The 56,367-nt window shown below is 70.9% G+C and carries 51 protein-coding genes and 4 pseudogenes (1 of these 55 cut by a window edge); 26 read left to right on the top strand and 29 right to left on the bottom strand.

Going from position 1 to position 56,367, the window contains the following annotated elements; translation table 11 throughout:
• Positions 1-717 precede the first annotated feature (717 nt).
• Both AAFF41_RS43900 and AAFF41_RS43895 read right to left on the bottom strand, forming a co-directional pair.
• A complete protein-coding gene (locus AAFF41_RS43900) occupies positions 718-1,461 on the bottom strand; it encodes an SMI1/KNR4 family protein (protein ID WP_343325828.1) in 744 nt (247 codons plus the stop codon).
• 10 nt (positions 1,462-1,471) lie between these two features.
• Entirely contained in the window at positions 1,472-1,606 is a 135-nt protein-coding gene (locus AAFF41_RS43895; protein WP_319751047.1) for a hypothetical protein, read from the bottom strand.
• A 277-nt stretch (positions 1,607-1,883) separates the two neighbouring features.
• Here AAFF41_RS43895 and AAFF41_RS43890 point away from each other — a divergent pair, with 277 nt between their 5' ends.
• Positions 1,884-3,182 (top strand): serine/threonine-protein kinase, encoded by a 1,299-nt coding sequence (locus AAFF41_RS43890; protein WP_343325827.1) that lies wholly within the window; start codon positions 1,884-1,886, stop codon positions 3,180-3,182.
• 176 nt (positions 3,183-3,358) lie between these two features.
• Here AAFF41_RS43890 and AAFF41_RS43885 read toward each other — a convergent pair whose 3' ends face one another.
• From AAFF41_RS43885 to AAFF41_RS43870, 3 genes are all read right to left on the bottom strand, one after another.
• The gene (locus tag AAFF41_RS43885) at positions 3,359-3,829 is read right to left on the bottom strand and encodes a TetR/AcrR family transcriptional regulator (RefSeq protein ID WP_343325826.1); all 471 of its coding nucleotides are present in this window, start codon (positions 3,827-3,829) and stop codon (positions 3,359-3,361) included.
• Between the two features lie 646 nt (positions 3,830-4,475).
• Entirely contained in the window at positions 4,476-6,533 is a 2,058-nt protein-coding gene (locus tag AAFF41_RS43875; protein ID WP_319751049.1) for a SpoIIE family protein phosphatase, read from the bottom strand.
• An 80-nt stretch (positions 6,534-6,613) separates the two neighbouring features.
• On the bottom strand, positions 6,614-7,042 hold the full coding sequence (locus tag AAFF41_RS43870; RefSeq protein WP_319751050.1) for a hypothetical protein: 429 nt from the start codon (positions 7,040-7,042) through the stop codon (positions 6,614-6,616).
• 117 nt (positions 7,043-7,159) lie between these two features.
• Here AAFF41_RS43870 and AAFF41_RS43865 point away from each other — a divergent pair, with 117 nt between their 5' ends.
• From AAFF41_RS43865 to AAFF41_RS43845, 5 genes and pseudogenes are all read left to right on the top strand, one after another.
• On the top strand, positions 7,160-7,972 hold the full coding sequence (locus AAFF41_RS43865; protein WP_343325825.1) for a maleylpyruvate isomerase family mycothiol-dependent enzyme: 813 nt from the start codon (positions 7,160-7,162) through the stop codon (positions 7,970-7,972).
• Between the two features lie 234 nt (positions 7,973-8,206).
• Positions 8,207-9,007, top strand: a complete 801-nt coding sequence (locus tag AAFF41_RS43860; RefSeq protein WP_319751052.1) for a serine hydrolase domain-containing protein — start codon at positions 8,207-8,209, stop codon at positions 9,005-9,007.
• 540 nt (positions 9,008-9,547) lie between these two features.
• Positions 9,548-10,262, top strand: a pseudogene (locus AAFF41_RS43855) (GTP-binding protein); the annotation flags it as partial.
• 185 nt (positions 10,263-10,447) lie between these two features.
• Positions 10,448-11,110 carry a DUF4230 domain-containing protein gene (locus AAFF41_RS43850; protein WP_097287784.1) on the top strand — a complete coding sequence of 221 codons (663 nt, stop codon included), beginning with the start codon at positions 10,448-10,450 and terminating at the stop codon, positions 11,108-11,110.
• Positions 11,111-11,341: 231 nt separating this feature from the next.
• Positions 11,342-11,923: a VanZ family protein gene (locus AAFF41_RS43845; protein ID WP_319751054.1), complete on the top strand. Its 582-nt coding sequence runs from the start codon at positions 11,342-11,344 to the stop codon at positions 11,921-11,923.
• A 102-nt stretch (positions 11,924-12,025) separates the two neighbouring features.
• Here AAFF41_RS43845 and AAFF41_RS43840 read toward each other — a convergent pair whose 3' ends face one another.
• The 4 genes from AAFF41_RS43840 to AAFF41_RS43825 all read right to left on the bottom strand — a co-directional run bounded on the left by AAFF41_RS43840 (position 12,026) and on the right by AAFF41_RS43825 (position 14,070).
• Entirely contained in the window at positions 12,026-12,403 is a 378-nt protein-coding gene (locus tag AAFF41_RS43840; protein ID WP_067360281.1) for a peptidase inhibitor family I36 protein, read from the bottom strand.
• Complete coding sequence (locus AAFF41_RS43835; protein ID WP_319751055.1) at positions 12,400-13,128, bottom strand: hypothetical protein; 729 nt, start codon at positions 13,126-13,128, stop codon at positions 12,400-12,402. The genes AAFF41_RS43840 and AAFF41_RS43835 overlap by 4 nt, the downstream gene beginning before the upstream one ends.
• Positions 13,129-13,131: 3 nt before the next feature.
• On the bottom strand, positions 13,132-13,518 hold the full coding sequence (locus AAFF41_RS43830; protein WP_319751056.1) for a hypothetical protein: 387 nt from the start codon (positions 13,516-13,518) through the stop codon (positions 13,132-13,134).
• Between the two features lie 288 nt (positions 13,519-13,806).
• A complete protein-coding gene (locus AAFF41_RS43825; protein ID WP_319751057.1) occupies positions 13,807-14,070 on the bottom strand; it encodes a hypothetical protein in 264 nt (87 codons plus the stop codon).
• A gap of 127 nt (positions 14,071-14,197) precedes the next feature.
• Here AAFF41_RS43825 and AAFF41_RS43820 point away from each other — a divergent pair, with 127 nt between their 5' ends.
• The gene (locus AAFF41_RS43820; protein ID WP_319751058.1) at positions 14,198-15,235 is read left to right on the top strand and encodes a PHP domain-containing protein; all 1,038 of its coding nucleotides are present in this window, start codon (positions 14,198-14,200) and stop codon (positions 15,233-15,235) included.
• Positions 15,236-15,711: 476 nt separating this feature from the next.
• The gene (locus AAFF41_RS43815) at positions 15,712-16,671 is read left to right on the top strand and encodes an SDR family NAD(P)-dependent oxidoreductase (RefSeq protein WP_319751059.1); all 960 of its coding nucleotides are present in this window, start codon (positions 15,712-15,714) and stop codon (positions 16,669-16,671) included.
• Between the two features lie 13 nt (positions 16,672-16,684).
• Here AAFF41_RS43815 and AAFF41_RS43810 read toward each other — a convergent pair whose 3' ends face one another.
• Positions 16,685-17,518, bottom strand: a complete 834-nt coding sequence (locus tag AAFF41_RS43810) for an alpha/beta fold hydrolase (protein ID WP_319751060.1) — start codon at positions 17,516-17,518, stop codon at positions 16,685-16,687.
• A gap of 115 nt (positions 17,519-17,633) precedes the next feature.
• Positions 17,634-17,999, bottom strand: a complete 366-nt coding sequence (locus AAFF41_RS43805) for a MerR family transcriptional regulator (protein WP_097287776.1) — start codon at positions 17,997-17,999, stop codon at positions 17,634-17,636.
• A 91-nt stretch (positions 18,000-18,090) separates the two neighbouring features.
• On the opposite strand from AAFF41_RS43805, the gene AAFF41_RS43800 reads away from it, so the two are divergent.
• On the top strand, positions 18,091-18,570 hold the full coding sequence (locus AAFF41_RS43800; protein WP_343325824.1) for a hypothetical protein: 480 nt from the start codon (positions 18,091-18,093) through the stop codon (positions 18,568-18,570).
• 309 nt (positions 18,571-18,879) lie between these two features.
• Entirely contained in the window at positions 18,880-19,431 is a 552-nt protein-coding gene (locus AAFF41_RS43795) for a DUF3455 domain-containing protein (RefSeq protein WP_319751062.1), read from the top strand.
• Positions 19,432-19,456: 25 nt separating this feature from the next.
• Here AAFF41_RS43795 and AAFF41_RS43790 read toward each other — a convergent pair whose 3' ends face one another.
• Positions 19,457-20,839: an ROK family transcriptional regulator gene (locus AAFF41_RS43790; RefSeq protein ID WP_343325823.1), complete on the bottom strand. Its 1,383-nt coding sequence runs from the start codon at positions 20,837-20,839 to the stop codon at positions 19,457-19,459.
• Between the two features lie 169 nt (positions 20,840-21,008).
• Here AAFF41_RS43790 and AAFF41_RS43785 point away from each other — a divergent pair, with 169 nt between their 5' ends.
• The 4 genes from AAFF41_RS43785 to AAFF41_RS43770 are packed head-to-tail and all read left to right on the top strand — an operon-like array spanning position 21,009 to position 25,615.
• Positions 21,009-22,325 (top strand): ABC transporter substrate-binding protein, encoded by a 1,317-nt coding sequence (locus AAFF41_RS43785; protein WP_319751064.1) that lies wholly within the window; start codon positions 21,009-21,011, stop codon positions 22,323-22,325.
• A gap of 14 nt (positions 22,326-22,339) precedes the next feature.
• The gene (locus AAFF41_RS43780; protein ID WP_343325822.1) at positions 22,340-23,341 is read left to right on the top strand and encodes a carbohydrate ABC transporter permease; all 1,002 of its coding nucleotides are present in this window, start codon (positions 22,340-22,342) and stop codon (positions 23,339-23,341) included.
• Positions 23,334-24,227, top strand: coding sequence for a carbohydrate ABC transporter permease (locus AAFF41_RS43775; protein WP_143604123.1), 894 nt, complete (start codon positions 23,334-23,336; stop codon positions 24,225-24,227). The genes AAFF41_RS43780 and AAFF41_RS43775 overlap by 8 nt, the downstream gene beginning before the upstream one ends.
• Before the next feature lie 29 nt (positions 24,228-24,256).
• The gene (locus AAFF41_RS43770; protein WP_319751066.1) at positions 24,257-25,615 is read left to right on the top strand and encodes a GH1 family beta-glucosidase; all 1,359 of its coding nucleotides are present in this window, start codon (positions 24,257-24,259) and stop codon (positions 25,613-25,615) included.
• A gap of 78 nt (positions 25,616-25,693) precedes the next feature.
• On the opposite strand, the gene AAFF41_RS51925 is transcribed toward AAFF41_RS43770, so the two are convergent.
• Both AAFF41_RS51925 and AAFF41_RS43760 read right to left on the bottom strand, forming a co-directional pair.
• Positions 25,694-25,825 (bottom strand): hypothetical protein, encoded by a 132-nt coding sequence (locus AAFF41_RS51925; RefSeq protein WP_388414287.1) that lies wholly within the window; start codon positions 25,823-25,825, stop codon positions 25,694-25,696.
• 94 nt (positions 25,826-25,919) lie between these two features.
• Positions 25,920-26,284 (bottom strand): annotated as a pseudogene (locus tag AAFF41_RS43760) (reductase); the annotation flags it as partial.
• A gap of 249 nt (positions 26,285-26,533) precedes the next feature.
• On the opposite strand from AAFF41_RS43760, the gene AAFF41_RS43755 reads away from it, so the two are divergent.
• Positions 26,534-26,626, top strand: coding sequence for a PAS domain-containing protein (locus AAFF41_RS43755; protein WP_343325821.1), 93 nt, complete (start codon positions 26,534-26,536; stop codon positions 26,624-26,626).
• Positions 26,627-26,854: 228 nt separating this feature from the next.
• Here the strand turns inward: AAFF41_RS43755 and AAFF41_RS43750 are convergent, their stop codons facing one another.
• Complete coding sequence (locus tag AAFF41_RS43750; protein ID WP_319751067.1) at positions 26,855-27,748, bottom strand: DUF3626 domain-containing protein; 894 nt, start codon at positions 27,746-27,748, stop codon at positions 26,855-26,857.
• A gap of 86 nt (positions 27,749-27,834) precedes the next feature.
• Positions 27,835-28,833 (bottom strand): quinone oxidoreductase family protein, encoded by a 999-nt coding sequence (locus tag AAFF41_RS43745; protein WP_343325820.1) that lies wholly within the window; start codon positions 28,831-28,833, stop codon positions 27,835-27,837.
• Between the two features lie 134 nt (positions 28,834-28,967).
• On the opposite strand from AAFF41_RS43745, the gene AAFF41_RS43740 reads away from it, so the two are divergent.
• On the top strand, positions 28,968-29,597 hold the full coding sequence (locus AAFF41_RS43740; RefSeq protein ID WP_319751069.1) for a CGNR zinc finger domain-containing protein: 630 nt from the start codon (positions 28,968-28,970) through the stop codon (positions 29,595-29,597).
• Between the two features lie 115 nt (positions 29,598-29,712).
• On the opposite strand, the gene AAFF41_RS43735 is transcribed toward AAFF41_RS43740, so the two are convergent.
• Positions 29,713-30,309: a TIGR03086 family metal-binding protein gene (locus AAFF41_RS43735; RefSeq protein ID WP_319751070.1), complete on the bottom strand. Its 597-nt coding sequence runs from the start codon at positions 30,307-30,309 to the stop codon at positions 29,713-29,715.
• Positions 30,310-30,426: 117 nt separating this feature from the next.
• On the opposite strand from AAFF41_RS43735, the gene AAFF41_RS43730 reads away from it, so the two are divergent.
• From AAFF41_RS43730 to AAFF41_RS43720, 3 genes are all read left to right on the top strand, one after another.
• A complete protein-coding gene (locus AAFF41_RS43730; protein ID WP_319751071.1) occupies positions 30,427-31,698 on the top strand; it encodes an aromatic acid exporter family protein in 1,272 nt (423 codons plus the stop codon).
• A 52-nt stretch (positions 31,699-31,750) separates the two neighbouring features.
• Entirely contained in the window at positions 31,751-32,791 is a 1,041-nt protein-coding gene (locus AAFF41_RS43725; RefSeq protein WP_319751072.1) for a hypothetical protein, read from the top strand.
• A 137-nt stretch (positions 32,792-32,928) separates the two neighbouring features.
• Positions 32,929-34,158, top strand: a complete 1,230-nt coding sequence (locus tag AAFF41_RS43720; RefSeq protein ID WP_319751073.1) for a lactonase family protein — start codon at positions 32,929-32,931, stop codon at positions 34,156-34,158.
• On the opposite strand, the gene AAFF41_RS43715 is transcribed toward AAFF41_RS43720, so the two are convergent.
• Both AAFF41_RS43715 and AAFF41_RS43710 read right to left on the bottom strand, forming a co-directional pair.
• Positions 34,126-34,863: a DUF2470 domain-containing protein gene (locus AAFF41_RS43715; RefSeq protein ID WP_343325819.1), complete on the bottom strand. Its 738-nt coding sequence runs from the start codon at positions 34,861-34,863 to the stop codon at positions 34,126-34,128. The two genes, AAFF41_RS43720 and AAFF41_RS43715, sit on opposite strands and share 33 nt — an antisense overlap.
• 86 nt (positions 34,864-34,949) lie before the next feature.
• Positions 34,950-35,567 (bottom strand): TetR/AcrR family transcriptional regulator, encoded by a 618-nt coding sequence (locus tag AAFF41_RS43710; RefSeq protein WP_319751075.1) that lies wholly within the window; start codon positions 35,565-35,567, stop codon positions 34,950-34,952.
• Positions 35,568-35,689: 122 nt separating this feature from the next.
• Between AAFF41_RS43710 and AAFF41_RS43705 the strand changes: the two genes are divergently transcribed.
• Positions 35,690-37,174: a cytochrome P450 gene (locus AAFF41_RS43705; protein ID WP_319751076.1), complete on the top strand. Its 1,485-nt coding sequence runs from the start codon at positions 35,690-35,692 to the stop codon at positions 37,172-37,174.
• On the opposite strand, the gene AAFF41_RS43700 is transcribed toward AAFF41_RS43705, so the two are convergent.
• The 10 genes from AAFF41_RS43700 to AAFF41_RS43655 form a co-directional block, all read right to left on the bottom strand.
• On the bottom strand, positions 37,142-37,984 hold the full coding sequence (locus AAFF41_RS43700) for a pentapeptide repeat-containing protein (RefSeq protein ID WP_319751077.1): 843 nt from the start codon (positions 37,982-37,984) through the stop codon (positions 37,142-37,144). The two genes, AAFF41_RS43705 and AAFF41_RS43700, sit on opposite strands and share 33 nt — an antisense overlap.
• A 212-nt stretch (positions 37,985-38,196) precedes the next feature.
• Positions 38,197-39,099, bottom strand: a complete 903-nt coding sequence (gene sigJ / locus AAFF41_RS43695) for an RNA polymerase sigma factor SigJ (protein ID WP_343325818.1) — start codon at positions 39,097-39,099, stop codon at positions 38,197-38,199.
• A 31-nt stretch (positions 39,100-39,130) separates the two neighbouring features.
• A complete protein-coding gene (locus tag AAFF41_RS43690) occupies positions 39,131-40,432 on the bottom strand; it encodes an alpha/beta fold hydrolase (RefSeq protein WP_319751079.1) in 1,302 nt (433 codons plus the stop codon).
• A 134-nt stretch (positions 40,433-40,566) separates the two neighbouring features.
• Entirely contained in the window at positions 40,567-41,592 is a 1,026-nt protein-coding gene (locus AAFF41_RS43685) for a LacI family DNA-binding transcriptional regulator (RefSeq protein WP_067360334.1), read from the bottom strand.
• 76 nt (positions 41,593-41,668) lie between these two features.
• The gene (locus tag AAFF41_RS43680; protein WP_343325817.1) at positions 41,669-43,093 is read right to left on the bottom strand and encodes a BNR repeat-containing protein; all 1,425 of its coding nucleotides are present in this window, start codon (positions 43,091-43,093) and stop codon (positions 41,669-41,671) included.
• Between the two features lie 63 nt (positions 43,094-43,156).
• Entirely contained in the window at positions 43,157-43,477 is a 321-nt protein-coding gene (locus AAFF41_RS43675) for an L-rhamnose mutarotase (protein WP_319751191.1), read from the bottom strand.
• 17 nt (positions 43,478-43,494) lie between these two features.
• A complete protein-coding gene (gene rhaS, locus AAFF41_RS43670) occupies positions 43,495-44,577 on the bottom strand; it encodes a rhamnose ABC transporter substrate-binding protein (protein ID WP_319751081.1) in 1,083 nt (360 codons plus the stop codon).
• 100 nt (positions 44,578-44,677) lie between these two features.
• A complete protein-coding gene (locus tag AAFF41_RS43665; protein ID WP_054233462.1) occupies positions 44,678-45,658 on the bottom strand; it encodes an ABC transporter permease in 981 nt (326 codons plus the stop codon).
• Positions 45,651-46,691 carry an ABC transporter permease gene (locus tag AAFF41_RS43660; RefSeq protein ID WP_054233461.1) on the bottom strand — a complete coding sequence of 347 codons (1,041 nt, stop codon included), beginning with the start codon at positions 46,689-46,691 and terminating at the stop codon, positions 45,651-45,653. The genes AAFF41_RS43665 and AAFF41_RS43660 overlap by 8 nt, the downstream gene beginning before the upstream one ends.
• A gap of 220 nt (positions 46,692-46,911) precedes the next feature.
• Complete coding sequence (locus tag AAFF41_RS43655; protein ID WP_343325816.1) at positions 46,912-48,429, bottom strand: sugar ABC transporter ATP-binding protein; 1,518 nt, start codon at positions 48,427-48,429, stop codon at positions 46,912-46,914.
• Positions 48,430-48,758: 329 nt separating this feature from the next.
• On the opposite strand from AAFF41_RS43655, the pseudogene rhaI reads away from it, so the two are divergent.
• The 6 genes and pseudogenes from rhaI to AAFF41_RS43625 all read left to right on the top strand — a co-directional run.
• A pseudogene (gene rhaI, locus AAFF41_RS43650) lies at positions 48,759-49,918 on the top strand (L-rhamnose isomerase).
• A gap of 147 nt (positions 49,919-50,065) precedes the next feature.
• Entirely contained in the window at positions 50,066-52,105 is a 2,040-nt protein-coding gene (locus AAFF41_RS43645) for a bifunctional aldolase/short-chain dehydrogenase (protein WP_343325815.1), read from the top strand.
• Positions 52,102-53,553: a rhamnulokinase gene (locus AAFF41_RS43640; RefSeq protein ID WP_343325814.1), complete on the top strand. Its 1,452-nt coding sequence runs from the start codon at positions 52,102-52,104 to the stop codon at positions 53,551-53,553. The genes AAFF41_RS43645 and AAFF41_RS43640 overlap by 4 nt, the downstream gene beginning before the upstream one ends.
• 140 nt (positions 53,554-53,693) lie before the next feature.
• Positions 53,694-54,449, top strand: coding sequence for a (Fe-S)-binding protein (locus tag AAFF41_RS43635; protein WP_319751086.1), 756 nt, complete (start codon positions 53,694-53,696; stop codon positions 54,447-54,449).
• A pseudogene (locus AAFF41_RS43630) lies at positions 54,446-55,923 on the top strand (LutB/LldF family L-lactate oxidation iron-sulfur protein). The gene AAFF41_RS43635 and the pseudogene AAFF41_RS43630 overlap by 4 nt, the downstream one beginning before the upstream one ends.
• Positions 55,920-56,367, top strand: partial view of a LutC/YkgG family protein gene (locus tag AAFF41_RS43625; RefSeq protein ID WP_343325813.1) — the 5' portion only. 200 nt of this gene lie beyond the right edge of the window; only the first 448 of its 648 coding nucleotides appear in the window; it begins with the start codon at positions 55,920-55,922; its stop codon lies beyond the right edge, outside the window. The pseudogene AAFF41_RS43630 and the gene AAFF41_RS43625 overlap by 4 nt, the downstream one beginning before the upstream one ends.

The following is a 56,367-nucleotide window of genomic DNA, read 5'->3' as shown; positions in this document are numbered from 1 at the left end:
GCCGGACCACCGCCCACTCCGCGTTCGTCATATCCGTCGGACAGCGCGGCGGCCGCAACCCGGCAGCACGTCGCGCAGCTGATCTTCACCAATGAGGCGCTGCAGAACTTCCCTGCCGCGGACCTCCAGCGCCGTCGACCTCTACGACACCCCGCACTCGACAGGTGTCGAACAGTGATGCCGCTGCTGAGGGGCGGGCCCGGCTCGCGCCCTGCTCTGCCTGCTGACTGTGCTGGCCTTCCTCGCGGGGACAGTGAACGCGGTAGGAACCGTCGTCGCAGCCGCCGGGTCCTCGCCGCAACGGGACTTCTACCAGAATCCGAGCCGGAGGACGCTGGAGAGGTCGTCACCGGGACATCTTTGGCGTCCGAGCCGATGACGGTGTCCACCCGCCTGCAGAGCGTCAGCTCCCGCGCGATGCGGATCATGTATCGCTCGGTCGGACTGCACGGGGAGCCCATCGCTGTCACGGGCTTCCTCCTCGTCCCCCGCGGTGCTGCTCCCCGCGGGGGTTGGCCGGTGATCTCCTGGGACCACGGCGCGACGGGTATGGGGCCGGTCTGCCCCCTCCCCGGCACGCGAACCTGTACCCCTCCCCCGACCAGTAAGACGCGGCCCGGTGGGCACCGAGGCTGCGCTTCCTGGGCACCGTGGCACTCGCGCCGCCCAGCCACTTCGCAGCGGTCATGGACGAGATGGGCGCCGCCCGGCCGCCGGTCAACGTGGGGCCGGCCGTGCTGGGTCGTACATCGCGGTGGGAGCGCACCTGTACTCACCGCGCATCCAGTACACGAGCGTCCTGGCACCGCAACTCGCCGCGCGGATCCCGGCGAAGAAGCTCTGCGCCGACGAACTCGACATCTGCCGGAACAACGTGCAGTCGCAGCGCGTCGGGAATCCCAACTGGGCCCGCAACGCGACGCTGCGCCGGTTCATCGACAGCCTCGAACCGGCCAAGGGTCGCTCCACTGCGAAGTTGCGAGAACACAACGTCACGTCCCTACCCTTGAGATAAGCCAGCAACCACTCACTGAACGTCATCTCGTGGAGAGTCCAGGCCGGACTGTCGAACTCCTGGACCACGACGCGCCAGGGCGAGGAGGGGTTGTCGGGGATGCGAAGGAAAACCGCCTCGCCCGTCGTGGCCGACGCCACCGGCATCAGATCCCCGGGGTTCGCCCCTACCGGACTCCGCAGGAACTCCGCCATGTCCTCCTCGCGCCAGAGCTCGAGATCCCCCCTGATGTTTTCTCCCAGGCTGTGCAGCAAATGGCCGGCGGGGTGCTTCAGATACAACTGCCTGTTGATCTCGATCGAACCGTAGGCGTCCACGATCTCACGGAAGTCCGCAGGAAATTCGATACCGAGTTCCTGCTCCAGCTCGATCCATGGAACCGGATCCGACCAGTTGAACCGGGGTTCGCCCAACAGGGCTGTGATCTCTGGAAGCGGTGCCACCACTGGATTCCTTCTAGTACGTCGAGCCGATGCCGGTCTTGGAGTTGACCGCAGTACAGGCGACAGCCTCCTCGACCCTCTGGGGTCCGTACATGGTCATCCCCACCTGAACGGTGGCTGGAACGACCGGGTCAGGGTCTCCGAACACGAGCACCACCTCACCAGCCCCTCGGGCGCAACGGAGCGGCCGAAGAGGGTTCGGGTGAAGTTCTCCCCGGTCAAAGGTGTCTCGACCGGGCGGTACTGCACAGTGCACGACGGATCGGAAGCGCGGTGGCACGGACGAACACCCCGAAGAAGATCATGTCGCGGTCAGCCTGCCAGTAGGCTGGGGCAGCTGCGGCACCCCCACCATCATCCGTCCCCTCGCAGGGACATGGCCTGCAGCGGTCGAGTCGTCTCACTGCGTGAGGATGAAGTAACAGGTGCTGATAGCGGGCCGGTACCGGCTGCAAACCACCATCGGACGCGGCGCGATGGGAGAGGTCTGGCGGGCGTACGACGAGACACTCGGCAGAGCAGTGGCAGTCAAGCTCCTGCTCGCCCACAACTCCGACCCCACCGCCTCTTCTCGCTTCCGCCTGGAGGCCCGGACCGCGGGTCGGCTCAGCCACCCCCATGTGGTCGGCGTCCTCGACTTCGGCGAGCAGGAAGGCCGTCTGTTCCTGGTGATGGAACTGGTCGAGGGCGACAGTCTCGCCCACGTGCTCTCCCAGGCAGGATCGCTGCCGGCCGAGGAGGTGGCCCTCATCGCCGCCCAGGCGGCGGCAGGGCTCGCCGTCGCACACGAACAGGGCATCGTGCATCGGGACATCAAGCCCGGCAACCTTCTCCTCGACGCCGACGGGTCCGTGAAGATCGGCGACTTCGGCATAGCGCGCTTCGTGGACGACCCGGGTGCCGCGCTCACCGCGACCGGTCAGATCGTCGGGACCAGCCTGTACCTCGCTCCCGAGCGCGCCCTCGGCAAGCCCGCCGGACCGGCGTCCGACGTCTACTCGCTCGGCTGCCTGCTCTACCAACTCCTCACCGGAAGACCGCCGTTCCACGCCGGCAGCGCCGTCGCGATCCTCCACCACCACCTCGACACGGCCCCCGTACCACCGCGGGAGCTCGGCGTCGGTCTGCCGCCCGCCTTCGAGAACTACCTGCTCGGTCTCCTCGCCAAGCGGCCCGAAGACCGCCCCACGGCACGTCAGACGGCCGAATGGTTCGCCACCGGTGCCTGGAGGGGGCGCCCCGAGCCCCTCCCGGCAGCCGCGCCGCGCACCGCGCCGGAGGCGCCGCGTTCGTCCGCCTCGGGGGCGGTCGCAGGGCCCGGAACGAACACGGCCGGAGCGGCCCCCGGCTCCGCGACCACGTACGCCTTCCCGTCCGCCGTCGGCAGCACCGCTGGAGCCCACCGGACGCCGCGTCGGCAGCGCTCGGGACTTCGCGCCTTCGTCGTACAACGGTCGAGGACGGTGAGCACCGTCGCCGCGCTGGTGGTCTTCCTCGCGGCGCTGCTGGTCGGCATGACGTGGTTCTCCCCCGACCACAGCTCGGCGGAGACACCACCGACGGACCCGCCTCGCACCACGAGTCCCTCCCCGGGCGCGCCCTCGACTCTGAGCACGCCCCCGACCGGTGGTGAGGAGCCCGGCAACAACGCGGACGAAGGCTCGGGCAGGCAACAGCACACCCAGAAGGGGAAGAACGGACACAGCAAGGACGACAAGGGCTGATCCCGCGTCACGGCACTCGCCGCAAACCCGGCAACCGCCGCGGCCCGGCAGATCGTAGTAGCCCCGCAGCAGGAGCTGTTGGTTGGCCTCGCTGCGGTGGGCCGGCGCCTCGGGGCCGAACATCGGCTCGTCCAGGTTGGGCTGCATCACCCGCTCCAGCGGCAACGGCCCAAGGATCAGGCAGCGCACCTGGAAGGGCCCCCACTCCTCGTCGGGCGCCTGCTCCCCGTGGACCTCGGACAGCCGCTCCGCCTCGGCACGGGCGCCGGGCAGGAGGCAGCCGAAGAGTTTCGCGCTCGCCGCGCTGTCCTCCAGCAGGACATGGCGCAGGTAGCCACGCAGCACCGGGTCCGCGCCGAAGACCCGGGCGGAGCCCTCCCCGAGCGAAACCATCGGGCCCTGCCGGGTTCCACGGAGTCCAGGTCGCGGAGCTGCTCGCCGATGCGGTCCAGCACGTACTCGTCGACCGCCGCGCGCCGGCCCTGCTCGGAGCCGAAGTGCCATGTCACGGGCGCCGGTGAGAGGCCGGCCGCGGCTGCCATCGACCGCGTCGAGGTCGCCGCGAAGCCGTGCTCGGCGAACAGCTCCGAAGCTGCCTCGCGCAGCCGTGCCCGCCCGGTCGGATCACTCTTCGCCACCACCCGCATGGTCGCATGCGTAGCCGTCCCGGACTCGGACGGGCCGGGCACGGTGTCAGTGGCGAAGCTTGGCACGGTCCAGCGCGGCGACGCCCAGTGCAACCGGACCGATCCAGTCGGCGCCTTCGGGATCGGCGGCGCCGAACGCTCCGCGATGCCCGCGCCGACGAACGCAGCGGCCAGCCGGCGAGGGTCGTCTGCCGCGTCCCTCCATCTCGGCTGCGTCCAGAAGGGGACGGCACATTCGCTTCCGCCGCGCTCGGGTGAGACACGGGGAGTCGTGCAAGGCTCTCCTCCAGCTCGTCGGGGCCTGTCGCGCCTTGGCGATACGAACGCGCAGTTCGTGCCCAGGAGCGTCGGTTGCACCCGCGAGGGCGCCCCGGCCGAAATCTCCTCGGCTTCGTCCGCCTCCGTCTCGCGCGCTTCGTCCAGCGAGGTGATGAGGACGTTGACGAGGACGAAGGAGGCGAGCAGGACGAAGGAGGCGTAGTAGACGATGCTCCAGCGGGAGATCTCCAGGCCGGCATGGACGGCGTCGCCGAAACCCGCCCGTGCATCCTGAACGAGCGCTACCGCTTTGAGGAATGCCGTCTGCCTCGGTCATGTGTCACGAGATTCCGCACCAGGAGTGGTGGCCCGTGTGCGCGGCCGGGGTTCAAACGGTGCTGGGGTTGAGGCGGGCGGCGAGGAGTGCGATGTCGTCGTCGACGGAGGCGGGCGTCAGGTGGACGAGCAGGCGGTCGCACAGCTCGTCCAGGGTCGGGGCGGGTTGTTCGAGGAGGTGGGTGAGTTCGGCGAGTCGTTCGTCGATGTCGCTGCCGCGGGCCTCGACGAGCCCGTCGGTGTACAGGACGAGGATGCTGCCGGGTGGGAGGCTGACATCGGTGGTGGTGAAGGAGGTGCCGCCGACGCCGAGTGGGACACCGGGTGGCACGTCGAGGAGGCGGGCGGTGCCGTCGGGTGAGACGGCGGCGGGCGGGGGGTGCCCGGCGCGGGTGATGTGGCACCGTCCGTTCGCGGGGTCGATGACGGTGTAGAGGAAGGTGGCCAGCATCGGCTCGGTGAGGTCTTCCAGTGCGGCTTCCAGCTGGTGCAGCAGGTTCTCGGGGGCGAGGTCGAGCCGTGCCAGTGCGCGGACGCTGGCGGAGAGCCGTCCCATGACGGCTGCGGCCGCGGTGCCGTGTCCCATGACGTCGCCGATGGCGAGCGCGGCCTTTCCGCCGTCGAGTCGGATGACGTCATACCAGTCGCCGCCGACTTCGTTGACGTCGCTGGCGGGCAGGTAGCGGTGGGCGACCTCAATCCCCGGAAGGTGGGGAATGTGCTGGGGAAACAGGCTTCTTTGGAGCACGAGGGCGGTGTCGTGTTCACGGCGGTAGAGACGGGCGTTGTCCACGCAGATGGCGGCACGGGCCGCGAGTTCACCGGCGAGGCTCACGTCGTCGTCCGTGAACGGGCCGACGGGTCGGCTGCGGTACAGGGTGCCGAGGCCGAGCACGACGCCGCGGGCGATCAGCGGCACCATCATGAACGAGTGCACGCCCTGCTCGAGAAGTTGTGCGGGCGCCGGTGAATGGCGGGCCGCTGGGGCGATGGCCTTCTTGTCCAGGTGGGCAATCATGAAGGGCTCGCGGTCGGCGAGGACCTGCGTGTAGGGCGCTCCGGCAGGGAAGGTCAGGGTTCGCCCGAGCGGGGCGAGGATGTCCGCGATACGTGAGCCGGCCAGGGGAGCTTTCCCGAGGCGGCGCAGAGCGGTGCCGCCGACCAGGCCCGGGCCGAGGTCTCCACCGGTGGTGAGGGTTTCCAGGACGTCGACGGTGACAGCGTCCGCCAGGTCGCGCACGGCGACGTCCGCGAGCTCCTGCGCGGTGCGTTCCAGGTCCAGACTGGTCCCGATCTTGACGCTCGCCTCATTCACCAGGGCCAGGCGGCGCCTGCCTGCTTCCGCGTCCAGCTGGTCCTGTTGTTGGGCGGTGATGTCGATCAGGAAGGCGGTCAGCCCGATCGGCCGGCCGTCGGGGTCCTCCAGCCTGACATAGGAGCACGACCAGACGCGCTCATGGCCGGGATCGGCGTGGGTGCGGCCCGTGCGGCGAAAATCAAGGACCGGCTTCCCCGTGACCACGACCTGCCGCATCGCGGATTCCATCTCGGCCGCGTTCACCGCGGGCAACACCTCCGCTACGCTGCGTCCGATGTGGGCATTCTCCCCCAGGCCGTTCATGGCCTGGAGAGCCTGGTTCACCCGCAGGAACCGCAGCTGGGTGTCGAAGACGGCAATGCCGACGGGAGAGCGGACGAACAACCCCTCCCACACCGCGGAGGAACCACGGATGCCACGGGCGGTGTTGGCGTCGGCAGCGAAAACCAGCACGGTGGTGCCGCCGCGGTGGCGGGCCGGGACGGGCGCCGCCCAGATCTCCAGCTCAAGTGGATGTCCGTCGCGGTGCCAGGCGGTCACCGTGGCCATGACCCCATGGCCGGCGGTCGCGGTGTCCCACAAGGACCGGCCGAGGCTGCGGTCGGCGCCGGGGTGCAGCAGGTCGGCGATGGGCCGGCCCACGACGTCCCGCGACGGATACCCGAGCAGAGCCTGCGCCCCGTGGTCCCAGCGCACGATCGTCCCATCGGCGTTCGTGGCCACGACCGCGACCCGTAGCTCCCCCAGCCAGCCACCCGCATCCCAGGCAGCACCACCAGCCACGTCATCCACGGGTGCCCGCATCACCACACTTCCCATCTGCCCCACACGGCCTCTCTTCCAGTATCCGTGCGGACCCGCCGCATCGCGCTTCAGCGCGAGGCTGCGGATTGCCTGCCGACCTGGCGAGGTGGTGCTGAACGCCGCACGGCCACTGCCGTCAAGGGCAGCCCCCACCAGACCGATCCCGCCGCCTTCGCGGCCGTGTTCCGCGAGATCGTGACGCGTGCCCAGGCCCGCGTCATCGGCGTCATCGGCGTCATCGGCGTCACGATCACTCCGTACGGCGGCAACGGCGGCTGGACCGCGGCGCCCGCGAGGCCGTACAGCAGTCCGTCGACGACGCGACCCGCTACGGCGGCATCTTCGACGCGGTGGCGGACTTCGACGCCACCGTCGATGACTGCGACGTTCCCGCTCGGATCCGGCCGGCCTTCGACTCCGGCGACCACCTGCACGTCGACGACGCCGGACTCCGGGCGACGGCCGACGCGATCGACCTGACCAGCACACTGACTCATTTTTTCGTGTCAGTGTCCTCTGTGGGACGCGACCCCCTCGGATTTGCCTTCGAGTGGACTCCAGCCTCCAGACTGATCACGACAAGATCCGTGCTGCGGACAGAAGGACGGCAGTAGATGGAGACGACGAGCCAGACGGGGCATCCTCTGCCCTACGACACCTACCGGCAGGCGATAGAGCGGGAGACCCTGCAGTTTGCCGAGGTGGTCAAAGGTGCGGACCCCGCGACCGCCGTGCCCTCCTGCCCCAACTGGACGCTGGCCGAGCTCACCCGGCACGTGGGAGCGCTGCAGCGCTGGTTCTCCACGCTGCTGACCCGGCTGGTGCAGGAGCCTCCACACAGTCGCGACGTGGAGCTGGGGCTACCGGAACGTGCGCAGGACTATGCCGACTGGGTGGCAGCGGGCGTACCCCCGGTGGCCGCCGTGCTGCGGGCCACCGATCCCCAGGCGGTGATGTGGGCGTGGGGTGAGGACCAACACGCGCGGTTCTGGGCCCGCCGGATGCTGTTCGAAACGCTGGTGCACCGGGTGGACGCGGAGCGTGCCGTCGGCCGGAAGTCGGACATCGACCCCGCGCTGGCGGCGGACGGGGTTGACGAGTTCCTCGTCAACCTGCCCTACGCGGGCCTCTTCGCCCCGGCCGTGGCGAACCTGCGCGGCAACGGCGAGACCATCGCCTTCCAGTGCGCGGACTCCGCCGGCGAAACCGGCGAGGAGTGGCGGGTGCGGCTGGATCCGGACGGTTTCCGACTGCTGACGCGGGCCGGAGCCGACGCCGCGCCATCCAAGGCGCAGGCGGCAGTACGGGGGCAGGCGGCCGACCTCCTCCTGCTGCTCTACGGGCGGCGGTCGTACCAGGAGACCGCCTTCGACATCTCAGGAGAGGTCACGGCACTCGACTGCTGGTTCGCCCACACAGCCTTCTGATCCGCGCCGAGGAGCGCGCTGGTGGAGCTCGACGACGGGCTCGACGACCAATGGCTCCCCTGTGAGCTCGTTCCCGAACCGCTTGCCCGACCCACCGTCCGCACTCAGGAACCAGCGCGTCGGTAGGTGGGGCCAGAACTCACCCGTAGAGCCACACGTTGCTTCGGGCGGATCCGCCCGAAGCAACGTGTCCCGTCTCAGCGGACATGGTCCCAAGCCCAGACACCTCGCCAGTTGCCATACTTCTCCGGCAAATGCCCCACTGGGTACCAGTCTGCAACTCGAAGGCGATCGCGTCGATCACCTCACGATGGTCCCGCCAGCGGCCTGCCCGAATACACCGACGGACTGCTCGACGGCGACGCCCCCCACGACCGCTTCCGCACCTGGACACCCGCCGAGCTGGTCCGACGGGCCGTCAAGGACGGCGACCGCAACCGCCCTCTGCTGTTCCCGCCGGGCACCGATCACCACTACTCGAACACGGACTACATCGTGCTCGGGATGATCACCGAAGAGGTCACCGGCCGCTCGTACCGCACCGAAATCGACCAGCGCATCATCCGGCCCCTCGGACTCCGTGACACCCGCCTACCGGGCTCCTCTCCCTTCCTCACCGGGCCCCACTCCCACGGCTACGAACCAGTGGAGAAAGAGGGCGGGACACTTGTCCCGGTCGACTACACCACCGTCAACATGTCCATCGCCGGCGCTGCCGGCGAGATCGTCTCCACCACCGCCGACCTCGACCACTTCTTCCGCACCCTGCTCAGCGGCGGCCTCCTGCGCCCGGCCGAGCTGCGCGAGATGACCGCCGACACCAGCGGCGACGGCTGGGGCCTCGGCCTGGAGATGGCCACGCTTCCCTGCGGCACCATCGTGGGCCACGGCGGCGGCACTCCCGGCTACCGCACCATCTCCTTCCACACACGCGACGGCACCCGCCAAGTCACGGTGGACTGGACCGACTGGGGCCCCGACGCCGACGCCGGCCCTGCGGCCCTCGCCCTGATGACCGCTGCCCTCTGCCCCTGAGGCTGGGTGCGATCGGTTTTGTCGTTCGGTTGAGCGTCGATGGACGGCGAACCGAACGGCAGCCGGGGGGATCGTCAGGCGGCTGTGGTCACGTGGCTGTGTCACAGCCTCTTGCCGCAGGTCATGAGGCCCTCGCTCGGCGTCAGCCCCGCGCAAATCCAGCTGTGCCGCAGAGCTCCCATCTCGGTAAGAACTGGGTCCAGCAGCTCGGGACGTCCGTGTCCACCTCCGCGGTGTCCGCCGCTGAGCGTCCTGGATGTCCTCCCCGCGCAGGCAGGGGGTGAGCCGCCTCGTACCAGTCCTGGTGGGCCCCATGTGGTCTGGTGTAGTGTGCCGGCCGCCGTCTCGTCCAGCGGGCGCGGGACGAGACGGGCACGCGCGGTGCCGAGGCCGCGCACACCGACGAGCTGGACGACGTACCGCGTGAGGTGGCGCCGGATGCCGTCGAGGAGCCCCGCCTTCCGCGCCCCCGTCGGCACGCGGCGTATCTGGGGCTGTACGGCGGTGAAGTGACAAGTCGTCAGCGGCTCACGTTCACCCGCGCGGCCCGCCGCGTCCGGCAGCACCGCACTGCTCCTCTACGACGAGGTGCAGAAGGAGGCCCTTGCGGCCACGCTCGCCCAGGATCTCGGGATCGAGGCGGAGTTCGCGCCGAGTCGGGTGCGGTTCCTGGAACGGCCGGACGGCACCGGCGAGGCCTGCGCGGAGATCCGGCGGCACGGGCACGTCGGGTTCCGGGCCACGGTCGGGCTGCGGATCGAGCCCGGACCGCACGGCTCCGGCGGCGTCTTCACGTACGAGACCGAGCACGGCGCCCTGCCCCGGGCCGTCCACCAGGCGATGGAGGACACGGTCCACGCGACCCTGCTCTCCGGTCCGCACGGCCGGCCGGTCACGGACTACCGGGTGACGCTCGCCCGTTCCGGTTTCGCCGCGCCGCTCAGCACGGTCGCCGACTTCCACGGCCTCACCCCGGGTCGTGCCGCGACGCGCGCTGGAGCGGGCGGGGACGCGGGTGTACGAGCCGTATCACGCCTTCGAGGTGGAGCTCCCGCTCGATGCGCCGGCCCCGGTCACGGCTCGGCTCGCCGCGCACGGCGCGCAGTTCGGGGAGACGACCGGCGGCCGGACCCGCCGGCTCGTCACCGGCGAGCTGCCGGCCCGGCATGTGTGGGCGGTCGAGCTGCGGCTGCCGGGGCTCACGCACGGGGAAGGGGTCTGGTGGTTCCGCCCTTCGGAGGACCGCCGCGTGTAGTGCGGCGGACGCGGTATGCCGGGCGGACGCGGCGCTCATTCGGTGTACGGCGAAGTGTGGTGGCCGGTGCCGCCACAGTGGACGCACTCCCGCCCGCGCTCCCCGTCAGCGACGTCAATCCGCCAACAGGGCGGCCTAGGAGGTGATTTGGCGGGCATTCGGTGAGCAGGAAGGAGGACCGCCGAATGACGACGTCCATCAAGCGCCTGCCCAAGCGCATGCCCGCGTGGGCCAAGGCGATCACTGCCGTCGTGCTGGTGCTCGTGGTGCTGTTCGCCGGGCTGCGCCTGGCCGTTCTGCCTGGGCTGCGCGACCTGTTCGGCACCCAGACGCACGACCGCTCCGGACCAGCCCTCCTCAAGTCGATCCAGGACATGAGCCGTTACGACGCCGCCTCGGGCAACTTCCAGGTGGTGGTGGACCTGGAGAAGGATGCCAAGTACCTGCCCGACGCGATCCGCGGCACCCGCACGCTGTACGTGGGGGCCGGCACGGTCGAGGCGTACGTCGACCTCGGTTCGCTCGCCAAGAAGGACGTGACGGTCGACGCCGACCGCACCACGGCCACCCTGCGGCTGCCGCACGCGTTCCTCGGCAAGCCCGCACTCGACCCCAACCGCTCCTACGCCGTCTCCAAACAGCGTGGGCTTCTCGACCGGCTCGGCGACTTCTTCTCCGACAACCCGGACAGCGAACAGGCCGTGCAGAAACTCGCGGTCAAGCACATCGGCGACGCGGCGAAGGACAGCGAGCTCACCAAACGGGCCGAGGAGAACACCACCGGCATGCTCGACGGCCTGCTGCGCTCCCTCGGTTTCAAGGAGGTGAGCGTGAGCTACGGCGCCTGAGCCGGGCCGCACTCCGGCAACGGTCCGGTGGGGCGAGGCCGTCGCCCCACCGGGCCCCACCTCGCGCACGGCGACGACCGGCGCCGGGATCCCGCCGGGCGCCCCTGCCTCCGACTGCCCGCGGGACGCCCTTTCATGACCCCCTCCTTCCGTCGCGCGGGGCTCGGCATCGAAGCACGCTTTGCGGGTAACCGCCCTTATCTGCAGAACCGTTGAAACCGGGAGAATCGAATGGTCCGTACGGCGTCACTCTTGAGCACCCTGCGCACCACCGGTACGGCGAAATCCGGTCGACGGCCATCGGTACCCGCGCAGGAGCGCAAGGCGCTCCCGCTGCCCGTGCGGCTGCTCGTGATGCTGCTGGCCTTCGTGGCCATGGTGGCGTTCGCGGTCGCGCTGGCCCGGCTGACGCTGGAGCCGTCACCGGCGTCGAAGACACTGATCCACACCAATCTGCACCCCGGGAGTTCTCTGCGGGCCTATCTCGACCAGCCGGCGCTGCGCGACGCCGTGAAGCAGATCGGCGGGAACGTCGTGCTCGGTGTGCCGTTCGGCGTGCTGGTGCCCGTGCTGATTCCGAAGGCCCGGGGGATCCTGCGCGTGCTGCTGCTCACCGCGGTGGTGATGCTGCTGGTCGAGTTGGTCCAGGGCACGCTGATCACCGGACGCGCCTTCGACATCGACGATGTCATCCTCAACACGTCCGGAGCGCTGGTGGGTTATCTGCTGCTGGGACGGCGGATGGGCCGGGCGGTGCATCCCAAGCGCCGTCGGAAGGGCCTGAGCAACCGGCGCGGGGCCCCGAAGGCATGAGGGACCGCACGGAATGACCGTCCGTCCGCGGCCCCCACCGCGGGCGGACGGCGTCGATCGGCCGGATCGATCGACTGGGGCCGATCGACTGGGGTCGGCCTCTCAGCAGCCCATGGACCAGGTGTGCGAGTCACCGCGGTCGTTCGCCACGGCGTTGTAGCCGACCTCCTCCCCCGGTCCGAGACAGATGGTCATGGCGCCGCCCTGCCAGGCGTCCTCGTAGACCTTCACGTGGTCCTTGACGCCGGGGCCCGAGATGCCGTGGTTGGCCCAGGAGGAGTCGGTGTCGGCGATCCAGCTCTCCCACCACCCGTCGTCCCCCGACCAGTTGGCGCGCTGGCCGTCGAAGTTGGCGTTCTCCCAGACGCAGAAGTTGCCGCTGGGGCAGTCGGCCGCGCCGGAGGGGGTGGCAAGGGCGAGGCCGCCGGTGAGGGCGAGCAGGGCCGCGGCCGCGGAGAGGGCGAGACGCTGGGTGATCACGAAGGGTCACTGCCTTTCTTCGGGGTTACCTGGACGGTCCGCTCGGCGTACAGATCCGCCGCGCGGCGCAGTGCGCGGGTGCGAAGCTGCCGGTAGGTGGTCAGTTGTCCGTGCCGCTCGGCGCGGACCCTGGCCAGCAGGGCCGGTTCCAGCCGCGCCCGCAGCCGGGTGAGGCCGCTCTCACGTGCGCAGCGCGTGGAGACGGCGGGGTCGGGGCGGTCGGGGCGGGACCCGTGCGCGGGGGTGACACAGCGGGTCCAGCGGGCGGTCGCGGCGCGGTAGTCGGGGTCGCGCTTCATGCGCTGCTGGGCCTCGGCCCGCAGGTTGTTCACCACGACCCGTGTACGGAACCAGAGCCGCTGGTCGCCGTAGAGATCGCGCTCGGCTGCGGCGAGGCAGCCGTCCGTGTGGGCGGTGACGGTATAGCCGGTGGCGAGGGTGACGGAGAGCTCGGGGTGGCCGCGGCCGAAGAGGGCGCTCTGCAGTCGGCGGTCCTGCGGGGCCGCGGCGCTGTGGTCCCGCGGGGCCGAGGCGTTCGGCAGGGTCAGTCCCTGCCGGCCCAGACAGCGGTCGACGAGTGCCTGCTGGGCGGCGTCGATGAGGTCGTCGCGGTCGCGCTCGGTCCTGGGCAGCGGGGGCACGGCCCGCTGCGCCGTCGCCGTGGAGCACCCCGTCAACGCCAGCACCGCGAGCGCGGCGGCGGCGAACGCGCGGAGGAGTCGCACGGGTCAGCCGACCTCGCAGCCCATCATGGTGTCGGCGACGCCGTCCAGCCGGGCGCCCCAGGGCCAGTTGTCGGCCAGGTCGTGCGCCCGGATCAGCCGGGCGTAGCAGGTGCCGCGGCCCCAGTCGATGGCGTACACGGCGGTGTCGGCGTTGGACCTGAAGGACGCGGCCTTGTCGTGCAGGAACTCCGGGACGTCCGTGTAGCCCGGTGGGGTGTAGCACCAGGACGAGCCGTGCTGTCCGGCGGCGGTCCAGAAGCACACGTCTCCGGCGCGCGACGCGCCGTGCGTCGCCGCGCTCGCCGGTACGGCGGTGAGCAGGGCGGTCGAGGCCAGCAGGCCGGTCGAGGCGAGGAGGGCGGCGGCGGGCACGGCGAAGCCACGGGGCATGACGACTCCCGGAGGGAAGAGGGGGCGCCGGGGCGGTCGCGATCACCCGGCAAGATCAACCGTGCCCTCGGGGGAATCGGCCCATGCCGGGTTCCCGCCCTTTGGTGATCTTTTCTGGGGTGCGGGGTCATTCCTCCCGCGACAGCTCACACCGGCGCGAGCCCCGAGGTCCGCGCGCTCCCCGCCTCCTCGATCCAGCTGTCCGGCGCCGCGTCCTGATCCTCCGGACAAGTCCTGGCGTCGTGATCCGCCGGACAGGCCCTGGCCTCGTGATCCGCCGGACCGGCCCTAGCGCCCCGATCCGCCGGACCGGCCCAGGCGCGGCGCCCAGGTGAACTTGTCGCCGCCCACCCAGCGCACCACGTCCGGGTCGTCGAGATCGTGGATGTGGATCCCCTGGGAGCCGGCGAAGGTCAGGACATCGGTGATCGACTTCGCCTCGCCGACCATTTCCCCGTCGATCTCCACGATCCGAAACGGCGGGTCGCACGGCTGCACCCCGAGCACCATGACCCGCGGGTAGGAGATGTGGGGGCTCGAGATTTCGGTCATGCCTAGAGCGTAGATCGATTCCCGCGAGGGGGCCGAGGTGAGTGACACTCCGCCGTGCGGGCCGACGGCGGCTGGGCAAGGCTTGAAGGGCTTGAAAGGGGTGGGGAGCTCACGGAAGGTGGTACCGATGGACCCCGTCGAGGCCCTGGACCGGATCGCGTTCCTGCTGGAGCGCACCCAGGCCCCCACCTATCGTGTACGGGCCTTCCGCACCGCGGAGGCCGTGCTGGCCGCGCTGCCCGCCGGGGAGGTCCACAGGCGTGTCGCCGCCGGGACCCTGGAGTCGCTGAAGGGCATCGGGCCGAAGACGGCGCAGGTCGTGCGCGAGGCGGTGACCGGTCAGCCGCCCGGCTATCTCGAGACGCTGGAACAGCAGGCCGCGGGCCCCCTCGCCGAGGGCGGCGAACGCCTGCGGGCGCTGCTGCGCGGCGACTGCCATCTGCACTCCGACTGGTCGGACGGCGGCAGCCCGATCGAGAAGATGGGCCGGACCGCCGCGCGTCTCGGGCACGAGTGGGCGGTGCTCACGGACCACTCGCCACGGCTGACCGTGGCGCGGGGCCTGTCCCCCGAGCGGCTGCGCGAGCAGGTGGCGGTGGTGGCGGAGCTCAACCGCCGGTGGGCCCCCTTCCGGCTGCTCACCGGCATCGAGTGCGACATCCTCGACGACGGATCGCTCGACCAGGAGCCGGAGTTGCTGGAGTCGCTGGACGTCGTGGTGGTATCGGTGCACTCCAAGCTGCGCATGGACGCCAGGTCGATGACCCGCCGTATGGTCACCGCCGTACGCAATCCGCTCGCGGACGTGCTCGGTCACTGCACGGGCCGGCTGCTCACCGAGCGGCGGCGGCCCGAGTCGGAGTTCGACGCGGACGCGGTCTTCGCCGCCTGCGCGGAGGCCGGTACGGCCGTGGAGATCAATTGCCGCCCGGAACGGCTCGACCCACCGCGCCGGCTTCTGCGCCGGGCGCTCGACGCGGGCGTGCTCTTCTCGATCGACACCGACGCGCACGCCCCCGGCCAGCTCGACTGGCAGATCCACGGCTGCGCGCGGGCCGAGGAGTGCGGGGTGCCCGCCGAGCGCGTGATCACCACCTGGAGCGAGGACGAGCTGCTGGCCTGGACCCGGTCGCGGACGGCGCCGACCCGTGTCACCAGCGCCTGACGGGCGTAAGCTGGGGAGCGAGAGCAATCCCGCGCCCGAGCCCTCGGACGCATGAAGTCGTACGGCGAGCCGAGACGTGAGGCGTACGGCGACCCGAGAACCGTCCGCCCCTCTTGCCTCCTCCGGGTGACGCAGATCACCGCGCCCGCCCTGGTCACGCGGGAACACCCATCGGTAGTTCCCCGTTAAACCAACCGTGGGTGCGGATGGGACAGTGTCCCCTGGGCCTCACCTTTTGCCCGCAGGGACGATCGTTCGGCTGAAGCCCTGCGGAGCCTCTCGCCGAGAGGTGACCGCCATCGGTGCCCACCACAGACGGCCCCGACCGAGATTCCCCCGTCCGGTCGGGGTCTTTCCATGTCTGGCGCCCTGTCCGGCCCCCGCTGTGCGCTGCTCCCCGGCCTGCGATGCTGCCCCCGCCGTGGGCGGCGGCCTCCGCTTGACTTCGAGTGCTCTCCAATCCGTAGCGTCGGAACATGACCACTGCACAGCACAAGATCGGCTCGGGGTTCGGCGCCCACAGCACCGCCGACGACGTCCTCCAGGGCGTCGACCTGACCGGGAAGCTCGCGATCGTCACCGGCGGGTACTCGGGGCTCGGCCTGGAGACCACCCGCGCGCTCACCAAGGCGGGCGCCCACGTCGTCGTTCCGGCGCGCCGCCCGGCCGCGGCCCGGGAGGCGGTGGAGGGCATCGAGGGGGTCGAGGTGGACGAGCTCGACCTCGGCGACCTCGACAGCGTCCGCGCCTTCGCCGAACGCTTCCTCGCCTCCGGCCGCACCATCGACATCGTCATCGACAACGCCGGGATCATGGCCTGCCCGGAGACCCGCGTCGGTCCCGGCTGGGAGGCCCAGTTCGCGACCAACCACCTCGGCCACTTCGCGCTCGTGAACCGTCTGTGGCCCGCGATCGAGCCGGGCGGCGCGCGGATCGTCTCCGTCTCCTCGGGCGCTCACCACAACTCGGGGATCCGCTGGGACGACGTGCACTGGCGCACCGGCTACGACAAGTGGGAGGCGTACGGACAGGCGAAGACCGCGAACGTCCTGTTCGCCGTCCACCTCGACCGGCTCGGCCGGGAGTCCGGCGTCCGGGCCTTCGCCCTCCACCCCGGCGGCATCCTCACCCCGTTGCAGCGCCACCTCGCCAAGGAGGAGATGGTGGAGCGCGGCTGGATCGACGAGGACGGCAACCCGCTGAACCCGTCCGGCTTCAAGTCGCCCCAGGAAGGTGCGGCGACCCAGGTGTGGGCCGCGACCTCGCCCCAGCTGGCCGGCCTGGGCGGGGTGTACTGCGAGGACTGCGACATCGCCGAGGTCGCCCCGGCGGACGGCGAGCGTACCGGCGTACGCGACTACGCGATCGACCCCGAGCAGGCCGCGCGGCTGTGGACGCTGTCGGCGGAGCTGACCGGGGTGAACGCGTTCGCGTGACGCGCCCGGGGCGTCAGTCGCGGGCCGTGAACTCCCGCAGATCCGCGAGGAGTTGTTCCGCGTGCGTGGCGAAGAGGCCGTGGCCCGCGTTCTCGTAGACCTTGAGTGTGCCGTTGGGGAGCAGTTCGGCCGCCCGGCGGCCGGTCAGGTCCAGCGGCGCCGACGTGTCGTGGGTGCCGTGGACGACCAGTGCGGGCAGGTCGAGCTTGGCCAGTTCGGGGGCGACGTTCAGGGTGGCCGCGAGGTCTCCCAACGCCGCCCCGCCGCGCGCGGTGGCGCCGTGACAGCGGTTGATCATGGACTGCACATAGGCCGGGGAGAGTTCGTTCCCGGGAAGGTCGAGGGCGAAGAACGAGCGGGCCCCGTCCACGAAGAAGGCGGCCCGGTCGCGGCGGAAGACCTCGTTGCCGGCCTCGACGACGCCCGGGTCGATGCCCTCCGGATGGTCCGCGGACCGGACGGCGCCGGGCGCCATGCCCGCGACGAGTGCCACCCTCGCCACCCGCTCGACGCCGTGCCGGGTCAGACAACGTACGACTTCCGCGGTCCCGATGGAGTGCCCGACCAGTGTCACCCCGGACAGGTCGAGGTGGCGCAGCAGCCCGTCGACGTCGTCGGCCAGAGTGTCGAGGTCGAACCCGCTCCACACGTCGTCGGACCGGCCGTGGCCGCGTCGGTCGAAGCCGACGCACCGGTAGCCCTCCGCGGCGAGCGGCAGCATCTGGTACTCCCACATCTCCGTGCCGAAGTAGGCGCTGTTGACGAACACGATGACCTGCCCGGTGGCGGGACCGTAGTCGACGAAGTGCAGTCGGGTGCCATCGACGGGGCTCTCGAAGTACGGCATGGGAAACCTCCCGGAATCCGGTGGCGGGACGAGTGGGTACGTCCTTCATGGTTCCGGAGCGCCGGGGCGGGGTCGATTACCCCCGAGGTCATGCCTGCGCGTGTGTGCCCTGTGGTCAGCTCGGTCGGCCCATGGGCCGCAACGGGCACCCGGTGTCGACGCGCGTGGCCAGTTCGGCCCGCAGGGTGGCGAGTTCGGCCATGCGGGCGTCGATGACCTGGATCTTCTGCTCGAACAGCACGGACAGCGCCTCCGCGGAGTCCGGCGCCTCCCGCAACTCCTCGCCGTGCCGCGCGATCTCCGCGAGCGAGAATCCCAGCGTCTGCGCGGTGCGGACGTACTGCAACCAGGGCACCGCCTCGGGCGGGAAGTCGCGATAACCGTTGGCCAGCCGCCGACCCGTGACGAGGCCGACCTTCTCGTAGAACCGAATGGTGTCCCTGCTCATGCCCGCCTGCGCGGCGAGCTCTCCGATACGCATGTCCCTCCATCGGACGGCGGGCTTGACCTTGGACCGTACTCCACTGTTTAGCGTGAGGCGTCGCTGCCCCGAGACCAGTTGGAGCCTCATCGTGATCCGGACCCTCGCCCCCGAACGCCCCGCCTATCTTCGCGCCGTACGGGCAAGCGCCTGGTACGACCTCGTCGTCACCGCGGGCTTCGCGACGCCGTGGACGTACGCGCTGGTGCACGATGCGCTGTCGTCGTCGGGCAACGCGCTCGGGCTGGGAGCCCTGCCCGAACTCGACCCGGTGCAGACCCTGTACGCGAATCTGATGGGCTCGGTCGTGGTGGTCTGGGCCGTCCTGCGCATCGTCCGGCCGCTGCCGGTGCACGGACTGCTCGACGGCGTCGCGCGCACGCTGTTCGCGGCGTGGCAGGCGTACGCGCTGGCCCACGGTGCCATGCGGCTGCTCTGGCTGTTCTTCGGCGTCGAGGTGATGTTCGGCCTCGTCCAGTTGGTGCCGTGGTGGCGCACTCGGAAGACGAACCTGTTGAGCACCGAAGCCGGCCCGGCCGTTGGGCATCCACTCCCCGCAGAGGGCCGGTGACACCCGTCTTGAGGCACATGCGCCGGCGCCCCGAGTACGCGGCGGTGTGCCCGGCCACGTGCCCCAGAGACCCTCGTGGAGCCGAGACCCGTACGGCGATACTCCCTACTCGTCATCGCGTCGACGATCCCGGTACGGGCGGGAACGGCCCTCGGTGATCCCGCCAAGGACGCCGTGGCTGTCGCCCGGTCCGGCACGGCCGAAGAACGCCGAGGAACAGGGCGTTGCCGTGTGCGCACCGACGACAGCCCGTCCAGCCACCGCGGTGCCACTCGACCTCGTTCAGAAAACGTTCTGGAGACACATCCGATGAAGCTCGCCAAGCGTCTCGTCCTCACCACGACAGCTGTCGCCGCCGTGAGCGCCGGCACGCTGTTCAGCGCGACGGTCGGCCAGGCCGCGACCTCGCAGCCCGGCCGCACCGGCGTCGACGCTCCCGCCGCACTGAAGGTCCCCGACGGCAACCGGCTCACCGGCGTCTTCTCGGCCGCGGGCGTCCAGACCTACACCTGCGCCGACGGCGTCTGGAAGCTGCTGGAGCCCGCCGCCACCCTGTGGGCCAAGAACGACCGCTCCCACCGCCCCGTCGCCCTCCACTCCCGCGGCCCCGTCTGGGTGTCCACAGTGGACGGCAGCGCGGTCAACGCCGCCGCCATCGCCAACTCCCCCAAGACCGGCACCATCCCCGAGCTTCTCCTGCAGTCCACCGCCACTCGCGGCACCGGGGCCTTCGCCGGCGTCTCCTACGTCCAGCGTCTCGACACCCACGGCGGCGTCGCGCCCTCCACCGCCTGCACCGGTACCGACCAGATCAGCGTCCGTTACTCCGCCACCTACGCCTTCTACAAGCCCGCCAAGTGATGCGGTGGGGAGCGACGGCCGTGGGTCAGTGCGGGGCGCGCTCCTCCAGGGCGGTGCGCCAGGCCGGTGAGGGGCCCTCGCTCACCGGCTCGGCGCGTCGGCCGCCCCGCGCGAAGAAGTCGGCGAGCGGCAGGATCGCGGCGCCGACGGTGACCGCGTCCGGGCCGAGCCGGCCGAGGTCGATGGAGACACGCTCGGCCGGGTAGCGCAGGGCGTACGAGGCCGCGTACCGGCGGACGGCGGGCAGAAAGCGGGTGCCGAGCTGGAGGCCCGCCCAGCCCCCGATCAGGATCCGCTCGGGCTGGAAGAGGTTGATCAGGTCGGACAGGCCCGCGCCCAGGTACTCGGCGGTCTCCTCCAGGACGGCGAGCGCGACGGGGTCGGGCTCGCCGCCCTCCTCGGCCGGGTAGGCCGCGGTGAGCATCGCGGTGAGCGCGGTCTCCTCGTCGGCGCCCTCGGGCGGGCGTCCGCCCTCCTCGCGCCAGCGGTCGAGGAGGGCCTCCGCGCCCGCGTACGCCTCCAGGCAGCCCAGGGCACCGCACCGGCAGCGGCGCCCCCTGACCCGTACCGTCAGGTGGCCCCACTCCACCGAGCGGCCGTGCTCCACGTCCTCGGTGACCAGACAGGCGCCGACGCCCGAGCCGAAGAGGACGACGACCGCGTTGCGCGCGCCGCGTCCGGCGCCGAACCACATCTCGGCCTGGCCCAGGGTCCGGGCGCCGTTGTCCGCGAAGTACGGGACGGTGTCGGGGAGTTGGCAGGCCGAGCGGAGCAGGGACTCCAGCGGGACGGCGTCCCAGCCGATCGTCTGACCGTGCACCACCGCGCCCGCATCGGGCGTACGGGCGACGATTCCCGGGACGCCGATCCCGACGCCGAGCAGCCGCTCGGGAGCGATGCCCGCCTCGTCCAGCACCTCGGCGACGCCGTCCCGGATGTGCCCGACGATGACATCGACGTCGTACTCCCGACGCTTCGAGGACGGTCCGCCGCCCAGCGACGGGCCCTCCACCCGGGCCTGTCCGTCACCCTCCGACGCCCAGTCACCCGCGTACCTCGTCTGCTCCAACGGCCTCTCCGTGCGGGCGAGTTCGGTGAGGGTCAGGTCGAAGAGCTCGACGCGGACGCGGGTTTCGCCGACGTCGACGCCGATCATGTGGCCGCTGCCGGGTACGACCCGCAGCAACGTACGCGGCCGACCGCCGTCGGAGTCGACGCTTCCGGCCTCCTCGACCAGACCGTCCGCGACGAGTTCCGCGACCACGTTGCTGATGGAACCGGAACTCAGGCCGGTGGCCGGGCCCAGCTCGAAGCGGCTCAGGGGGCCGTCGAAATACAACCGTTGCAGCACGGCGGTGCGATTGCCGCGTCGCAGGTCACGCACTGTTCGTCCGTTCCGCACCGCCATGAGAATCCCTTCCGGCCCGCCCGACCTGCAAGATACCCCTGCGCGATCCCTTGACGCGACTTTCTTCCGGGTCTTAACTCACGTCCTAAATTAAGACATGAGGGTCGTTCGAGAAGTGAACGCGGGCGCCCCTCGTGGCTCTTCCTCCGGGAAAGGGACATACGCAGCCATGCGCAGAATCCGAGCCGCGGCCGCCGGTGCGGTCACCGTCTCCCTGCTGACCGCCGTGACCGCCTGTGGTGGCGGCTCGTCGACGGGCGGTGGGTCCAACGACTCGCCGAAGACGCTCACCTACTGGGCCTCCAACCAGGGCGCCAGCATCGAGGTCGACAAGAAGGTCCTCCAGCCGGAACTCGACAAGTTCGAGAAGCAGTCCGGGATCAAGGTGAAGGTGGAGGTCGTCCCCTGGTCGGACCTGCTGAACCGGATTCTCACCGCGACCACGTCGGGTCAGGGCCCCGACGTCCTGAACATCGGCAACACCTGGAGCGCCTCGTTGCAGGCCACCGGCGCGCTGCTGCCGTGGGACGCGAGCAACTTCGCCAAGATCGGCGGCAAGGACCGCTTCGTCGACTCGGCGCTCGGCTCGACGGGCGCGCAGGGCAAGGACCCGGCCGCGGTCCCGCTGTACTCGATGGCGTACGCGCTCTACTACAACAAGAAGATGTTCGCCGACGCGGGCATAGCGACGCCGCCGGCCACCTGGGACGAGCTGATCGCCGACGGCAAGAAGCTGTCCAAGGGCGGCAAGTGGGGCCTGGGGGCCGAGGGTTCGAACCCCTCGGAGAACATCCACCACACCTTCGTCTTCGCCAAGCAGCACGGCGCCGACTTCTTCACCGCGGACGGCAAGCCGGACTTCACCTCGGACGGCACGGTCGCGGCGGTCAAGCAGTACATCGACCTGATGGCGAAGGACAAGATCATCGCGCCCGGCAACGCCGAGTACGCGCAGAACCAGTCCGTGAGCGACTTCGCCAAGGGCAAGAACGCGATGCTGCTGTGGCAGTCGGCGTCCGCCAACCTCAAGTCGCAGGGCATGAGTGACAACGCGTACGGCATCGCCCCGGTCCCCGTGCAGTCCGGCACCCCGGGAACCGGTACCAACGTCAACTCGATGGTCGCGGGCATCAACCTGGCCGTCTTCAAGAACAGCCACAACCTCGACGGCGCCACCAAGTTCGTGAAGTTCATGACGAGCGACGCCGAGCAGAAGATCCTCAACACGGCGTACAGCTCGATCCCGCCGGTGAAGACGGCCCAGACGGACGCCACCTTCAACACCCCGGCGAACGCGGTCCTCAAGGACACCCTGGCCAAGAGCGCCGCCGCGCTTCCGCAGGTCGCCGACGAGTCCCAGTTCGAGACGGCGGTCGGTACGGCCGTCAAGGCGCTGTTCGCGGACGCTGCCGCGGGGCGCGCGGTGACCACGGAGTCGGTGAAGGCGGAGCTCGAGAAGGCCCAGCAGCAGATGCCTGCGAAGTGAGCGCGGACTCCCTCATGACCACCACGACCGCCGCCTCCGCCGACTCCGGCGAACGGGCGGTGCCCAAGGACTCCCCCGGGGCGGCGCGCGGGCCGCGCCGCCCCGGGCGGATCCGGCGCATCGCACTGCCCTATCTGCTGCTCCTGCCCGCCCTGATCCTCGAACTCCTGGTCCACCTGGTGCCGATGGTGATCGGCATCTTCATGAGCTTCAAGGAGCTCACCCAGTTCTACATCCGCGACTGGGGCACCGCGCCCTGGTCCGGATTCGACAACTACAAGGTGTCGGTGGACTTCAGCGCGCCCGTCGGCGAGGCGCTGCTGCACTCGTTCCTCGTCACCGTCGGTTTCACCCTGCTGTCGGTGGGCCTGTGCTGGCTGATCGGCACGGCGGCCGCGATCTACATGCAGGACACCTTCCGCGGCCGCGGTCTGCTGCGGGCGCTCTTCCTCGTCCCGTACGCGCTGCCCGTGTACGCGGCGGTCATCACCTGGGTGTTCATGTTCCAGCACGACAACGGCCTGGTGAACCACGTCCTGCACGACCAGCTGCACCTCATCGACAAGCCGTCCTTCTGGCTCATCGGCGACAACAGTTTCTACGCCCTGCTCACCGTCTCGGTGTGGAAGGGCTGGCCGTTCGCGTTCCTCATCGTCATGGCCGGCCTCCAGAACATCCCCGGGGAGCTGTACGAGGCCGCCGCCCTCGACGGCGCCGGTCTGTGGCAGCAGCTGCGCCGCATCACCCTGCCGTCCCTGCGCCCGGTCAACCAGGTGCTGGTACTGGTCCTGTTCCTGTGGACGTTCAACGACTTCAACACGCCGTTCGTCCTGTTCGGCAGGACCGCTCCGGAGGCCGCGGACCTCATCTCGGTGCACATCTACCAGGCGTCGTTCGTCACCTGGAACTTCGGCACCGGATCCGCCATGTCGGTCCTGCTGCTGCTCTTCCTGCTCGTCGTGACGGGCGTCTACCTGCTGCTGACCTCCCGAGGAAGGAAGACGGCCGATGTCTAGCACCGCGCAGACGGCGTCCCGCGCCTCGAAGGCGCCCCGCTCGCCGATGGCTCCCCCGCGGTCCTTCCTCTGGTCCCGCAGGATCTTCCTCACCCTGCTCACCGGCTTCGTCCTGGTACCGGTCTACGTCATGGTCTCCAGCTCGCTGAAGCCGCTCGCGGACGTCTCGGGGAAGTTCCGCTGGCTGCCGAGCGGGCTGACGATCCGCCCGTACATCGACATCTGGTCGACGGTCCCGCTGGCGAGGTACTTCCTGAACTCGCTGATCGTGGCGGGCGTGGCGACGGTCTGCTCGGTGGTGATCGCGGTCTTCGCGGCGTACGCGGTGAGCCGCTACAGCTTCCGCGGCAAGCGTGTCTTCACGGTGACCGTGCTGTCGACGCAGATGTTCCCCGGCATCCTCTTCCTCCTCCCGCTCTTCCTTCTCTACGTCAACATCGGCAACGCCACGGGCATCGCGCTGTTCGGCTCGCGCGGCGGCCTGATCCTCACGTATCTCACTTTCTCCCTGCCGTTCTCGATCTGGATGCTGATCGGGTACTTCGACTCGGTGCCGCGCGATCTGGACGAGGCGGCCCTGGTGGACGGCTGCGGGCCGCTCGGCGCGCTGCTGCGGGTGGTCGTGCCCGCAGCGATCCCCGGCATCGTCGCCGTCGCCGTCTACGCCTTCATGACCGCCTGGGGCGAGGTGCTGTTCGCGTCGGTGATGACCAACGACACCACGCGCACGCTCGCCGTCGGGCTCCAGGGCTACTCCACGCTCAACAACGTGTACTGGAACCAGATCATGGCCGCCTCGCTCGTGGTGAGCGTCCCGGTGGTCGCCGGGTTCCTGCTGCTCCAGCGCTACCTCGTCGCCGGCCTGACGGCCGGAGCCGTCAAGTGACCGACTCCTCATCCCCTGAAGGGACTTCCGTGACCATCGACCTTGCCGCACTCCCCGAGGACTTCCTGTGGGGCACGGCCACGTCGGCCTACCAGATCGAGGGAGCCGTCGCCGAGGACGGCCGCTCGCCGTCCATCTGGGACACGTTCTCGCACACCCCGGGCAAGATCGACAACGGCGACCACGGTGACATCGCCTGCGACCACTACCACCGCTGGCGCGAGGACATCGCGCTCATGCGCCAACTGGGCACCAATGCCTACCGGTTGTCCATCGCCTGGCCCCGCGTGGTGCCGGGCGGCGACGGCCCGGTCAACGCGAAGGGGCTCGACTTCTACGACCAGTTGATCGACGCCCTGCTGGAGGCGGGCATCACCCCCTCCGTCACCCTCTACCACTGGGACCTGCCGCAGGTGCTCCAGGACCGCGGCGGGTGGCCCGCACGCGACACGGCACACCACTTCGCCTCGTACGCGGCGGTCGTCGCGGAGCGTCTGGGCGACCGTGTCCAGCACTGGACGACGCTGAACGAGCCGCTGTGCTCGGCCTGGATCGGCCACCTGGAGGGCCGGATGGCTCCCGGCCTCGCGGATCTGGCGGTCGCGGTGCCCGCCTCGTACCACCTGCTCCTGGGCCACGGCCTGGCCGTGCAGGCCATCCGCGCGGCGGCACCGGGCGCCCAGGTGGGCATCGTCAACAACCTCTCCAGCGTCGAAGCCGCCACCGACCGCCCCGAGGACGTCGAGGCGGCCCGCCGACTGGACGGACACACCAACCGCTGGTGGCTGGACCCGGTACACGGCCGCGGGTTCCCCGCGGACATGCGTGAGGTCTACGGCGTCGAACTTCCGGAGCTGCCGGGCGACTTGGAGACCATCGCGCAGCCCCTGGACTGGCTGGGCCTCAACTACTACTTCCCGTCCACCGTCGCCGACGACCCCTCAGGACCCGCGCCGCGCGTGCGCACGGTGCGCCGCCTGGGCGTTCCCCGCACCGGCATGGACTGGGAGGTCGACGCCTCCGGTATCGAGCGCCTGCTGCTGCGCCTCACCGACGACTACGGCGCCCGCAAGCTGTACGTCACCGAGAACGGCTCCGCCTATCCCGACGTCGTGCGCGCCGACGGCACCGTCGACGACCCCGAGCGCACGCGGTACCTGGAGCAGCACCTCGCCGCCTGTGCCGCGGCGGCCGGCAAGGGCGTCCCCCTCGCCGGATACTTCGCCTGGTCGCTGCTCGACAACTTCGAGTGGGCCTATGGCTACGACAAGCGCTTCGGCCTCGTGCACGTCGACTACGAGACACAGCGGCGCACGGTGAAGGGAAGCGGGCACCGGTACGCGGACATCGTCCGGGCCCATGGGGAGCGCAGGCGCAACGCGGCCTGACGTACGTCCCGGCCCTCGCGCTGGACGCGCCTGTTCCCTCGAACGGAGCTCGCGTCCAGCCGAGGGCGAGGGACGAGGTCACCCCTTCGACGTGCGGGCTCCGTGCCGGCCGATGTCGTCCAGGGCCGCCACGAGCTGCGGGGCCACCATCGTCCGGGTCCGGACGACATCGTCGTCACCCACGGCGCGGGGCACGGTCTCGATGAGCATGATCAGGTAGAGGTAGCTGCGATAGAGGGCGAGGCGTCGGCGGGCCGCGGTGTCGAAGTCCGCGCGGCCTCCCGCCTTCCGATAGCCGGTCAGGAACGACCGGCGCCGAGTCGTCGATCCGGAAGGCTTCCCGGCAGGGCTGGACGCGGGCGAGGACGGTGTCGCCGGGCTTGACCGTGTGCAGATGGCCGGAGCCGACTCCGGTGTACGTGCCCAGGCCGGAGCGGGCCGGGGCCTCCAGCAGGGAGACCATCAGGTCGGCGTGGCCGGGGTCGGTCGCGGGTGAGGACGACACCGAGTAGTGGCGGGGCCGCAGCGGGGTGAGGAGATCGAGCAGGGCCGGCCAGTCCAGCGCGCCGCGCTGCGTGGGTCGTCCACGAGCGCCGCGAGGGCCGTTCGTTCCGGCGGGCACGGGTTGGCCGCGGCGAGGGCGGTGAGCTGTTCGGGTGTGGGTCGCTGTGTCGACGACCGGTACGCCGTGGAGGGAGTGTGTGGATCGCGGGTGCGGCGCGGTGGGGGACATGGCGCAACAACTGCCTTTCGCGGTACGGAAGTCCTGCCCTCCCAGCTTGATCGTCGGACCCGGCGCGCCCGCACCGCCTCACTGCATGATTCTGTAGTCCCCGGGGCGGGGTCGCGCTTGCCACGGCGGCAGCGGGATGGCAGGAGGCCGGGAGGTGGCGATGGACGCGGTGGCGCAACCGGGCCATGACGTTGTTCGACCGCATCCCCATGCCGGTCGCGGTCTGTGATGTGTACGGGGCGATCATCCTGGCCAATCCGGCGATGGCGGCGGAGTAGGGCGCCACGTCGAGCGGGCTGCGGCGGCGCAGGGCCCTGGACCCGTTCCGGCCGCAGGAGCCCTGGCAGATCGAGCGGATCGCCCAGGCCTTGCGGCTGCGCCGTCGCTCGCGCTATCCGGTCTCGGTGCGCTGGGAGGCGGCCGACGGGGTGCGGCGCGAGGGCGAGCTGACCGCGGACCCGGTCAGTGACTCCGTCGAGGCGAGCACCGCGCTGCTGGTCGCGCGCCTACGCGCTGGGCGTACTGACCCCCGGAGTGTGGCCGCCCGCGGCCGTGCCCGCTCCCTGAGGAGCGCCGAAGCGCGCGAGGCAGTGCCACACCATTTTCAGGTCCTGGAGTTCATGGCGGCCGGTGCGGGCGGCGTCCCCGATGATCCGGGGGTCGAGCAGGCCGTCCTCGGCGATCCGGGCGCCGAGCGCGACGAACTCCGGGCCACGGAAGTCCGGGTGGCGCCGCAGTTCCTCGAGCGGGAGCCGGTAGCCAGGGTGCCACTCCACGGGGCACGGGAGCCGCCGGGCCGTCGCCTCGACGGCCGTGCCGCGGTAGCTCGCGTCCAGGACCAGGGCCTCCATGTCCCTCGCCAGGCCGACGGGGCCGTGCACCTGCGCCTCGATGTAGTCGTTGAGCGCGTCCTGCTCGTCCGCCTCGGCCATCTCGATCAGGGACATCCCGGCGGCGACCCCGAACGCGGACGGCTCGGCCGCGCTGTCGGGATAGCAGAAGGTGGCCCGCCGCAGGGCCGCACCGGTCAGCCGGAAGTGCGAGGAGCCGAAGCGGGGCGCCGCGCCGACGCGTTGGCGCCGGAAGTTCAGTGCGCCGTACACGGGTCGTTCGTGCGGGGGTTCGGAGTCGTACGCCGCGCCGAAGATCCGGCTCTCCCAGCGCCAGCGGTCGCCGCCGGGGTGTGCGGTGAGCCCGCCGTTGCTCGTGCCCGTGACGAACTGCGAGACATACGCACCGTCCCGGGCCAGTACCTCCAGGATCGGACGCCCGCCCACCAGCCGGTCGGGGTGGAAGTTCAGGGTGATGCGCAGCGTCGGGTCCACCGCCGCACCCCGGGAGACAGCCGCCACATGGCGCAGCGCCCGCTCCTGGGGTGTGCGCCCGCCCCTGAAGTCCACGTGCCCCCTCCCCGCCCTGTTCCCGCACCTCTTCGCCCCGCTCCGGGACCCTTAAGAGATCGCTCGTCGGGCGGGACCTCCGCAACTCATTTCTCCTGAACGGCCAGCACGATCTTGCCCCGGTTGTCGCGCCGCTCCAGGCGTTCGTGGGCCGCGCGCGCCTGGTCCAGCGGGACCACCGTCTCGACCGGCACGCGGTACGTGCCCGCCGCGACCCGCCGGGCCAGCTCGCGCAGGTCCTCGCGCGGGTCGTAGCCGTGGATCTGCAGATTGGTGAGCTGGAAGCCGAGGACGGCGGCGTTCTTCGGATAGAAGTCGCGGGTGTCGATCGTGCTCGGCTCCAGGGCGACGTTGGCGAGGGCGACCACCCGCCCGCCGTGCCCGACCTCGCGCAGACTCCGTCCGAAGGCGGGGCCGCCGACGGTGTCGAGGACGACGTCGGCACCGCGCCCGCCGGTCAACCGCAGCACCTCCTCGACCTCCGCGTCGCCCGGGTGCGCGGAGGTGTCGAGGGTGTCGTGGGCGCCGAATCCCGCGGCCCAGGCGGTCTTGTCGGGTGAACCCGCGAGCGCGACGACACGGGCGCCGGTCCCGGCGGCGATCTGGACGGCCGCGCTGCCCACCCCGCTCGCGGCGGCCTTCACCACCACGGTGTCGTCCTTGGTCACCTTCGCCAGATGGCGCAGGCAGTACCAGGCGGAGAGCCAGGCCACGGGCAGGGCGGCGGCCTCGGTCAGCTCCAGACCGTCCGGCACGACCGTGACCTGTCGGGCGGGCACGACGGCCAACTCGGCGTAGAAGCCGGGTGCGTTCACCCCGTCCAGGGCCATGACCCGCTGTCCGACCTCGATGCCGGTCACCCCCTCCCCCACCGCGAAGACGACGCCGGCCGCCTCCACCCCCGGGATCAGCGGTGGACGTCCGGCCCGGTGGTACCGCCCGGCACGGACCAGCGCGTCCGCCCGGTTCACCCCCGCCGCCACGACCCGCAGCAGCACCTGGCCCCGGCCCGCGACCGGGTCGGGGACCTCCGTCGGCACCAACACCTCGGGCCCGCCGAACTCGTCGATCCGCACCGCACGCATACCGCACCTGCTTCCTGGTGGACGCACCGGAGCACCGCGGAATCCGAGGGGACCCACGGGAGCAGTGACACCGGTTGAAGTGGTGTCACCATGCGACACCACTTCAACCGGTGTCAAGGCGCTACACTCGGACCATGCCCTCCGCTCCCGCCGCCGCCCCCGAGCCCGCCTCGCCGTTCCCCTTCATCGGCGGACGCCCCTGCCTGAACTTCGTGGCCACGCTCGGCAAGCGGCACGCCACCCCCCTGGAGCGGCTCCCGGACCCCGACGCCCTCGCCCGCTGGATCACCGAGGCGGGCCTGAGCGCCGAGACCGACGACACCCCGGTGCGCGTCACCGAGGGCGATCTCACCCACGCCCGCACCCTGCGCGAGGCGCTCTACCGGCTCGTACGCGCCGCGATGGCCGGGGAGGCACCCGACCCGGCCGATGTCACGCGGGCCAACGAGGCGGCGGCCCGCCCCGACCTCGCCCCCCAGCTCGCCGAGCCGCAGGACGAGGGCACGGGCCCCCGGCAGCCCCTGCGCTGGACGGCCGAGCGTCCCGGACCCGCGGCCCTCGCGACCGTGGCCCGGGACGCCGTCCTGCTCGTCGGCGGCCCACTCCTTGCCAGGGTCAAGGAGTGCGGGAACCCCGAGTGCTCGCTGCTCTTCCTGGACGACTCCCAGGCCCGTCGGCGCCGCTGGTGCTCCATGGACCGCTGCGGCAACCTCGCGAAGGTGGCCGGCTACCGGTCCCGCAGCCGCACCGGCTCCAGCCGGTGACAGTGGACCGCGCCGTCCGCGCCTGCTCCAACCGGTGACGGTGGGCCCCGCCGTCCACGCCGTGGCGTCGGCCGGTCGACAACGCCGCGGTGTCCACCGTCTCTCGGTCCGCAGGTCAGGACAAGGCGGGCGTCCAGTGCGGGTCCCGGCCGAGGAAGGCGAGCAGCGCCTCCGCCCGGCCGGCGGTCGCCGGCACCGCTCGGGCGGCGGCGAACACCCCGTACGAGTCGCGCAGATGATCGGCGAGCCGATCCGCCGCAAGCCTGATCCCCTCCGCCAGCCCCTCCTCCAGCGGCGCGTCCTGGCCGGTGGCGACGGCGATGTCCCAGGCGTGCACGGCGGCGTCCATGGCGGCAGCGGCGGCGGCCAGCGGGAAGGGCAGCGGTCCGAGCGGGGTCGCGACCTCCGGGGAGTCGGCCGGCAGTTGCGCGTAGGCGTCCGCCACGCCCCGCAGCACCTTCTCCAGCGCCGTCTGCGCGTCGGCGTCCAGCGCGTCGGCGGGCCGGAAAGGGTCGGAGTCGGGCCATCCGGTGCCGGTGATCGCGGCGCCGTACGCCCGCTGATCCAGTCGCGCGTGGTTGAGGACCTGGCGCACCGTCCACTCGCTGCACGGCGTCGGCGACCCCCACGCCCGCTCCGGTACGGCGGCGGCCACCTCGCTCAGGTAGATGTGTGCCCTGGTCAGCAGTTCGAAGCCCGCGAGATCGCGCATTCCTGGTCCCCTCCTGGATGCCTTCCGGCCAGTGAGAACAAACTAGGCTCCCTTGCGGACAGTTTCGGTCCTCTATCAGCACGTTCGGTACGCCTGCGAAAAGGGAAAAGGCCAAGGATGCGAGACGTACGTGGTGCGTGGGCCGTGGCGGGCGCACAGCTCCGGAAGTGGCACGAGGAACCCGTGGTCGTCCAGTCGGTGCGGTCGGCGGGGGCCGCGACCGTCGCGTATGTGATCGCGCTGCGGCTCAGTCCGGAGCCCGCGCCGCTCACCGCCCCGCTCACCGCGCTCCTGGTCGTGCAGGTCACGCTCTACGCCACCCTCACCACCGGCATCCGCCGGGTGAACTCCGTGGTGGCGGGTGTCGTCGTCGCCATCGCCTTCAGCGTTCTCGTGGGTCTGACCTGGTGGAGTCTGGCCCTGCTCATCCTCGCCTCGCTGGCCGTCGGCCATCTCGTCCGGGTCAGCGAGTTCGTGCCCGAGGTGGCGATCAGCGCCATGCTCGTGCTCGGCGTGACCAGGGTCGGGGACACGGCCTGGGCCAGGGTGCTGGAGACCCTGATCGGCGCGGTGGTCGGACTCGGCTGCAACCTGCTCTTCGCTCCGCCGGTGTGGGTGGGCGCGGCCGGCGAGTCCATCGAGGATCTGGCACGGCGGGTACGCCAGTTGATGCTGCGCATGGGCGAGGAGGCGGCCGGTCGCACCCCCGTCGAGCACGCCACCGCCCGGCTGCACGAGGCGCGCCGCCTGGACCACGACATCGTCCAGGTGGACGCGGCGCTCCGGCAGGCCGAGGACAGCCTCAAGCTCAATCCGCGCGTACGGGAGGGCCTGCTGCACCGGATCGTGCTGCGCACCGGCCTCGACACGCTGGAGATCTGCACGGTGGTGCTGCGGGTGCTCGCCCGCACCCTCACCGACCTCGCCAAGGAGCGCGATCCCGAGCCGCTGTTCGAGCCCCAGGTGGGGGCGACGCTGGAGCAGCTGCTGTCCGAGGTGGGCGACGCCGTGGTGAGTTTCGCGGTCCTGGTGACCACGGACATCAGTCAGAACGCCGAGTCGGCCGAGGACCGGCTCGCCGCGGAGCTGTCCACCGCCACGGCGACCCGCGACAAGCTGGCCCAGCTGCTGCTCGACGAGGTGCGGCGGGACGCCCGGCAGTGGCAGCTGCACGGCGCCGTCCTCACCGAGATCACCCGCATCCTGGACGAGCTGGACACGGAGCACCGCTCACGGCGGCTCATGGAGGAACTCGACCGCGGCACCCGCGAAGAGCGCGAGCGCCGTGACCACCTCGTCCGACTGCGGCAGCGCCTTCGGACGCTCCGCGGGCCGCGACAGCCGCGCTCGGACCGGAACCGTCCCCCCGTCTCCGGTCGTTCTCTCTGAGGACAGCCGTTCCGTTTTCGGGGGCGGGGGCGACGACGGGGGGAGCGGACGGATGGCCGACGACGCAGTGCGGATCGACGGGAACACACTGCGCCTGCCGGGCGGGGTGCGGGTCCGGTTCATGCGGACGCTGCGCCTGCCCGAGACGGGCACGCACGAACTGCCGCCCGGGCTCGGCGAGTTCCCCGTGCGCCGCGTCGAGGACCACGCGGACACCGTGCCCGCCGAGTGGCGTGCGCGCGGCGGTGTGATGCTGCCGGTGTATCTGCGCGAGGCCATGTGGCTGAGCTTCGCGGGCTCGACGGAGCCGGCAGCGCTCCAGGTCGGCGTGGGCAAGGTGTGCGCGGTCTCGGGCAGGCCGTGGAGCTCCCTGCTCGCCCAGGACCCGCAGAACTACGTGGTGCTCCCCCGCCAGCGCTGGCTCGACGGCATCAACTCCGGGAAGGGCACGGTCCGCCAGTTCGTGGCCGTGCCGCTGGGGCTCGGCGCCACGGTCGAGGGTCAGGTCACCGGCGAGGAGGTGTGGGGCGGCCTGCAGCTGCAGTCCTTCCGGCTGAATGACGCGGAGCTCGCGAAGTGGCGTGAGTGGGAGCGCCGCCGGTCCGTGAGCACGAGGTCGGTGAAGAGCGTGTCCGCCTTTGGCGCCGCCCCGCCGGCTCCCGGCGCCGCCATGGCCGCGGCGCCCGCCTCGGCGGCCCGCGCGAGGAGCGCCCCGGCCATGGGACTCGGCGTGGGGGGCTCGATGCGCCAGGAGGTCTACGTGGACGAGCGGTCGCGCGGCGCCTGGGCCAGTGAGCCCGCCGGCCGGGTGTTCGTGCATCTCGTGACGCCTCCCGAGTGGCGCCGCATCACGGGCGAGGCTCCCCCGCCGTCCCCCGTCGACCGCGCGGCGTACACACGGGCCGGGCTGCCCTGGTTCGAGTACTACGACGACGCGGCCCAGGACGTCGCCCCCACGGACACCCTGGGCTCGGTGCGGCCGGTCGGCGAGTGGCTCGGCGACGACCACGAGCCCTGGCAGGAGCCCGCGCCCCACCAGGTGAAACAGCTGGGCGACACGCCGGGCGAGCCGGTCGAGGACGGTGACTGGTAGGCAGCCCCACCCGGTCGTCGGGCGTCCCCGCCCATCGTTGCACGGAGCGCAACGAGCTTTGCCGTTCTTGCACTCCTCGGGTGTCGCACGCCAAGGTGGCTGTGACGACCGAGGCAACCGACACCCGAGGTGCAGGTATGAACAGTGGCGCGGATCCGTCGCGGGACGCGGGCGGCGGCTGGGGCAGGCGCCGGTTCCTCGGGGCGCTGGCGGGGATCACCGCCGTGACGACGGTTCCGGCACCGGCCGCGCCGCGCACCCGCCCCGCGGCCGCCACGACCCCACCCGCCGAGGGCTCCCCCGCCACCTCGGCCCCCGGGCCGACCTCTTCCTCCCCCGCCGTCCGTCGGCTGTTCCTCGGCACGTACACCTCGGTCCAGGGCGGTGGAAAGGGGATCGGTCTGGCCACGTACGACCCGGTGACGGGCACCGTCACCGCCACCGGCACGCTCACCGGCATCGGTGACCCGTCGTACCTCGCCACGCATCCGAGGGGCCACACGCTGTACGCCGTCGACGAGCGGCCGGAGGGCGCCGTGACGGCCGTACGGCTCGCCGACAAACGAGTGCTGAGCACCCGGAGCACCGGCGGCGCGGGCCCCTGCCACCTCTCCGTGCATCCGAGCGGACGGTGGCTGCTGAGCGCCAACTACACCTCGGGCAGCGTGGCCGTGCACCCCGTCGACGCCTCGGGCGCGCTCGGCGAGCGCACCGACCTGGTCACCCACTCCAGTCCGGCACCGGGCCCCGGCCAGGACGGGCCGCACGCGCATCAGTTCGTGACCAGTCCGGACGGCGGGCACGTCCTCGCCGTCGACCTGGGCACCGACACGGTCTACACCTACCGCCTGGACCAGTCGAAGGGAACGCTCACCGAGGTCTCCCAGGCGCACACCCGGCCGGGCGCGGGGCCACGCCATCTCACCTTCCACCCCGCCGGCCGCTTCGCCTATCTCGCCAACGAGGTCGACAACACGGTCGTGGTCTGCGCGTACGACCCGGCGAGCGGACGGCTCACCCCGGGCGACCCGCAGTCCACCGGCACGGGCGCGGGCACGAACTACCCGGCGCAGCTCCTGGTGACGTCGAACGGGTCATACGCCTATCTCGCCAACCGCGGCCACAACAGCCTGACCCGGTACGGGGTCGAGGCGGCCGGTGCCCGGTTGAGGCTCCTGGACACCGTGCCGGTCGGCGGCGACTTCCCGCGCCACCTAGCCTTCTCACCGGACGAACGGCTGCTGTTCACGGCGAACCAGCGCTCGAGCACGGTCAGCGTCTTCCACGTCGAGGGCGCGAGCGGTGAACTCCACCTCGCGGGCAAGCCGTTCGTCTCACCCGTCGCCGTCTGTGCGCTGCCGCTGTAGCGCGCGGGGGCAGTTCGCGGAACTCGCCTGCGTGAGCAGCACATGCATCCGCTCGGTGAGCTGCGCGACGTCGTCGGCGGGCGAGTGGAAGGACAGGCGTACGTCGCCGTTGTCGCGCGCCCGTTCGATCCGCAGCGTCAGTCCGTGCCGGTCGACGGCGAGCGGCTGGACGCGGACCGCGTCGTGCAGGCTCTCGGGCTCGACGAGGCGGGTCAGCCGCTCGACGGCGTCCGGGTGCGTGTCGGCCAGATGGATGAGCAGGCTCGCCTCGGCCGTCGCGAGCGGGTCGGGGACGGCGTCCGCGAACTCGTCGAGGTCCACCACGAGCGCGCCGGACGCCTCGCGCAGCACCACGCGCGAGGGCCGGAACTCCAGGTGCCCGTCCGCCAGGACGAACCGGCCGGCCATCCAGAGCCGGGCGCGGATCCGGTTGCGGACCGGCACGGGCGCGACGTCCGCGAACTCCAGTACGGCGGAGGGCTCTCCGCGCGGCGCGCAGACCGCCGCGGCCGCCAGCGCGCTGTCGTCCGGCACGCGCAGGAGAACCCGGCCGTCCGCGGTGACGGTGTGCGCACCGACGAGTTCCTCCCTGCCACCCTCCGCGGTCACCGCGCAGGACCATGCCGCGGCGAGCACCGAGCGGGCGCGCTCGGCAGCGGCGGGCGCGGCCGTCCAGGTATGACGGTCGCCCTTGCGGTCACCCATCCCAACCCCCCTTAGGTAAGCCTTGCCTAACCTATCGGAGATCCGGGTGTACGCCAACCACGCCACACCTGCGTCCCTCGCACGAGTTACGGCGCGATGGCGCCCAGAAGCGCCCGCGCGCACAGATCCCGCAGCTGCTCCCGGGTCAGCTCCGCCCCCCTGAGCCATTCCAGACACACGGCCGTGGTGAAGGCGAGCCAGCCACGGACGGCGATCCGCAGCTCCGGCCGGTCCTCGATCCCCCCGGGAACATCGGGGTCCGCGTCGAGCGCCGCCAGGATCTGCTGCTCCTGCGCGGCCAGCGCCCGCTGGTAGACCCTGCGCACCGCCTGGTCACCGGCCGCGTCGGCGCGATGGAAGGCGCGGAAGCCGTGTGCGTGGGCCTCGACGTACGCCAGGAAGGTGTCGAGTCCGGCGCTCAGCTGCTCGCGGACGGGAGTCCCCGGCACCGCCTCCGTCAACCGCAGCATCCGCTCGCTCTCGCGCTCCACGACGGCCGCGAAGAAGTCCCGCTTGGTGGGGAAGTAGTGGTACAGGAGCCCGCGCGAGACCCCGGCGATCTCGGCGACCTGCTCGATCCACACCTCGTCGTACGGGCTCTCCGAGAACAGCCGCGCCCCGACGGACAGCAGCTGCTCCCTGCGCTCCTCGGTACTCAGCCGACGGCGCGTCCGATCCCCTCGCTCCCCCTGTTTGCCCATCATGGCCGCACCTTACTTGACGTCGGTTCAACAACGGGATCACACTGAAAACCGCTATTGAACCCGCGTACAACATGGTCAGGACAGCAGCGTCGACGTGCCGCAGGCACAAGGGAGATCGCGTCATGGCGGAGACGACAGGGGCCGTGCTGCCCAAGGGGTTCCGGAGCGCGGAGCTGGGCTGGCCCGAGCTGCACCGCATCCCCCGCCCGCCCTACCGGCTCCCCCTCGTCGGGGATGTGATCGGCGCGCACGTCCGCTCTCCGGTGCAGGACTCGATGCGATTCGGGCGCCGGCTCGGGCCGATCTTCCGGCGCAAGGGCTTCGGCAAGGAGATCGTCTTCGTGTGGGGCGCCGAGCTCGCGGCCGAGTTGGCGGACGAGACACGGTTCGCCAAGCACGTCGGCCTCGGGGTCGCCAACCTCCGGCCGGTCGCCGGGGACGGTCTGTTCACGGCGTACAACCACGAACCGAACTGGCAGCTGGCCCACGACATCCTCGCTCCGGGCTTCAGCCGTGAGGCGATGGAGGGCTATCACCCGATGATGCTCGCCGTGACCGAGCGGCTGATGGACCGCTGGGACGGGGAGCGCGCGGCGGGCCGGGCGGTGGACGTACCCGGCGACATGACGAAACTGACGCTGGAGACGATCGCCCGCACCGGCTTCGGCCACGACTTCGGCTCCTTCGAGCGCTCCAGGCCGCACCCCTTCGTCACCGCGATGGTCGGCACCCTGACCTACGCGCAGCGCCTCAACGTGCTCCCCGCGCCGCTGGCCCCGATCCTGCTGCGCGGGGCCACCCGTCGCAACGGGGCGCACATGGCGTACCTGAACCAGACGGTCGACGCCGTCGTGGCCGCCCGTCAGCACTCCTCCGGCGAAGGGGACCTTCTCGACCGGATGCTGGAGACCGCCCATCCCGAGACCGGGGAGCGGCTGACGCCCGAGAACATCCGACGCCAGGTGATCACCTTCCTGATCGCCGGCCACGAGACGACCTCGGGCGCGCTCTCCTTCGCCCTGCACTACCTCGCCCAGCACCCGGACGTCGCCGCTCGCGCACGGGCCGAGGTGGACCGGGTCTGGGGCGACACCCTCCTGCCCGCCTACGACCAGGTCGCCAAGTTGCGCTACGTCCGCCGGGTCCTCGACGAGTCGCTACGGCTGTGGCCGACGGCACCCGGCTTCGCGCGCGAGGCCCGCGAGGACACCGTGCTGGGCGGGGTCCACCCCATGCGGACGGGTGCCTGGACCCTGGTCCTGACGACGCTGCTGCAGCGCAACCCGGAGGTGTGGGGTGCGAACGCCGAGGAATTCGACCCGGACCGCTTCGACCCGGGGGCCGTACGGTCCCGAGCCGCCCACACCTTCAAGCCGTTCGGCACCGGGGCGCGGGCCTGCATCGGCCGGCAGTTCGCGCTGCACGAGGCGACGCTCGTCCTGGGGCTGCTGCTGCGCCGCTACGATCTGCGGCCCGAACCGGACTACCGGCTGCGGGTCGCCGAGCGGCTGACGCTGATGCCGGAGGGGCTGCGGCTGCACCTCGAGGACCGGGCACCCGCGGCGGACCCGGTGTCACTGCGTCCAGTGGCCCGGGCGGGTGACTGACCGCGGCAGCCTGGTCCCGGCGCTGCCCCTGGCCGCGTTCAACTGGGGCTGGGTCAGGAAGAACGCGTCGGTCAGATCGGCGTCCGTGAGATCCGTGTCGCGGAGGTCGGCGCCGATCAGGTCCGCGCCGCGCAGATCGGCGCCGGTGAGGTCGGCGGCGATGAGGTAGGCGCCGCGCAGGTTGGCACCCCGCAGGTCCGCGCCCTTGAGGCGGGCGCCCATGAGGTCGGCGCCGCGCCGCTCCTTCTTCTTGCCGCGGCCGACTCCCTCGCGCACGAGTTCGCTGGTTCGCAGCAGGAGCGTGTTGACCTGCTGTCGGTGCGCGTTCACGTCCAACGCCCCGAGTTCCTCCGGGGATCGGTTCGTCAGTCGCTCCGTCTCGGCGAGGGCTCGGCGGAGGTCGGCGTGGATCGGGCGGGCCGGGGCGAGGGTCAGGGCCTCGTTCAGGTACCAGAGCAGTTCGTGGAGCTGGCGGACGACCGGGAACACGTCGAACATCTGCCGGGCTCGTTCCCGCGGGCCTGTGCGCCAGTCCTGGCCGGCGAAGGTGACCTGGGAGACCTGCTGGCCGGCGCCGAAACAGTCGTACACCGTGCACCCGTTGAACCCCTTCTCCCTCAGCTGCGTGTGGATTCCGCACCGGGAGTCCGTCCGCAGGTTCTGGCAGGGTTTTCCCGCGTCCTTGTCGATCGCGAAGTCCGCCGAACGGGTGAAGGGCAGCGCGACACAGCACAACCCGAAACACCGACCGCAGTCGGCCCGCAACTCGAGGAGCCGGTCATCGACTGCCGTCACACTGTCTTCTCGCATGTCACCAGCGTACTGAGCCGACGGGCGCCCTCCGTGAGGGGTTCTCTCGCCCCCGCCGCCCCTACCCGTCCCATTCCTGGGGGCTCCGCCCCCAGACCCCCGGGTGCGTTCTTTGGCTGCGGGCCGGTGGGGGCTGGGCACACAGTTCCCCGCGCCCCTCAAGAGCGCTGGCGCGCATCTTTTCAGCCCGTCCGGCGTGTGAGGACCCGGGATCAGCCCGCCAGGTCGGGGAGGGCCAGGTCGAACAGGCGGGCGGGGTCGGCGAGGATGTACATCTCGACGACGCGGCCGTCGGTGATGGTGACGCCCATGACGGACAGGGGGCGCCCTTCGGGGGCCGTGACGACACCGACCGCCCCGTTGACCAGCGCGAGCCGGGAGAACTCCGCGAACTGGCGGAACATGAGCGCCTGTTGGGCGACGCCCGTCGCACCGTGGATCACCTTGGACGCCGCCGCCCCACCGACGAGCACACCGGAGTCGACACGGAGCACGACATCGGGATGGAGGACGGACACCAGCGCCTCGAAGTCCCCGGCGCGCGAGGCCGCGAGGAAGGCGTCGAGGACCAGTTTCTGCCGGGCCGGATCGAGTTCGGGCTCCGGCGCGGCAGCGCCCCGTACCCGCCGCCGCGCCCGACTCGCCAGCTGCCGCGTGGCGGCCGACGAGCGGCCCACGACGGGCGCGATGTCGTCGAAGGGCACCGCGAACATGTCGTGCAGGACGAAGGCGAGGCGCTCTGCGGGTTCCAGTGTCTCCAGGACCACCAGCAGGGCCAGCCCCACCGAGTCGGCGAGCAGCACCTCCTGCTCGGGGTCGATCCGCTCCAGGGGGCTGACCAGCGGGTCGGGGACATAGGTGTCCAGCGGCTCCTCGCGGCGCGCGGCACGCGTACGCAGCAGGTCCAGACAGACCCGGCCGACCACCGTGGTCAGCCAGCCCGCGAGGTTCCTGATCTCACCGACGTCCGTGCGGCCGAGCTTCAGCCACACCTCCTGGACCGCGTCGTCCGCCTCACTCAGCGAGCCGAGCATCCGGTACGCCACCGCCCTCAGGCGACCGCGGTGCTCCTGAAACCGATCCGCGAGGTGTTCGAGGAGTTCGTCGTCGTCCATCGCGTTGCCCTCTCCCCCGAACGGCGCCCGGTCAGACCTCGTCGCGCGACAGCGCCAGCAACCGGTCCAGGACGCGCGACCCCCCGGCCCGTACACCGTCGTGCTCGAACTCGTCGGTCACCCAGGTCCGCAGACCACCGATGGCACGGGCCGTGCGCAGGGAGTGCTCCGGGTCGACGTACATGTCGTCGTGGTAGACCGCCGCGGCCACCGGCACCTCGTTGGCGGCGAGGCGGGCGGGGTCGTACAGCGGCCGCCAGTCGGTGCGCGCGGCGAGTTCCTCGGCGGTCTCGCGGAGGGGACGCAGCGCGGGGTCGGTGTCGAACACCCAGGGGTGCACGGACTCGCCGGTGAACAGCAGCGGTCCGTCGTCCGCGAGGGCCTTGGCCGCGTCGAACTGGGGGAACTCGGCGCGCACCCGCTCGGCGGACCAGGCGGTGGGCCGGTCGTCCTGGGCGTAGCAGGCCTCGTGGACGAGCGCGTACAGGGGGTGGCCGGCGTACGAGAGGAGTCCCTGTACCTCCTCCTGGAAGGCGTCGGAGAGGGCCGGGCCCTGCGGGGTGCGGACGAAGGCCTCCTCCAGGAGGTAGTGCAGACGGTGGCTGCCCTCGCCACCGCCGAGGAGGATGCCGAGGGACTGGAAGGCCTCGACGGTCAGGCGGTAGCCGTTGCTCAGGACGGTCTCGTGGCGGAGGAGGTGGTCGGCGATCTGACGGGCCCGCTCCACGTCCTGGGGGTAACGCGCGTAGTGTGCCGCGACCTTGCGCTCGATACGGGGATACGCGGCCCGGTAGACGTCGTCCGCGTGGGCGTCGAGGGAGGGCAGGCCCCCGGTGATGAGGGCCGCGCGCAGACCTTCGGGGGCGGTCGAGAGGTAGTGCACGACGCAGAAGCCGCCGAAGCTCTGGCCGAGTACGGTCCAGGGGTCGCCGCCGGTGAGCCGGGGGCGGATGGCCTCGCAGTCGCGGACGATGGAGTCGGCGCGGAAGCGTGCGAGGTAGTCGGCCTGCGCGCCGGGGCCGCCGCGCAGCGGCAGCGTCTGGCGATTGGCGGGCGTGGAGTGGCCGGTGCCGCGCTGGTCGAGCAGCAGCACCCGGAACTCCTTCAGCGCGCGGCCGAGCCAGGCCTGCTTGCCGACGAAGCGGTTGGCGCCGAAGCCGGGACCGCCCTGGAGGTAGACCATCCAGGGGAGGTCCTGGTGCGTCTTGTCGCTCGCGACGGCCTCGCGGGCGAACAGCTCGATGCTCTCCCCCGCCGGGTCGTCGTGGTCGAGGGGCACGGTGAAACGGTGGTCGGTGAGGACGACACCGGGCTGGCGGTAGCTGACGGTCAACAGGGCTCCCGAGACGTATGGATCCAGGCTGCGTCCCAGTTGAGCACATGATCCCCGGCCGGCCGAGACCGGGGATCAAGAAAGTCGTACTGAATGGTCGCTCAGCAGGCCAGGTGCGCGGACCGTGCCGCGCGTCAGCGCGCCGACAGGCTGGAGCGGCGCACGACCAGCTCCGGCTGGAGCACCACGCGCCGGTGTTCGTGCGGTGTGGGTGCCGTCTCGGCCTCCGTCTCCTCCAGCAGCAGTTCGGCGGCGAGAGCGCCCATGGTCATGGCGGGCTGCCGCACGGAGGTGAGCGGGACGGCCGCCGCGGCGGCGAACTCGATGTCGTCGTAGCCGACGATCGCGAGGTCGTCGGGGACGCCGACGCCCGCCGCGTACATGGCCTGAAGGACGCCGAGCGCGAGCAGGTCGTTGGCACAGAAGACGGCCGTCGGGCGCTCGGCGAGGCCCAGCAGCCGCGCGCCCGCGTCGCGGCCCGCGGCCACGTCGAGGCGCTGGGTGGGCAGCTCCCGCATCGCGGTGGGCGCCAGGCCCGCCTCGGCCAGCGCGTTCAGGGCGCCCACGCGGCGGTCCCGGACCTGGTTGAGGCCGGGCGGCCCACTGACGTAGGCGATCGACCGATGGCCCGCGTCGACCAGATGCCGTACGGCCAGCGCGCCGCCCGCCACGTCGTCGACCGAGACCGAGCACTCGGTGGTGCCCTCGGCGACCCGGTCGACCAGCACGAAGGGGATGCCGTTGCGGCGGAACGTCGCGATGTTGCGCCCGGTTGCGTCGGCGGGCGTCAGCAGCACGCCGCGTACCCGCTGCTCGGCGAAGAGCGACAGGTAGTCGGCCTCCTCGCTGGCGCTCTGCGCGCTGTTGCAGACCATCACGCCGAGCCCGGCGTCCCGCGCGGCGCGCTCGGCGCCGCGGGCGACGTCCACGAAGAAGGGGTTGCCCATGTCGAGGACGAGCAGGCCCATGATCCGGCTGCGCCCGGCCCGCAGCTGGCGCGCGGACTCGCTGCGGACATAGCCGAGCCTGTCTATCGCCGACTGGACGCGGGCCCGGGTCTCGGAGGCGACGCTGTCCGGGCGGTTGATGACGTTCGAGACCGTGCCCACGGAGACTCCGGCGGCGCGGGCGACGTCCTTGATACCCACCGACTGTGCCATCAGGCAGGAACCTCCAGGGGGACGAGAAGCGGCGGGCGGGCCTTCACATTACCCGCGAGTCCGCCGACTTCGCTGGTCATGCGGGCAGCCGGAAGTCGACGACGTGGAGCGCCGAGGGCGTGGTCCCGCTGGACTTCTCCTGGAACATGACCGACAGTGTCCCGTCCTGCGAGACGCGCGTCTCGTCGATCACCACCTCACCGAAGGCGTTGAGGCCGCTGCCGTCGTACAGGAGTGTCCAGTCCGTGTACCCGGAGGACTTCGAGGCGCCCGCGATCCGGCCGAAGGGCATGATCGCGTAGGCGTTGTCGTACGTGTCCAGGATCAGCTTCGTGCGCTGGCTCGAGCCGAGGGCGATCGGGATCTCGGTCTTGGTCCAGCTGCCCGAGGGGTTCTTGCGGAGGTGGAAGGCGCGGCCGTTGTTCGTCCGGTCGGTGACGTAGTTCGTGGTGCACTGGCCGAAGCGCCCGGGCACATAGCTGATGATCGCGTGCGGCAGGCCGGTGGAGTCGGTGGCCTGGCTCTCCTGGTTCATCAGGGAGTGGTCGGGGTTGAGCGCGTCGACGACGAGTCCGGCGTCGGTGACACCCACCGTGTCGGAGCCGCCCGTGGTGCCGACGAGGGTGCCGGCGTTGTTGCGCCAGGTGCGGCCGCGGTCGGTCGAGTAGACGTAGCCGGTGTCGTGGTTGGTGATGCCGCCGCTGTTGCACATCACGGCGCCGTTCTGCTCGCGCCAGGTGAAGAAGGCGTGCAGGCGTCCGTTGACGTCGTAGTCGATGCCGTGCAGGTACATGTTGCGGGCGGTGCTCGAGCCGTGCTCGCTGGTGTACGTGCCGGTCGAGCCGGACCACTCCCCGAGAGCGGTCCAGGACGAGCCGTCGTACTCCGCGAGGGCGTTGCGCCCGTTTCCGGAGATGCCCACCCGGTAGCTCAGCTGGAGCTTGCCGTCGGGCGTGGAGACGAACTGGGGGTAGGTGAACTGCGTGGTGAGCGCGAGGCCGTCGAGCGAGGTCTGTACGGCTCCGAAGACGGCGGAGGTCCAGGCGGTGGAGGCGGGGTTGTCGAGCAGCCCGGCCACCGACTTCACGTAGAAGAAGCCGTCGCTGTGGGAGTCCATGTTGAGGTGCAGCCGGCCGTCGGTCTTCGACACGCCCATGGAGATCACGTTGTGCGAGTCGGAGGTCTTGAGCCGATGGGCGAGGGTGACCGTCGACCAACCGGACGCCCCGAGCGCCCGGCGGGCGACGACCGCGCTGCGGTCGGTGGTGTACCAGACGGCGTACTGGTAGCCCTTGTAGGTCAACAGACCGTTCTTCTGGAACGAGTTGTTGTTGACCAGGCCGTCGTACGACACGAAGAACAGGGCCTGGGCGTCGAGTTGGGTGCTCCCGGTGAGGGAGACCGAGGGGCCGGGGTCGGCCGCGCGCGCCGTACCGGCGCCGATTCCGGGGCCTGCCACACCGGTCAGCAGGGCGGTGGCCAGCAGGGTGCGTCTCTTCATGTCCGGACTCCTGGGTAGGGCTTCGCGCGGGTGAGGGCGGGCGACGGGGGCGCCAGGAAGGTGTCAGGCGAGGTGGAAGACCTCGGTGAGGGGCTTCATGGCCTCGTCGGGTCTGGCGCCGTCCAGCGATTCGAAGAACGGCGCCATCTCCGCCTGCCAACGGGCATTGATGTCGGTGGCTTCCATGCCGGCCTGCGCGGCCGCGAAGTCCTCGGTCTCCACGTAGCCGACCAGCAGACCGTCCTCGCGCAGGAAGAGCGAGTAGTTGTGCCAGCCGGTGGCCGAGAGAGCGTCGAGCATCTCGGGCCACACGGCGGCATGCCGCTCGCGGTACTCGTCGAGGCGGTCCGCGCGGACCTTCAGCAGAAAGCACACACGCTGCATCAAGGGACCCCCGGATCCTAGAAGTTGAACTGGTCGATGTTCTTGGCGTCGAAGACGGTCGGCTTGCCCAGGTTGATCACGCCGCCCTTGCCGATGGTGAACGAGCCCATGTCACCGGCCTTGAAGGTCTCACCCTCGGCTCCGGTGATCTGCCCCGAGGACAGCGCCACGGCCGTGCGCGCGGCGAGTTCGCCGAGCTTCGCCGGGTCCCACAGCTCGAAGGCGTCGACGGTGCCGTTCTTGACGTACTTACGCATGTCGTTGGGGGTGCCGAGGCCGGTCAGCTTGACCTTTCCCTTGTATTTGGAGCCGGACAGGTACTGGGCCGCGGCCTTGATGCCGACGGTGGTCGGGGAGATGATCCCCTTGAGGTTCGGGTGCTCCTGGAGGAGACCCTGGGTCTGCTGGAAGGACTGCTGGGCGTCGTCGTTGCCGTAGGCGACCTTGACCAGCTTGATGTCCTTGTACTTGGGGTCCTTCAGCTCCTCCTTCATGAAGTCGATCCAGGCGTTCTGGTTCGTCGCGGTCTGCGCGGCGGACAGGATCGCTATCTCACCCTTGTAGCCGATCTGCTCGGCGAGCAGTTGGACCTCGGTGCGCCCCAGGTCCTCGCCACTGGCCTGCGAGACGAAGGCGTTGCGGCACTCGGGGTTGGTGTCGGAGTCGTAGGTGACGACCTTGATCTTGTTGCTCATGGCCTGCTTGAGCGCGGTGCACAGGGCGCCCGGGTCCTGCGCGGACACGGCCATCGCGTTGACCTGCTGCTGGGTGAGCGTGTTGACGTAGCTCACCTGGCCGGAGGTGTCGGTGGCGCTGCTGGGGCCGACCTCCTTGTACTTGGAGCCCAGCTCCGTCAGCGCCTTCTCGCCGCCCTTGTCCGCCGAGGTGAAGTAGGGGTTGTTGACCGCCTTGGGCAGGAAGCCGACCGTGAGGCCCTTCTTGATGGCCGCGTTCGGGTCGGCCTTGCCGGTCGCGGCGGCCGAGCCGCCCCCGCTCTTCACGTCGTTCTTGGTGGTACCGCCGCAGGCGGTGACGGCCAGGGCGAGCGAGGTGACGGCGGCGAGTGCCGCGCCGGTACGACGGAGGGATGACTTGCGCATGGCATGGGGTCCTTTGATACGAGGGTGAGCGAGAGCGCCCCTTCAGGGGCGCGGGGAACTGCGCGACCAGCCACATCGGGTCCCGCAGACGCAAAACGACCTATCCAGTGGAGCGAGCCGCGGCCCTTGCCACAGCGACTTGCTGAGCGACCCGAGGGCCAAGCACAGAGACAACGAGCAGAACACCGGTGACGACGATCTGCGACTGCGCGGAAACATTCAGGAGACTCATCACGTTCTGCAGCGCGCCGAGCAGGAAGACTCCCGCGATCGCGCCGCCGAGCGTGCCCTTGCCGCCGTCGAAGTCGATGCCGCCGAGCAGGACGGCGGCGACGACGGAGAGTTCGAGGCCGTTGGCGTTGTCGTAACGGGCGCTGGCGTAGTGCAGGGCCCAGAAGACGCCGGTGAGCGAGGCCATGAAGCCGGTGGCGACGAAGAGGATCAGTTTCTGCCGCTTGACGCGGATGCCGGCGAACCGGGCGGCCTCCTCGTTGGCGCCGACCGCGAAGGCCGAGCGCCCGAACGGGGTGGCGTGCAGTACCACCACCGCGATCGCCAGAAGTACGAGGAAGGGCAGGAAGGCCTGCGGGATGAAGGTGTTCCCGATGCGTCCGGCCGCGAAGTCCTGGTACTGGGTGGGGAAGTCGGTGACCGCGTCCGAGCCGAGCACGATCTGTGCGATGCCCCGGTAGGCGGCGAGGGTACCGATGGTGACGGCGAGGGACGGCAGCCCGAGCCGGGTCACCAGCAGACCGTTGACCAGTCCGCAGACCACTCCGAGGAGCAGGCAGATCGGGATGATCGTCTCGATCGCCATGCCCTGGTTCCACAGGGCGCCCATCACCGAGCCGGACAGACCGGCCGTGGAGGCCACCGAGAGGTCGATCTCCCCGGCCACCACGAGCAGGGTCATCGGCAGCGCGATCAGCGCGATGGGCAGGGTGTTGCCGATCAGGAACGACAGGTTGAGCGAGTTGCCGAACCCGTCGACGAAGCCGAAGGAGAACAGCAGCAGGACGATGAGGAGGGCGCCGACGACGGTGTCCCAGCGGACGGCGCGCGCGAGGGACGAGTCAGCCATGGCGGGCGTTCCTCTTCTTCAGTGCGGAGGCCACGCGCAGCGCGACGATCCGGTCGACCGCGATGGCGAGGATGAGCAGGATGCCGTTGATGGCGAGCACCCAGACGGAGCTGACGCCGAGGGCGGGCAGCACACTGTTGATGGAGGTCAGCAGCAGCGCGCCGAGCGCGGCGCCGTACACGCTGCCGGAGCCGCCGGTGAAGACGACACCGCCGACCACGACCGCGCTGACGACGGTGAGTTCGTAGCCGGTGCTGGTACCCGAGTCGACGTTGCCGAACCGGGCGAGGTAGAGGGCACCCGCGAGTCCGGCGAGGCCGCCGCACACGACGTACGCGGTGAGGATCCGCTTGCGGACGGGGATGCCGGCGAGCCGGGCGGCCTCCGGGTTGGAGCCCAGCGCGTACAACTCGCGGCCGCTGCCGAAGTGCTTGAGGTAGTACGCGGTGACCAGCAGGACCGCCAGGGCGATCAGGGCGAGGTAGGGGACCGCGGAGATGCCGCCGGAGCCGAAGTCGACGAAGCCGCCGGGGAGGTCGGCCGCGGTGATCTGGCGGGAGCCGACCCAGATGGAGTCGACGCCGCGGATGATGTAGAGCGTGCCGAGGGTGACGACCAGCGCGGGCACCTGGCCGAGGCTGACCAGCAACCCGTTGACCAGTCCACAGCCGATGCCGAGCAGGACGGCCAGGAAGACCGCGACGACGGGGTTTCCGCCGCCGTGCAGATAGGTGCCGGCGGCGAAGGCGCTGATGCCGAGGGTGGAGCCGACCGACAGGTCGACGTTCCGGGTGATGACAACCAGCGACTGACCGGTGGCGACCAGCACCAGGATCGTCGCGTTCAACAGCAGGTCCTTGATGCCCTGTTCGGACAGGAACTCGCTGTTGCCCATCTGGGTGATGGCGATCATCACCAGGAAGACGACCAGGATGGCGAGTTCACGCATCTTGAAGACACGGTCCACCAGCCGGGTACCACTCGACTTGGGCACCTCGGCGGCGGGCGCGGGATTGGGTGCGGTCACCGTCATACGGCGGCCCTCCGGGGGATGTGAGGGGACTGACGGACGACCGTCGAAGTGAGGGGAACGGCCCCCTGGGAAGAGGCGGGTGTGGCGCGGGCGGCCGAACCGGCGGCTCCGAACTCCCCACCGGCGGCACGCCCCACGTTCACGGAGGCGAACCGACAGCCCGCCCCGGCCGCTGCCGGTGCTGCCGGTGCTGCGTCGAGGGTGGCGCGCCTGGTGGCTGTCACGCGGCAACCCTCCCCGTCGCTGCGGCCATCACGGTCTCCTCGGTGGCTTCGGAGCGGGGTATCTCGGCGGTGAGCCGACCCTCGTGCATCACCAGCACCCGGTCGGCCATGCCGAGGATCTCGGGCAGGTCGGAGGAGATCATCAGGACGGCCACCCCGTCGGCGGCCAACTCGGAGAGCAGCCGGTGCACTTCGGCCTTCGTGCCCACGTCGATGCCCCGGGTGGGCTCATCGACGATCAGCACCTTGGGGCCGGTGGCGAGCCACTTGGCGAGGACGACCTTCTGCTGGTTGCCGCCCGAGAGCGTGTTGACCGTGTCGGCGATCCGGGCGTACTTCACCTGGAGCTTGACCGCCCAGTCGAGGGAACGGCTGCGCTCGGCGCCGCGGTCCACCAGCCCCGCCTTCACGGTCGTACGCAGCCCGGTGAGCCCGATGTTGCGCTCGATGGACATGTCCATCACCAGTCCCTGGGCGCGCCGGTCCTCGGGGACGAGGGCGAGCCCCGCGGCCATGGCCGTGGAGGGCGCCCCGTTCGTCAGCGACTTCCCGTCGACCTCGACCTCTCCGGCGTCCCAGCGGTCGACGCCGAAGACGGCCCGGGCGACCTCCGTACGCCCGGCGCCGACGAGTCCGGCGAGACCGACGATCTCGCCGCGCCGCACGTCGAAGGAGACGTCGGTGAAGACACCCTCACGGGTCAGCCGGCGCACGCTCAGGGCGACGTCGCCCGCCTCGACGTCCTGCTTGGGGTAGAGCTCGTCGAGGTCGCGGCCGACCATCCGGCGTACGAGGTCGTCCTCGGTCATGCCGTCGAGGAGCTCGCTGGAGATCCGGGCGCCGTCGCGCAGGGTCGTGACCCGTTGGCAGATCTGGAAGATCTCCTCCAGACGGTGCGAGATGAACAGCACCGCCGAACCCTGCTCGCGCAGGGTGCGCACGACACCGAAGAGGCGGGCCACCTCGCTGCCGGTCAGGGCGGCGGTCGGCTCGTCCATGATCAGGACGCGGGCGTCGAAGGAGAGCGCCTTGGCGATCTCGACGATCTGCTGGTCGGCGATGGACAGTCCGCGCGCCGGGCGTTCGGGGTCGAGTTCGACACCGAGTCGCTTCATCAGGGCGGCGCTCGCCTCGTGGGTGGCCTTGTGGTCGATACGGCCGAGGGCGCGCCGGGGCTGGCGGCCCATGAAGATGTTCTCCGCGATCGACAGGTCGGGGAAGAGGGTGGGCTCCTGATAGATCACCGCGATGCCCGCGTCGCGGGCGTCGGCGGGACCGTGGAAGACGGTGGGCTCACCGTCCAGCAGCACCCGACCGGCGTCCGGTCGGTGCACGCCGGCGAGCGTCTTGATGAGGGTCGACTTGCCCGCGCCGTTCTCACCGGCGAGAGCGTGCACCTCGCCGGGGAACAGTTCCAGGGACACGTCCCGCAGGGCGCGTACCGCGCCGAAGGACTTGGAAATGTCCTCCAGCGCCAGTACGGGGGCCGGACCCGCGTCGGACCGGTGGGTCATGTGAGCTCCTCAACGACGCGGGCGGCGAGGCCTCACGACGTCGTGAAAGGTTTCAACTAGGTTGCCGGGACGTTAGGCAGGTAGCCCAGGTCACGTCAATGGGTTCGGGTCGAAATTTTCGATAGCCGATGGTCACAACCGAGTCACGGATGGCGGTCTTCACCCAGGGGCTTGACACGCCTTCGGGCGGCTCATAGCTTCGGCGTTCTGAATCGTTTCAGATCGTTTCAGACGGAAGAGCTGTTCCGATCAGGCAGAAGTGCAGTTCGGACCCGACTCCACAAGTCGTTCGAAACCGAAGCCACACCCGAAGTCACAGGAGCCCCGAAGTGACCGAGCTTGCCGCGGTGAAGACCGCCCTCAAGACCCAGGCAGTAGAGACGCCCTCATGGGCGTACGGGAACTCGGGAACCCGCTTCAAGGTGTTCGCGCAGCCCGGAGTCCCGCGCAATCCGCGCGAGAAACTGGACGACGCCGCCCAGGTGCACGCCTTCACGGGGGCCGCGCCGACCGTCGCGCTGCACATCCCCTGGGACAAGGTCGACGATTACGGGGCGCTGGCGAAGTACGCGCAGGAGCGCGGCCTGAAGCTGGGCGCGATCAACTCCAACACCTTCCAGGACGACGACTACAGGCTCGGCTCCATCTGTCACCCGGACGCCGCCGTCCGCCGGAAGGCTGTCGACCACCTGCTCGAGTGCGTGGACATCATGGACGCGACGGGTTCGAAGGACCTGAAGCTCTGGTTCGCCGACGGTACGAACTATCCCGGTCAGGACGACATCCGTGAGCGCCAGGACCGGCTGACCGAGGGCCTGGCCCAGGTGTACGAGCGACTCGGGGACGACCAGCGGATGCTGTTGGAGTACAAGTTCTTCGAGCCCGCCTTCTACATGACGGACGTCCCGGACTGGGGCACGGCGTACGCGCACTGCCTCAAGCTCGGCCCGAAGGCGCAGGTCGTCGTCGACACCGGGCACCACGCGCCCGGCACCAACATCGAGTTCATCGTCGCGACGCTGCTGCGCGAGGGCAAGCTCGGCGCGTTCGACTTCAACTCGCGGTTCTACGCCGACGACGACCTGATGGTCGGCGCGGCCGATCCCTTCCAGCTGTTCCGGATCATGTACGAGGTGATCCGCGGCGGCGGCTTCACGCCGGACGTCGCCTTCATGCTCGACCAGTGCCACAACATCGAGGCGAAGATCCCGGCGATCATCCGTTCCGTGATGAACGTGCAGGAGGCGACGGCGAAGGCGCTGCTCGTGGACGGTGCGGCGCTGGCCGACGCGCAGCGTACCGGGGATGTGCTCGCGGCCAACGCGGTGATCATGGACGCGTACAACACCGATGTGCGGCCGTTGCTGAGTGAGGTGCGCGAGGAGCTGGGGCTGGACGCGGATCCCGTCTCGGCGTACCGCCGATCCGGGTGGGGGAGAAGATCGCGGCGGACCGTGTGGGTGGACAGCAGGCCGGATGGGGGGCCTGAGCGGCTGAATCTCGTCTGCCTGGTTCGGCTCTTCGCAGGCTGCGGGCCGTATGTGGCTGGTCGCGCAGTTCCCCGCGCCCCTTCGGGGCGCTTCACCGCAGGTACGTCACCTCTCACCCTGCTTTCATTTCTCTAAGGACTAGGAACATGGCATCCCATCCCGAAGCCGCCGCTCTGTTGGCCCGGTCGCACCGGCTCGGTGCTGATCCTCGTAACACCAACTACGCGGGCGGCAATGCCTCCGCGAAAGGCACCGACACCGATCCTGTGACCGGCGGTGATGTCGAGCTGATGTGGGTGAAGGGGTCGGGTGGGGATCTCGGCACCCTGACCGGGTCGGGGCTCGCCGTGCTGCGGCTTGACCGGCTGCGGGCGATGACGGCGGTCTACCCGGGGGTCGAGCGCGAGGACGAGATGGTCGCCGCGTTCGACTACTGCCTGCACGGCAAGGGCGGCGCGGCCCCGTCCATCGACACGGCGATGCACGGGCTGGTGGACGCGGCCCACGTCGACCATCTGCACCCCGACTCCGGGATCGCGCTGGCCTGCGCGGCGGACGGCGAGAAGCTGACCGCCGAGTGTTTCGGCGACAGTGTGGTGTGGGTGCCGTGGCGCCGGCCCGGCTTCCAGCTGGGGCTGGACATCGCGGCGGTCAAGGAGGCCAACCCGCGGGCGATCGGCTGCGTCCTGGGCGGGCACGGCATCACGGCGTGGGGCGACACGGCGGAGGAGTGCGAGCGGAACTCGCTGCACATCATCCGCACCGCCGAGACGTTCCTCGTCGAGCGTGGCAAGGCGGAGCCTTTCGGGCCCGTCGTCGAGGGGTACACGGCCCTGGACACCGCCCGGCGCCGGGAGCGGGCCGCGACGCTGGCGCCGTACGTCCGGGCCCTCGCCTCGCAGGACAAGCCGCAGGTCGGCCACTTCACCGACTCCGACGTCGTCCTCGACTTCCTCGCGAGCGCCGAGCACCCGCGCCTCGCCGCGCTCGGCACCTCCTGCCCCGACCACTTCCTGCGGACCAAGGTCCGGCCGCTCGTCCTCGATCTGCCGCCGACCGTGGAACTGGACGCGGCGATCGCGCGGCTGGAGGAGCTGCACGGCGAGTACCGCGAGGAGTACGCGGCCTACTACCAGCGGCACGCCGACGTCGACTCCCCCGCGATGCGCGGCGCGGACCCGGCGATCGTGCTGATCCCCGGTGTCGGCATGTTCTCCTTCGGCAAGGACAAGCAGACCGCGCGCGTGGCCGGCGAGTTCTACGTCAACGCGATCAACGTGATGCGGGGCGCCGAGGCGGTCTCGACGTACGCGCCGATCGAGGAGTCGGAGAAGTTCCGCATCGAGTACTGGGCGCTGGAGGAGGCCAAGCTCCAGCGGATGCCGCAGCCGAAGCCGCTCGCCACCCGGGTGGCGCTGGTGACGGGGGCGGGCAGCGGGATCGGCAAGGCGATCGCCGAACGGCTCGTCGCCGAGGGCGCGTGCGTGGTGATCGCCGATCTCAACGGGGAGAACGCCGCCGAGGTCGCCTCCTCGCTGGGCGGGCCCGACAAGGCCGTCGCCGTCACCGTCGACGTGACCTGCGAGGAGCAGATCGCCGAAGCCTTCAGGGCGGCGGTGCTCGCCTTCGGCGGCGTCGACCTGGTGGTGAACAACGCCGGTATCTCCATCTCCAAGCCGCTGCTCGAGACCACCGTGAAGGACTGGGACCTCCAGCACGACATCATGGCCCGGGGCTCCTTCCTCGTGTCGAGGGAGGCGGCGCGGGTGATGATCCAGCAGAGGCTGGGCGGGGACATCGTCTACATCGCGTCCAAGAACTCGGTCTTCGCCGGCCCGAACAACATCGCGTACTCCGCCACCAAGGCCGACCAGGCGCATCAAGTACGGCTCCTTGCCGCCGAGTTGGGCGAGCACGGCATCCGGGTGAACGGCGTCAACCCCGACGGGGTCGTGCGCGGCTCGGGCATCTTCGCGGGCGGCTGGGGCGCGCAGCGCGCGGCGACGTACGGCATCGAGGAGGAGAAGCTCGGCGAGTTCTACGCCCAGCGGACCATCCTCAAGCGCGAGGTGCTGCCCGAGCACGTGGCGAACGCCGTGTTCGCCCTGACGGGTGGGGATCTGACCCACACCACAGGTCTGCACGTCCCGGTCGACGCGGGTGTCGCGGCGGCCTTCCTGCGATGAGCGAGCACGTGAAGAGCTTCGCCGCGGTCGACCTCGGCGCGTCCAGCGGGCGCGTCATGGTCGGCCGCGTCGGCCCCGAGTCGCTGGAGCTGACGGAGGCGCACCGCTTCCCGAACCGGCCGGTGCGGGTCCCCGAGGGGCTGCGGTGGGACATCCTCTCGCTGTACGCGGGGGTGCTCGACGGACTGCGGGCGGCCGGGCAGGTCGACTCCGTCGGCATCGACAGCTGGGCCGTGGACTACGGGTTGCTGGACGCCGACGGCGCGCTGCTCGGCAACCCGGTGCACTACCGCGACGCCCGCACCGAGGGGGTCGCGGAGAAGGTGTGGGCCACCGTGCCCGCCGCCGAGCTGTACGCGGCGACCGGGCTCCAGTACGCGCCCTTCAACACCCTGTACCAGCTCACGGCGGCCCGCTCGACGGCTCAACTCGTCGCCGCCGAGCGCCTGTTGCTCGTTCCCGACCTGCTGGCGTACTGGCTCACGGGCGAGGCGGGCACGGAGATCACCAACGCCTCGACCACCCAGCTGATCGACCCGCGCACCCGTGACTGGTCCCACGACCTCGCGGACCGGCTCGGCATCGACCTCACGCTCTTCGCGCCGCTGCGACAGCCGGGCGACCCGGCCGGTCTGCTGCTCCCGCGGATCCTGGAGGAGACCGGGCTGAGGGGCCCGGTCCCGGTGACGACCGTCGGCTCGCACGACACCGCGTCCGCGGTCGCCGCCGTCCCGGCGACGGGCGAGCGGTTCGCGTACATCTGCACCGGCACCTGGTCCCTCGCGGGCCTGGAGCTGGAGCGGCCGGTCCTCACCGAGGCGAGCCGGGCGGCCAACTTCACCAATGAACTGGGCCTGGACGGCACGGTCCGCTATCTGCGGAACATCATGGGGCTGTGGCTGCTCCAGGAGTGTGTACGGGAATGGGGGCAGCCCGATCTGGGTGAGCTGCTGCGGGTCGCCGCGGAGGTGCCCGCGCTGCGGTCGGTGGTGGACGCGGGCGACGCCACGTTCCTGGCCCCTGGCCGGATGCCGGACCGGATCACCGACGCCTGCCGGGAGTCGGGACAGCCCGTGCCCGAGTCGCGCGCCGAGATCACCCGTTGCATTCTCGACTCCCTCGCCCTCGCCCACCGCAGGGCGATCCGCGAGGCGGAGGCCCTCGCCGACCACCCGGTCGACGTCGTCCACATCGTCGGCGGCGGTACCCGCAACGAGCTCCTGTGCCAACTGACGGCCGACGCCAGCGGGCTGCCGGTCGTGGCCGGCCCGGCGGAGGCCGCCGCGCTCGGCAACGTCCTCGTCCAGGCCCGCGCACACGGTCTGGTCGGCGACCGTACGTCGATGCGGCGGCTCCTCGCCCGTACACAGCCGTTGCGGCGGTACGAGCCCCGGGGCGACCCGGCGGCCTGGCGCGCCGCCCAGGACCGGCTCACGGCGGGCGGGTGAACCGGAAATCCCGCCCGCCGTGAGCGGCGCCTTTCCCCCGTCCGCGAGGGGACTCGCCCGTGTCCATGAGCGGGGGCTCCCCTGCCGCTCGCCCTCCGCGTACCCTGCACTCATCCGATGATCGATCCCAAGGAGCTGCGATGCGTGTCGCCCTGTTCCTGACCTGTGTCAACGACACGCTCTATCCGGACACCGGCCGCGCCGTGGTGAAACTGCTGACCAGGCTGGGCGTCGAGGTCGACTTCCCGCTGGCGCAGACCTGCTGCGGGCAGGCCCACTACAACACCGGGTACCGGCACGAGGCCGAGCCACTGGCCCGGCATTTCTCCGATGTCTTCGGTGAGTACGAGGCGATCGTGACGCCCTCCGGGTCGTGCGGCGCGATGGTGCGGGAGCTGTATCCGCGGATGGGTGAGCGGGCGCGGGCGGAGGGCCGCGGGGACACCCTCGCGGCCACCCTCGCCCCGGTCGTGCCGAAGACGTACGAGCTCACCGAGTTCCTGGTGGACGTGCTCGGCGTGACGGACGTCGGCGCCTACTACCCGCACACCGTCACCTACCACCCCACCTGTCACGGGCTGCGCAGTCTCGGGCTCGGCGACCGGCCGCGCCGGCTCCTCCAGGCCGTCAAGGGGCTCGAACTGCGCGAGTTGCCGGGGGCGGACGAATGCTGCGGCTTCGGCGGCACGTTCGCCGTCAAGAACCCCGACGTCTCGGCCGCGATGGGCGCCGACAAGGTGCACAACGCCGAGTCGACGGGCGCGGAGGTGCTGTGCGCCGCCGACAACTCCTGTCTGATGCACATCGGCGGCACGATGGCCCGGCTGGAGACACGGATGCGGCCGGTGCACATCGCGGAGATCCTGGCCGGTACGGAAGAGGAGCCGAGCGCATGAGTGGCACCTTCGTCGGCATGCCCGCCTTCCCCAAGGCAGCGCACGAGGCCGTCAACAACCCGACGCTGCGCGGCAATCTGCGCCACGCCACCCACACGATCCGCGCCAAGCGGGCGGTCGCCGTCGCCGAACTCGACGACTGGGCCGCCCTGCGCGAGGCCGGCAAGCAGATCAAGGATCACACGCTCCGTCATCTCGACCGCTACCTCGTGCAGTTGGAGGAGTCGGTCACCGCGGCCGGGGGCATCGTGCACTGGGCCGCCGACGCCGACGAGGCCAACCGGATCGTCGCCGACCTGGTGAAGATGACCGGGGAGAGCGAGGTCGTCAAGGTCAAGTCGATGGCCACGCAGGAGATCGGCCTCAACGAGGCCCTGGAGGCCGAGGGCATCCACGCCTACGAGACCGATCTCGCCGAGCTCATCGTGCAGTTGGGCAAGGACCGTCCTTCCCACATCCTCGTCCCGGCCATCCACCGCAACCGCGGCGAGATCCGCGACATCTTCGCGCGCGAGATGAGCGAGTGGGGCCGCCCGGCGCCGGAGGGCCTCACCGACACGCCCGCCGAACTGGCCGAGGCCGCCCGACTGCACCTGCGCGAGAAGTTCCTGCGCGCCAAGGTCGGCATCTCCGGCGCCAACTTCATGGTCGCCGAGACCGGCACCCTGATGGTCGTGGAGTCCGAGGGCAACGGCCGGATGTGTCTGACCCTGCCCGAGACGCTGATCTCGGTCGTCGGCATCGAGAAGATCGTTCCGACCTGGCAGGACCTGGAGGTCTTCCTCCAGACCCTCCCCGCTCCTCGACCGCCGAGCGCATGAACCCGTACACCTCGATGTGGACGGGCACCACAGAGGAGGACGGCCCCCAGACCTTCCACCTGGTCCTCATCGACAACGGCCGCACCGACACCCTCGCCGACGAGGTCGGCCGCCAGGCTCTGCGCTGCATCCGCTGCTCGGCATGTCTCAACGTCTGCCCGGTGTACGAGCGCGCGGGCGGCCACGCCTACGGCTCGGTCTACCCCGGCCCGATCGGCGCGATCCTCAGCCCCCAACTCCGTGGCACCGCAAGCGAGATCGACGCCTCGCTCCCGTACGCCTCCTCGCTCTGCGGTGCCTGCTACGAGGTCTGCCCGGTCGCCATCGACATCCCGGAGGTCCTCGTCCACCTGCGCGAACGGATCGCCGAGGGCGGTCAGGTGACGCGGGAGGGCAACAAGGTCGTCCTCAAGCCCGCCAAGGGGCACGCCGCCGAGCGGGCGGCGATGCGGGCGGCACGCTGGACGTTCAGCCACCCCGGCGCCCTGCGCACCGGCCAGCGGTTCGCCTCCCGCACACGCCGCTTCCACCCACGCACGCTGCCCGGCCCCGGCAAGGCGTGGAGCGACACCCGGGATCTCCCGACGGTCCCCGCGGAACCGTTCCGCGACTGGTGGCAGCGCACGCACGGCGGAAAGGACACCGACAAGTGAGCAGCAGGGATCTGATCCTGGGGCGGGTGCGGCGCGCGCTCGCCGATGTGCCGCGGGACGACACGCCGTACGAGCAGGCCATTGAGCGGGGGTACCTGCGCGAGCACGGGTCTCGGAGCGTCGAGGAGACGGTGGATCTGCTGGCGGAGAACCTGGCGGACTACCGGGCGCTGGTGCACCGCTGCGCGGCCGACGAGCTGGCCCCCACCATCGCCGGGCTGCTCGCCGGACACGGTTCGATGTCGGTGGTCCTACCGGCGGGACTGGACGCTCAGTGGCTGGCGGCGTCGGAGGTGACGCGCGTCCCGGACCGGGCCGAGGACACCTCGGGCGAGCTGGACCGCGTCGACAGCGTCGTGACCGCGTGCGCGCTCGCCATCGCCGAGACCGGCACCCTCGTCCTGGACGGTGGTCCCGACCAGGGACGCCGTCGCATCACGCTGG

The sequence above is a fragment of the Streptomyces mirabilis genome (genome assembly GCF_039503195.1).
Classification (GTDB): domain Bacteria; phylum Actinomycetota; class Actinomycetes; order Streptomycetales; family Streptomycetaceae; genus Streptomyces; species Streptomyces mirabilis_D.
The sequence above is the reverse complement of the archived record's forward strand: the minus strand, read 5'-3'. Positions and strand labels throughout refer to the sequence as shown.

Coding starts and splice junctions, on each gene's coding strand:
- AAFF41_RS43805 (WP_097287776.1), bottom strand. CDS start 17,999: ATGCGTATCGGAGAGCTCGCCGCGCAGGCGGGCATGAGCAGGGACACC.
- AAFF41_RS43795 (WP_319751062.1), top strand. CDS start 18,880: ATGAAGCTCGCCAAGCGTCTCGTCCTCACCACGACAGCTGTCGCCGCC.
- AAFF41_RS43645 (WP_343325815.1), top strand. CDS start 50,066: ATGGCATCCCATCCCGAAGCCGCCGCTCTGTTGGCCCGGTCGCACCGG.
- AAFF41_RS43885 (WP_343325826.1), bottom strand. CDS start 3,829: ATGCGGGTGGTGGCGAAGAGTGATCCGACCGGGCGGGCACGGCTGCGC.
- AAFF41_RS43810 (WP_319751060.1), bottom strand. CDS start 17,518: ATGCCGTACTTCGAGAGCCCCGTCGATGGCACCCGACTGCACTTCGTC.
- AAFF41_RS43775 (WP_143604123.1), top strand. CDS start 23,334: ATGTCTAGCACCGCGCAGACGGCGTCCCGCGCCTCGAAGGCGCCCCGC.
- AAFF41_RS43680 (WP_343325817.1), bottom strand. CDS start 43,093: ATGAAGAGACGCACCCTGCTGGCCACCGCCCTGCTGACCGGTGTGGCA.
- AAFF41_RS43845 (WP_319751054.1), top strand. CDS start 11,342: ATGGTCCGTACGGCGTCACTCTTGAGCACCCTGCGCACCACCGGTACG.
- AAFF41_RS43715 (WP_343325819.1), bottom strand. CDS start 34,863: ATGGGTGACCGCAAGGGCGACCGTCATACCTGGACGGCCGCGCCCGCC.
- AAFF41_RS43745 (WP_343325820.1), bottom strand. CDS start 28,833: ATGCGTGCGGTGCGGATCGACGAGTTCGGCGGGCCCGAGGTGTTGGTG.
- AAFF41_RS43815 (WP_319751059.1), top strand. CDS start 15,712: ATGACCACTGCACAGCACAAGATCGGCTCGGGGTTCGGCGCCCACAGC.
- AAFF41_RS43660 (WP_054233461.1), bottom strand. CDS start 46,691: ATGACGGTGACCGCACCCAATCCCGCGCCCGCCGCCGAGGTGCCCAAG.
- AAFF41_RS43685 (WP_067360334.1), bottom strand. CDS start 41,592: ATGGCACAGTCGGTGGGTATCAAGGACGTCGCCCGCGCCGCCGGAGTC.
- rhaS (WP_319751081.1), bottom strand. CDS start 44,577: ATGCGCAAGTCATCCCTCCGTCGTACCGGCGCGGCACTCGCCGCCGTC.
- AAFF41_RS43850 (WP_097287784.1), top strand. CDS start 10,448: ATGACGACGTCCATCAAGCGCCTGCCCAAGCGCATGCCCGCGTGGGCC.
- AAFF41_RS43830 (WP_319751056.1), bottom strand. CDS start 13,518: ATGCCCCGTGGCTTCGCCGTGCCCGCCGCCGCCCTCCTCGCCTCGACC.
- AAFF41_RS43825 (WP_319751057.1), bottom strand. CDS start 14,070: ATGACCGAAATCTCGAGCCCCCACATCTCCTACCCGCGGGTCATGGTG.
- AAFF41_RS43640 (WP_343325814.1), top strand. CDS start 52,102: ATGAGCGAGCACGTGAAGAGCTTCGCCGCGGTCGACCTCGGCGCGTCC.
- AAFF41_RS43635 (WP_319751086.1), top strand. CDS start 53,694: ATGCGTGTCGCCCTGTTCCTGACCTGTGTCAACGACACGCTCTATCCG.
- AAFF41_RS43740 (WP_319751069.1), top strand. CDS start 28,968: ATGCCCTCCGCTCCCGCCGCCGCCCCCGAGCCCGCCTCGCCGTTCCCC.
- AAFF41_RS43720 (WP_319751073.1), top strand. CDS start 32,929: ATGAACAGTGGCGCGGATCCGTCGCGGGACGCGGGCGGCGGCTGGGGC.
- AAFF41_RS43755 (WP_343325821.1), top strand. CDS start 26,534: ATGACGTTGTTCGACCGCATCCCCATGCCGGTCGCGGTCTGTGATGTG.
- sigJ (WP_343325818.1), bottom strand. CDS start 39,099: ATGGACGACGACGAACTCCTCGAACACCTCGCGGATCGGTTTCAGGAG.
- AAFF41_RS43735 (WP_319751070.1), bottom strand. CDS start 30,309: ATGCGCGATCTCGCGGGCTTCGAACTGCTGACCAGGGCACACATCTAC.
- AAFF41_RS43785 (WP_319751064.1), top strand. CDS start 21,009: ATGCGCAGAATCCGAGCCGCGGCCGCCGGTGCGGTCACCGTCTCCCTG.
- AAFF41_RS43790 (WP_343325823.1), bottom strand. CDS start 20,839: ATGGCGGTGCGGAACGGACGAACAGTGCGTGACCTGCGACGCGGCAAT.
- AAFF41_RS51925 (WP_388414287.1), bottom strand. CDS start 25,825: ATGCTCATCGAGACCGTGCCCCGCGCCGTGGGTGACGACGATGTCGTC.
- AAFF41_RS43870 (WP_319751050.1), bottom strand. CDS start 7,042: ATGAGTCAGTGTGCTGGTCAGGTCGATCGCGTCGGCCGTCGCCCGGAG.
- AAFF41_RS43675 (WP_319751191.1), bottom strand. CDS start 43,477: ATGCAGCGTGTGTGCTTTCTGCTGAAGGTCCGCGCGGACCGCCTCGAC.
- AAFF41_RS43655 (WP_343325816.1), bottom strand. CDS start 48,429: ATGACCCACCGGTCCGACGCGGGTCCGGCCCCCGTACTGGCGCTGGAG.
- AAFF41_RS43730 (WP_319751071.1), top strand. CDS start 30,427: ATGCGAGACGTACGTGGTGCGTGGGCCGTGGCGGGCGCACAGCTCCGG.
- AAFF41_RS43865 (WP_343325825.1), top strand. CDS start 7,160: ATGGAGACGACGAGCCAGACGGGGCATCCTCTGCCCTACGACACCTAC.
- AAFF41_RS43725 (WP_319751072.1), top strand. CDS start 31,751: ATGGCCGACGACGCAGTGCGGATCGACGGGAACACACTGCGCCTGCCG.
- AAFF41_RS43700 (WP_319751077.1), bottom strand. CDS start 37,984: ATGCGAGAAGACAGTGTGACGGCAGTCGATGACCGGCTCCTCGAGTTG.
- AAFF41_RS43820 (WP_319751058.1), top strand. CDS start 14,198: ATGGACCCCGTCGAGGCCCTGGACCGGATCGCGTTCCTGCTGGAGCGC.
- AAFF41_RS43665 (WP_054233462.1), bottom strand. CDS start 45,658: ATGGCTGACTCGTCCCTCGCGCGCGCCGTCCGCTGGGACACCGTCGTC.
- AAFF41_RS43780 (WP_343325822.1), top strand. CDS start 22,340: ATGACCACCACGACCGCCGCCTCCGCCGACTCCGGCGAACGGGCGGTG.
- AAFF41_RS43705 (WP_319751076.1), top strand. CDS start 35,690: ATGGCGGAGACGACAGGGGCCGTGCTGCCCAAGGGGTTCCGGAGCGCG.
- AAFF41_RS43710 (WP_319751075.1), bottom strand. CDS start 35,567: ATGATGGGCAAACAGGGGGAGCGAGGGGATCGGACGCGCCGTCGGCTG.